The following is a 46,027-nucleotide window of genomic DNA, read 5'->3' on the forward strand; positions in this document are numbered from 1 at the left end:
CTGGCCCAAGGGCCATCCGCAGGCAGGCCAGGTGCTGGTCGCCTCGTTCGAGCTCGACGGCGTGACTTTCCAGGCGCTGAACGGCGGCCCGCAATACAAGTTCACCGAGGCGATCTCGCTGTCGATCGACTGCGAGACGCAGGAAGAGGTCGATCATTTCTGGAGCAGGCTCACCGAAGGCGGCGGTCAGCCCGGGCCGTGCGGCTGGCTGAAGGACAAGTTCGGCGTTTCCTGGCAGGTCGTGCCCGAACAGCTGCCGCGCCTGCTTCAGGACCCCGACCAGGCCAAGGCCAGCCGCGTCATGCAGGCCATGATGCAGATGGGCAAGATCGAGATCGCCAAGATCGAAGCGGCGGCGAAGGGGTGAGCGAAGACGAGGCCCTGTTGTTGAAATAGAGCCGAAGCCGGCGCTGCCCCTCATCCGGCTGCCRCCACCTTCTCCCGTGAAGAACGGGGAGAAGGGACAAGCTCCGGCACTGGCGACCCCTCTCCCCGTTCTTCACGGGTAGAGGGTAAGGGTGAGGGGCAGCGCCAGCGTCAAAAGAAAACGCACCTCACGAGAAAACGCACCTCACGCCGCCTTGTCGCGGACCTGATAGTCCTTGACGGCGGCGAAGCGGATCGCCTTCCAGCGCTCGGCTTCGTAGTTGAGCGAAAAGGCGTGCTGGGCGAGGAACACCGGATCGTTGTCGAGGTCGCGGGCGATGTCGCCGCGATGCGCCTCGATGAAGCGCTGCACGTCCGCCTTGTCGTCGGCCGAGATCCAGCGACAGACGGAAAAGCGCGACATCTCGAAATCCACCGGCAGYGAATATTCGATGTTCAGCCGCTCCTTCAGCACGTCGAGCTGCAGCGCACCGACAACGCCGACGATGGCCGGCGAGCCGTCTTCGGGCGAGAAGAGCTGCACGACGCCTTCCTCGGCCATCTGGTGCAGCGCCTCCTTCAGCTTCTTGGCCTTCATGGCGTCGCCCAGGCGAACGCGGCGCAGGATTTCCGGCGCGAAGTTCGGCACGCCGCGGAACAGGATCTCCTCGCCCTCGGTGAGCGTGTCGCCGATGCGCAGCGTACCGTGATTGGGGATGCCGACGACGTCGCCCGCGAAGGCCTCGTCGGCCGTGACGCGGGTGCGGGCGAAGAAGAACTGCGGCGCCGACAGGCTCATCGGCTTGCCGGTGCGCACGAGCTTGGCCTTCATGCCGCGCTCGAGCTTGCCCGAGCATACGCGGACGAAGGCGATGCGGTCGCGGTGGTTGGGGTCCATGTTGGCCTGGATCTTGAAGACGAAGGAAGTCATCTTCGCCTCGGTCGCCTCCACCGTTCGCTCATCGGCCTCCTGAGCGCGCGGCGGCGGCCCATAGGCGCCGAGCGCCTCGATGAGGTCGCGCACGCCGTAATTGCGCAGCGCCGAGCCGAAATAGACCGGCGTCAGGTGACCCTCTCGGAAGGCGTCGATATCGAGCGGCCGGCAGGCCTCGCGCGCCAGCTCCAGTTCCTCGATGAAGTCGTTGCGCTCGTTTTCCGGCAGCAACCCGGCGACGCGGTTGGAATCCGGGCCGTGGACCGGCGTGCGCTYCTTCTCGTCGTCGCTGCGGCGCACGGCGTTCTGTGCCAGGTGGTAGGTGCCGCAAAACGTCTTGCCGCGGCCGATCGGCCAGGTGACGGGTGCCGTGTCCAGCGCCAGCTTCTGCTCGATCTCGTCGAGGATCTCGAATGGATCGCGGCTCTCGCGGTCCATCTTGTTGACGAAGGTGATGATCGGGATGTCGCGCAGCCGGCAGACCTCGAAAAGCTTCAGCGTGCGCGGCTCGATGCCCTTGGCGGCGTCGATKACCATGACGGCCGAGTCGACCGCCGAGAGCGTGCGGTAGGTATCGTCGGCGAAATCCTCGTGGCCGGGCGTGTCGAGCAGGTTGAAGACGTTGTCGTCATACTCGAAGGTCATCACCGAGGTGACGACCGAGATACCGCGCTCGCGCTCGATTTTCATCCAGTCTGACCGGGTCTGGATGCGGTCCTTCTTGGCCTTGACCTCGCCGGCAAGCTGGATGGCGCCGCCGAACAGAAGCAGCTTTTCGGTGAGCGTGGTCTTGCCGGCGTCGGGGTGGGCGATGATCGCGAATGTGCGGCGGCGCGATACCTCTTCGGGAATGGTCTCGGGCATTTCTTCCAGGCGTTCCGTGTGACAGGCGGCGCTTCTACCAGCGCCGCGGCGGCCTGTCGACATGGATGGGAAATACCTCGGGCCCGCCGCCTCGGCTCAGGCCAGTTCGGCCATGCTTTTCGCTCTCGCGATCTCCGGCAGCCAGCCGGCAAGGGCGCTGCCGATCGCGTCAGCGTGATCTTCCTGCAGACAGTGGGCACCCGGCCCCAGATTGATGAACCGGCAGTTCTTCAGCCCGGCCGCAAATTCCTGTGYCGCCTGCGGCGAGATCAGAGCACCGGGATCGCCCGCGAAAAGCAGTTTCGGATAGGACGAGAGCCGAAGTGCCCGATGATCATACTCGCTGATGGCGGCAACGTCTGCGGGTTGGCCTTCGATCGGCAGTTCTCTCGGCAGGCGCAGCACCGGCTTGCGCGATTGCGGTGTTTGGAAAGGCGCCCGGTAGGCGGCCATCTCCTCGTCGCTCAACGTTCGCAACACTGAGGCTGGCAGCACTTTCTCGATGAAGACATTGTCTTCAAGAACCAGCTTCTCGCCAACGTTCGGCGTGCGCAGCGCCTTGAACAACTCGCGCGCCTGCGGACGCTGGTGAAAATCCGCCCAGCGCTCGAAGGGCCGGATGAATTCCATAAAGGCAAGGCCCAAAACGCGTTGCGGGCGTCGCGCGGCGAGATGGAACGCAAGCGCAGTGCCCCAGTCCTGGGCGACGATCACCAATTCCTTGATATCGAGCGCATCGAGAAAGKCATCGAGGTAGCGGACATGATCGAAGAAGCGATAATCGATGTCGGGCTTGCCCGACTGGCCATAGCCGATGAGGTCCGGCGCAACGCAACGGCCTACCGGCGCGACATGCGGAATGATGTTGCGCCAAATGTAGGAGGAGGTCGGGTTGCCGTGCAGGAACAGCACGGTCGGACCGGACRCACCGGCCTCCAGCCAGGACATGGTGGAATCAAGCACGGCCACTTGTGAGCGCCGCAGTTCGGCGATGCCGGCCTGTTGTCCATCGGTGTTCGAATTCATCGCGCCTCCTCCTTCCCGAATACGGTGCTGAAGATGATTTTCTTGAACCGCTCGAGCGGTTCCGGACTGCGCTCGACCTTCATGCGCAGCATGGCGCCCTGCCAGGACGAGAGCAGGAAATCGGCGAGGTCGTCGGCGTCGAAAGCCCTGGTAATTTCGCCAGCCGCCTGACCTTCGGCGATGCAGGCGGCGAATGGCTGGCGCCAGCGTTCGAAAATGTCGACAAGCCGCAGCCTGAGCGGCTCGCTGTGAACCGCCGTCTCAAGGCTGAGGTTGCCGATCATGCAACCGCGCGCCCAGTCATGCGCCTCAAGCTTCGACGTGATGACATCGAGATAGCGGCGCAGCCTGCCAGCGGCAGGCGTGCCATCGTTTGCCAGCGCATTTTCGACCAGCCCGCTGACATAGGCGAAGTAGCGTTCCAGCACCTCGCCGGCAAACTCCTCCTTGGAGGCAAAGTGGTTGGTGAAGGAGCCCGGGCGGGCTCCGGCCGCAGCGACGATGTCGCGCACGCCGGCTGCGGCATAGCCGGAATTCCAGATGGTCCGGAAACCGGCATCGAGAAGGTTTTCGCGAAGTGATTGTCTAGCCATACGCATATAATACGTACGTACGTATTATTGTCAAGCGCATAAATTTGTGGCGGTATCATCGCCCCAAATTGCCAGGGCGAGGAAACTCCGCCCTCTCATTCACGCACTTCGCTCCCCGCGCCCGCGCCGGGTGATCGAGCGAATTTCGGAGCGCGCGATGCCGATGTCGCGCAGCAAATAGTCAGGCAGTTCGTCCAGCGTGGCGCGGTCCCTGTGGATGCGGACAATGCGCGCGAAGAAACCTGAGCCAGAACGGCAGATTTCGAGGACGGCGACGAAGAAGCGCTGGAATCCCGAGCGGTTTGCTGCGAGTTCCTGTCCAAAGATGGTCATGGCCGTATTTTCCTTCCGATTGAACGATGGGAGGGCCGGCAATCGCCCTCCCAAGGGCGTCGCCGATAAGCGATCAGGTGGCGGCGTATCCGGTCGTCGGATCGAACAGGCGCTTGACTTGCGTGATCTTGGTCGCCGGGAAGCCGCTCATCTTGGCATGGCGCTGGATGATCGCCTCGTCCTTCGCGAGGTAGACGCAGAAGGTCTTGTCGTCCGCCACGAAGGATTCCACCCACTGGATGTCGGGACCGAGCTCGGCCAGGACGGCGTTCGAGGCCTTGGAGGCGTCGCGAAGCTGCTCGCGCTCGAAGGTGCCGACCTTGGGGATCTCCCGTTCGATGATGTATTTCTGYATGTTACAATCTCCTTGATCTGGGGTTCAAATGCCTTCGGGCACCCGACCAGGTCGGTGCCGGTGACATCCCTGGTTCTGCTGAGCTAAATTGCAGCTTGGCTCGCCAGGCAGACGCAGAATTACGGGAGGGGCGGCCGACAGTCCTTACGCCGGCCTTATCTTCTTCTGATCATTCGCCAATTGTCGTTACAGGGATTGCTGCCGATGGGAATTTATTGCTTCGGCGACTTCGAGCTTAACGAGGAATCCCGTGCTCTTCGCCTCGACGGAAACGAGGTCGAGGTGCAGCCCCTGGTCTTCGATTTCCTGGCGACGCTGCTGCGGCATCAGCACCGCGCCCTGAGCAAGGATGAGTTGCTCGAAACGCTGTGGCCCGGCGTGACGGTGACCGAAGCTTCGTTGCAGCGCGTGGCGAGCCTGGCCCGCAGCGTTCTTCGCCAGGGCGGCATGGAGACCACGCTGCGCAACCTGCCTCGCTTCGGCTACCGGATTTGCCTTGATCAGCCGGCCGCTTCGGACGCGAGACCGGCTTCGGGCGGCTCGGGCAGCAAGCCTTCCAGCCCAGATTCACCGATCCTGTCCGCTCGCGCGGCGGCGGCAGCGAGGAAATGGCATCAGGCGGCCGCCTCCTTTGCCGAGGCGGACGCCGCCGGCGAGCTGCTGACAGCCGATCTCGAGGAATGGGCATTGGCGCTGGAATGCATGGGGCGTCCGGCTGAAGCCATTCCGCTCCTGGCGCGTGCGGTGACCGCCAATGGCATGGCCGGCGAGCGCCTGCGCGCGGCTTCACCGGCGATCACCCTTGCCAAGATCCATCTGGAGAGGGGAGATCTTGCTGTCGCCAAGGGCTGGCACAAGCGTGCCGCGCAACTGATCGATACCGCCACCGACAGCAGGGAGCATGGCCTGTGGTGCTGGATGGGGGCGCGCATCATGGGAGCGGAAGCCGAGCCCGAGCAGGCGCTTGCGCTCGCCGAGAAGGCCTTCGAGGTCGGCAAGCATCTCGAAGATCCTGTCGTGGAGTCGCTCGGCCTGATCTATCGCGGCTTCTTCAAACTCTGCCTCGGAGAGACCAAGTCCGGACAGGAAGACCAGGACTTCGCGGCGGCGCTTGGCCTTTCCAGCGACCTGGACCCGATCGTCGGCGGAATTCTCTACTGCAACCTGCTTTGGGCCTGCCGGAATTTTGGCGACTGGTCGAGAGCCAATCAATGGACGCTCGGCTACGAAGACTGGTGCAGGGGACACGGGCTTGAGGATCTTTCGGGCTCGTGCCGGCTGCATCGCGCCGAGGTGCTTGGCGTCCACGGCACGCTGAAGGAGGCCGAGGCGCTGGTGCGCGCCGCGCTCGACCAGCTCGCGCTTGATGCACCCTGGGCGACGGGCGATGCCATGCGCGTTCTGGGCGACATCCATCTCGCSGCCGGCGACTTCGCCGAAGCCGAAACGGCCTATCGCGCTTCCCATGCCGCGGGCTGGGATCCGCAGCCCGGACTTGCATTGCTCCAGATCGAACGGGGAGAGGCGGAGGCTGCCTTCAGCGCGCTCGAGCGTTCCCTGATCGGAAACGGCTGGCCGACCCTGCAGCGACGCGGGCTCGTCCTCGCCACCCTGGCAAAGGCAGCAGCACGGATCGGCCGGCTGGAGCGGGCGAATGAGGTTATCGCCGAGCTGGAAACCCAGCCACAGCGCTGGCCGATGGCATCCATCCGAGCGCTCACCGCTGAGGCCAAGGCTGAACTGTTCACGCAGCAAAACCGCCTGGCCGAAGCTGTGAGAGAGCTGCAGATTGCTTGTTCGCRCTGGAACGAAATCGGCTCGCCGATCAACGTCGCCGATACCAGGCTTTCGCTCGCGGCGCTGCTCATTCAGCTCGGCGATCGTACCGGCGCGGAGCTGGAGCTCGGCACCGCGTTGGCGATCGCAAAGAAAGTCGATTCTTCGCGCCTCATGCGGCGCTGCCAGGGGCTGGAAGGCTTGCTCGGCGGCGCGCAGAAGCTGGTGGTGGGCAGCGCGCAGACTGTTCTCCCTTGAGGTCAAGCCAGCGCGATGGCATGACTGGAGAAAATCCCGCCAAGGCCTGAGGCATGAGCAGCGCAAAACAAGTCATCGTCATCGGTGCCGGCATCATCGGCGCGTCGATCGCCTGGCATCTGACAAAGGCCGGCGCTGGGGTCACGGTCGTGTCCGAGAGCGGCGCCGGCGGTGTCGCAACGCCGAATTCCTTCGCCTGGATCAACGCCAGCTGGGGCAACCCCGAAACTTATTTCCGGCTGCGCATCCGCGCCATGGCGGAGTGGAAAAGACTGGCGCACGACTTGCCCGGCCTGCCGCTCGCCTGGTGCGGCGGCCTGTGCTGGGACCTGCGGGCGGACCGGCTTGAAGCCTATGCGGCCGAACATTCGTCCTGGGGCTATGGTATCGAGCGTGTCGGCCGCGAGCAGTCGGCGAGGATCGAGCCCAATCTTGCAGAGTTGCCCGACTTCGCTCTTTACGTTGCCGAGGAAGGCGTAGCCGAACCGGTTGCCACTGCCAAGGCGCTGCTTGCCGACGCCGAACGGCGCGGCGCGCGGATCGTCGCGGGAACGGTCGATGGCCTGACGCTTTCCGACGGCAAGGTCACAGGCGTCGGCGTTTCCGGCGTAGCCATCGCCGCCGACGAAGTGGTGATCGCCGCCGGTGCCGGCGCCGCGGCAATCGCCTCGACCGCCGGCGTCAAGCTGCCGATCGAGACGCCGCCCGGCCTCATCGTGCATTCGCGGCCCTACAGGAAGCTGCTCAACGGGCTGGTGCTGGCCGAGAAGCTGCATATGCGCCAGACGGCGGAAGGCCGCATCATCGCCGGCTCGGATTTCGGCGGCGGCGATCCGGGCGAGAATCCGGAGGCCACCGCGCGCGAGCTGTTCGCGGCGATGAAGGCGGTGCTGCGCGGCGCCGATGGGCTGGAGTTCGATTTCCACACCGTCGGCTACCGCCCGACGCCGGTCGATGGTTTTCCAATCGTCAGCCGCGCCGACGGCGTTGGCGGCCTCTATCTCGCGGTCACCCATTCCGGCATCACGCTGGCCCCGGCTATCGGCTTGTTTGCCACGCGTGAGATCCTCGACGGCGAGCGCGACGCGCTTTTGGTACCGTACGCGCTGTCGCGCTTCGCTCAGTAGCCGGACGGCCGGCGGAAACCGCCGGTGAGCGCCGCGACCGCCGCCGCGATGCCGAGCAGCCGCGACTCCGACCAGTGCCGGCCGACAAGCTGCAGCCCGATCGGCAAGCCATCGCCGTCCTGTCCGCAAGGTATCGCGACTGCCGGATGGCCGGAATAGTTGAACACCGCGCCGTGAGCAGGCAGCAACCAATAGCTCTCGTCCTTGCCATTGACGCTCAGTGGACTGCCCGGCTCGCAGTGCGGAAAGGCCGTGGTCATCGCAACGGGGCAGAGCAAGGCGTCGCAGCTTTCGAAGAAGCGCTCCCAGGCAAGGATCGACCGGTCGCGGCGGGCGAGCGCCGCGAACCAGCGCGATACCGGCGTCGACTGCTGCGGGGGCTCCGGCTGCGCGGCCTCCAGCATCATGCCGATCAGCCTGCCGCCTTCGGCGAGATCGTCATGCAGATCGAGTTTTGGCAATCTCGCTTCCTCGACACTCGCGCCGGCGGATGCCAGCTGCGCAGCGAGGCCTTCGACGGCGGTGCCGATCTCGGCCGCTACCGGAAAGCCGGGGAAGGCGCTGGCAAAGGCGATGCGCTGCGATTTCAAATCGAGCTTCGGCACTGGCTCGATGGGAACCGGCGCCAGATCGGTGTCCGCTCCGTCCGGCCCGGCAATGATCCGATAGACGAGCGCCAGATCCTCGACATCACGCGCCAGCGGGCCAACGCATGACATCAGGCGCACGCTGCGTGGTGCGCCACCCGGATCGGGGAAAGCGCCGGCCAGCGAGACGCGATGCTCCGTCGGCTTCAGGCCATAGACGCCGCAGAAGGCGGCAGGCAGGCGGATGGAATCCTGCATGTCGGTGCCGACCTCGAACGAAGTCATGCCTGCTGCAACCGCCGCCGCCGCGCCGCCGCTGGAGCCGCCCGCCGTGCGCGACAAATCCCAGGGGTTGCTCGTGCGGCCGAAGAGCGGATTGTCCGACTGCCAGTCGCCCAACATGGTGGCGACATTGGTCTTGCCGACCAGCACGGCGCCGGCTGCCTTCAGCCGAGAGACGACGGCGCTGTCTCTCCTCGGTACATAGTCGGCAAAAGGTGGGAAGCCGACGGTGGTTTTCATGCCAGCCGTCTCGTGCGCGTCCTTCAGGGTGAAGGGCACGCCGTGCAGCGGACCGACCGTGTCGCCGCGGGCCAGCGCCGCGTCGGCTTGTCTGGCGCGCTCGCGCGCGCCCTCCTGGTCGAGSATGACGACGGCGTTCACCGCCTCGTCATGCCGGTCGATCTGCGCCAGATGCGCGTCGAGCGCCTCGACAGCCGAGATCTTTCGCATGGCAATGGCGGCCGCGAGGTCGGCGGTGGACGAGAAGGCGAGGTTCATGACGAGGCTCCGTCTGCTGCGCCGCCATCAACATGGTTGATTTCGATGCGGCTTCAAGCCGAACTCAGCACCCTGCGGACTATGGTGCTTGATCGAAATTGCGCCGACCGATGTTCAGCTTGGCGCGCCGCGGCGGCCCTTTGGTCCTGTCGCTCTTTTTCCAACTACACAGCCAGTGCCAACCGGGCGGCGGCCGGTTCAAACGGACGAATGCCGGTGCCATCCCTGGTCATGGTGACGAAGCTCCCCTGCGGGATCTCGTGCCACGTGCGGCCATCGCGATCGAACGGTTCGGAGACGAGGCAGCGGCCCACACGCTTGGTGAAGGCGGCGGTGTAGAGCGTCGGGGCACAATCGTCGGTAGCGTAGCGCACGGCGTAAAGCGCTCGCCCATCGCTGAAGGCCGCAGTCAGCTTGATCGACGGCTCGATGYCTGCGCGCTGGCACGCTTCGACTACGCGAGCGGTGACGCGCGAAACCGCGCCATACGGATCGCCGGAGAGCCCCTCGCCGATCATCAACCGAAAGAACAGTTCGGAATCTGTTGTGCCTTCGAGTTGATCGAACGACGTATCGGAGAGAGAGTTCTCGAGCGTACGACGGATTTTCTCGAAGCCGCCGATCTGGCCATTGTGCATGAACGACCACCGGCCGGAAACGAAGGGATGGCAGTTCATGCGGCTGGTGGCGCCGCCGATCGCGGCGCGGACGTGCGCGAGAAACAATCCGGATTTGATCTGCCGCCCCAGGCTCTTCAGATTGGGGTCTGACCAGGCCGGCAGGATGTCGCGATAAAGGCCAGGTTCCGGCCGGTCGCCATACCAGGCCACGCCGAAACCGTCGGCATTGGTCGGCGATTTCGCCTCTCGAGCGCGATGGCTCTGAACAATCAGCGAATGGGAGGGTGCGGCGATGACATCCTCCAGGAAAATCGTGTCGCCAAGATAGGCAGCCCACCTGCACATTGTGCCGTCATCCTCTGTCGGGTGCTTCGAACTCGCGAAACAATCCCGTTTCGCCGCTCGTCGGGCGCCACAGATGACAGGGCGACGTGTCGGCGTCCTTACGCCGCGCTTATGTTTCGCTGATCCCTTGCCTGAAGCAGCTTATCGAGTGGCGATCTGGCCGATCCGTCCAGCGCGTGCTGCCCGACCCGTCRGTCATTGACCTTTCGGAAGGTTGAACGTTCAGCCCGCCAACGCCAACCGGGCGGCAGCCGGTTCAAACGGGCGACTGCTGGTGCCGTGCCTGGTCATCGTGACGAAGCTCGACGGTGGGATCGCCTGCCAGTCGCCGCCGTCAYGGTCAAAGGGTTCCGAGACGATGCAGCGGCCGGCGCCCCTGGCGAAGGCGCCGGTATAGAGTGTAGGCGCATGGCCGTCCGTGGCGAAGCGCACGGCGTAGAGCGCCTCGCCGTCGGAAAAGGCCGCTGTCAATTTCAGCGACGGCTCGATGCCGACGCGGCGCGAAGCTTCGATGACGCGGCTGGTGGCGCGGGACACTGCGCCTTGCGGGTCGGCGGACAGGCCTTCGTCGAGCATCAGCAGGAAAAAGAGCTCGGAATCTGTGGTGCCTTCGCGCTGGTCGAAGACCGCGTCAGAGAGCGAGTTTTCCAGCGCTCGGCGGATTTTCTCGAAGCCGCCGATCTGGCCATTGTGCATGAACGACCACCGGCCGGAAACGAAGGGATGGCAGTTCATGCGGCTGGTGGCGCCGCCGGTCGAGGCGCGCACATGGGCAAGGAACAGGCCGGACTTGATCTGCCGGCAGAGGCTTTTCAGATTGGGATCCGACCAAGCCGGCAGGATGTCGCGATAAAGGCCAGGCTCAGGCCGGTCGCCATACCAGGCAAGCCCAAAACCGTCGCCATTGGTCGGCGACTTGGCCTCCTGGGCGCAATGGCTCTGGGCGATCAGCGAATGGCAGGGCGCGGTGATGATGTCTTCGAGGAAGACCGCTTCACCAAAGTAGGCCGCCCACCGGCACATCGCATTCCACCATCTTCAGGCGCGGTCCATGAGAGCCGCCGGCTCTTTCACCGCGTGTGAGCCTCTGTTGTGCGTGCGCTCATAGAGCTCGCGAACGATTCGGCTGGCCGTAGTCTCGAACAGAAACGGCAAGAAAGCGTGAACGAGCGCTGCACCTGCGGCCATCGACAGGCGCGAACAGAACCAGGCGGCAAACGCCATATGGCCGAAATAGGTCTCGCCGACCTTAGCCGGATGAGACGTGAAGAGCGCTGTGAGTCGTGTCGTCATGGTAATCCCTCCTGCCGGGATGAGCCCCGATGTTGAGTATCCTGGCATGTGCCGACGGTTCATCGGTCCCAATTTGTCCTTGTATTAGAGCAAGTTTTGGGACATTCATCCCAATATGGGCTTGCAACTTGATGAAATCGATCGAAGATTGCTGGCGGAGCTGCAGCGCGACGGCACGCTTTCCGTCGACCAGCTGTCGGAGCGSGTAGCGCTTTCGCGCAACGCCTGCTGGCGGCGCGTGAAGCGGCTGGAGGATGACGGCGTCATCACCGGGCGCGTGGCGCTGGTCGATGCCGACAAGCTCGGGCTCGGCCTTTCGGTATTCATCCTGATCCGCACGTCGAACCATGACCCGGACTGGCTGCAGAAATTCCGGGCGGCGGTGACCGGCTTTGCCGAGATCACCGGCGTTTACCGCATGTCCGGCGACCTCGACTATGTGCTGAGGGCCCGCGTCGCCGACGTCAAAGCCTATGATCGGCTCTACCAGCGGCTGATCGCCAAGGTGYCGCTGTCGGACGTCTCGGCCTCCTTCGTGATGGAGGAGATCAAGGAGACGACCGTCGTTCCGGTCGAGCTGCGCTGAGAACCGGCGGAACCTTGCCTCAAAGAAAGCCGTTGATAGGCTCGCCTCGGAGTTGACCGAATCGGCATTAGCGCCGATAGGAATGGGCTCATGCGCATGGCTGTCTCTCCTTCCTCCGTCATCGGTCCGACTGTCGRCTTCGTCAGGTTGCCGCATGGTGAGGGATTGCCGCTGCCGGCCTATGAGAGCGCGGGCGCCTCCGGCATGGATTTGCGGGCCGCGGTACCGGAAGACCGGCCGCTGCTGATCCTGYCGGGAAAACGCGCCCTGGTGCCGACCGGGCTGATCCTGGAAATCCCGGAAGGCATGGAGGGCCAGGTGCGGCCGCGCTCCGGCCTTGCCTTCAAGCATGGCCTCACCGTCCTCAACACGCCTGGCACCATCGACAGTGACTATCGCGGCGAAGTGAAGGTGCTGCTCATCAATCTGGGGGACGAGGATTTCGCGGTGACGCGCGGCATGCGGATTGCGCAGATCGTCTTTGCCGCGGTGACGCAGGTAACGAGCGAGGAGCGCGCGCTCGCCGGCGGCACGATGCGTGGCGCTGGCGGATTCGGGTCGACCGRCACCGCCTGATGCAAATTCCGAAGCTGGTCATTTTCGACTGCGACGGGGTTCTGGTCGATACCGAGAATCTTGCCAACAAACGTCTCGCCGAATGGCTGAGCGCCGCCGGTTTCGCCACCACCTTCGAATATTGCCGCAAGCATTTTTCCGGCCGCAGCATGGTCTCGGTGCAGAAGGAGATCGAAGCGGAGACGGAAGTCAGGCTCGGCGCCGACTTCGTCGAGCGCTGGAATGCCGGGCTGCCCGACCTGTTCGCGCATGGCGTCGAGGCAATCCCTCATGTGCGCGACTTTATCGAGAAGGTTCGCGCCGCCGGTATCGCCTATTGCGTCGCCTCCTCGGCGCGGGTGTCGAAGATGCATATCACGCTCGGCCAGACCGGGCTTTTGCCGCTGTTCGAGCATGCCATGTTTTCCTCCACCATGGTCAGTCGCGGTAAGCCGTTCCCGGACCTCTTCCTTCATGCGGCAAAGACGATGGGCTTCGCGCCGGCCGACTGCATCGTGATCGAAGACAGCGTGGCCGGAACGCAGGCCGGCATTGCCGCCGGCATGCGCGTGTTCTCCTATCACGCCGATCCGTTCTCCGACCGCGACGGCCTGGCGGACGCCGGCGGCATCCTGTTCGACGACATGCGCGAGCTCGCCGGCCTGGTGCCGATACACTGATTTCGTCCCGGCTGCGCGCCGCATCACATGCTCCTCTCGGGATGGCTATGTGAGCACGATGCTCATCCTGGTCCGCGGCGACCGGTCGAGCCGATCGATCAGATCAATCGACGAGAATGTCTGCGCCTTCAGGCGCACGCAGGACCTGTCCTTTCCAGACGCCCGGCGACGAAAAAGCCTATGCAGCGATCAAGGTGACGGTGACCGACGCCACGGCGCCGAGCGGCGAAAGCTGCGGGGAGCCGGCGCCCGAAGCTGTCTCGCACGACATTTCGGTCACCTATCATTGGGACAAGGCCAAGTCGCGTTATGCGAAGGATTCCGACACCTTCGAGAAATTGTCAGCAGAGAACGCCAAACGCTTCTGAGCCAACCGCATTCGTTTGCCCGGTCCGCGCGGCCGCGATAAATTCCCCTCATAATCCCTTTCACAATTGAGGACTCGCCATGGACAAGGGCAAGATTTTTCGCGATCTGCATGCCTCCACCTTCGTCATGCCCAACCCTTGGGATGTCGGCACGACAAAGCTTCTGGCCTCCTTCGGCTTCAAGGCCCTGGCCACGACCAGCGCTGGCTTTGCCTTCTCGCGCGGCCTGCCCGACGGCGCCGTGACGTTCGAGGCGATGATCCACCATTGCCGCGAGGTAACCGCTGCAACCGACCTGCCGGTTTCGGCCGATCTCGAACGCGGCAAGGGCGACAGCGCCGAGCAGGCGGCCGAAACCATCTTCGCGGCCGAAGCCGCCGGCCTTGCCGGCTGCTCGATCGAGGACTACACGGGCGACCCCGACAATCCGATCTATGATTTCTCGCACGCGGTCGACCGCGTCGCCGCGGCCGCGGAGGCGGCGGGGGCGCTCAAGCATGATTTCGTCTTCACCGCGCGCGCCGAGAACTTTCTGCATGGCAGGCCGGACATTGACGACACGATCAAGCGGCTGCAGGCCTTCGAGAAGGCCGGCGCAGACGTGCTCTACGCGCCGGGCCTGAGCGACGTCGACACGGTGCGCACGGTCTGCTCGGCGGTGAGCAAGCCCGTCAACGTCATGGCGCGGCCCGGCTTCACCATCGCCGACCTTGCCATGGCGGGCGTCAAGCGCATCTCGCTCGGGCCGTGGCTGACGAATTTCGCCTATGGCATGCTTGAGGCCGCGGCCCGCGAGATCCAGCAGGACGGCACCTTCGGCTTCGCCCGCACGGCCATGCCGTTCGGCAAGCTGCAGGCGCTGTTCGGCGAGGCCGACGCATGACACTGACCGTCGTCGACATGCATACCGGCGGCGAGCCGGTCAGGATCGTCACCGGCGGTTATCCTGATATCCCGAAGGGGACCATCCTGGAGAAGCGGGCCTATGTGCGCGACAATCTCGATCATCTGCGCAAGCTGCTGATCTTCGAGCCGCGCGGCCATTACGACATGTRTGGCGCGCTGCTGGTCGAGCCGGACCTTCCGGGTGCCGACCTTGCGGTGCTGTTCATGCACAATGAGGGCTATTCGACGATGTGCGGCCACGCCGTCATCGCGCTCGGCCGCTATGCCGTCGACGAGGGGCTGGTCGAGAAACAGGAGCCGGTGACGACGGTGAAGATCGAGGCGCCGTGCGGACTGGTGGTCGCCTCCGTCGAGGTCAAGGGCGGCAAAGCCGGCGCCGTTTCGTTCGAGAGCGTGCCGGCCTTCCTGTTTGCCCGCGACCAGCGGATCGACTTGCATGGTTTTGGCTCGATCGGCTTCGACGTCGCCTATGGCGGCGCATTCTACGCGYTGGCCGATTGCGGACAGTTTGGGCTGGAGTTCGGCCGCAACCGGGTGCGCGATTTCGTCGATGCAGCGACGGCGTTGACCGAGAGGCTGAAGGCCGACTTCCGCCTGACGCACCCCGACCATCCGGACCTCGCCTTTCTCTACGGCACCATCCTGACCGACGGGAAGGATGCCTTCTCTGGCGAGCCGACGAAGAACATCTGCGTGTTCGCGGAGTCCGAGGTCGACCGCTCGCCGACCGGGTCCGGCGTTACCGCGAGGCTGGCGGCCATGCATGCCAAGGGCGAGATCGCCATTGGCCAGACCAGAACCTTCGAAAGCATCGCCGGATCGCGCTTTTCAGGCGCGGTGGCCCGGACGACGCAGGCCGGCCCGCATGAGGCGATCATCGCCCGCGTCGGCGGCCGCGCCTATTACTGCGGGCGCGCCGAATTCATCGTCGAGCCGGACGATGAGTTGGGGCGCGGCTTCCTCCTGCGCTGAGACGATTAGAGCGCCCGTCCAATCTCCCGCAACGAAACCGCCTTGTGCAGATGCACCATCATGGCGGCGGCAAAGAGCGGCGTCAGGAGGTTGAGCAGCGGTATGGCGAGGAAGACGGCGATGACCAGCCCGGCCATGAAAACAGTGCCGGCATGTTTGCGACGCAGCGCCTTGGCTTCGGCCTCAGGGCGAAAACGCATGGCGGCGAATTCGAAGAATTCTCTTCCGAGCAGGTAGCCGTTCACGACGAAAAAGGCGGCGACATTGATGCCCGGCACCAGGAGCAGCAGCAGGGCTGCTATGTTGCCGAGGATGACGACGCCGAAGAATTTGATCGCCAGCACAAGTGAATGCAGCGCCGGSACGGCGCGGCCCGGCGGATCGTTGGGATAGTCGGTGCGCTCGACCACCTCGGCGACGTCGTCGAGGAACAGGCCGGCAACGATCGCCGTCGCGGGCGCGACGAGCAGCGCCATCCCCATCGCCAGGACGATGCCGGCGATGATGCCCCCCAACCATCCCGCCCAGGAGGGCAGCCCGGGAAAAAGCGTGTGCAGCCACGGCCAGGCCAGCCATTCCAGCAGGCTCTCGAGGCCGAACCACAGCGCCACCAAGGCCAGCAGCGTCAAGCCCAGGGTCTTCAGGAAGACAGAGCGGAATTCGGGCGAGAACAGCCGGCTTGCGGCGGCGCGGGCAGCGTCAAGGATCACGGGAATTCCAAGCCCTCATCGAGAAAGACGCTCTCGAGATAGGCGGGCTTAGCGAGCAGTGCAACCAAAGCGCGTCGCATCGGATTCAGGCGACGCGCTTTGAGTCTTTGTCTCGATGCATGTCGTTCTCCCAAAACCGCCTCGCACTTTTGGGCGACATGCTTTTTTGCGATGCATGTCGTTTCCCGCAAAACCGCTGCGCACTTTTGGGCGACATGCATTTTTCCGATGCATGTCGTTCTCCCAAAACCGCCCGCACTTTTGGACGACATGCATTATTGCGCAAGCTTCCTCTGACGAGCCGGAATGGTCATGGCGGCGACGCCGACGACGACAAAGGCCATGCCGAGCCACGCAGTCGGGCCGAGGCTCTCGCCGAGGAAGGCGGCGCCGATGCCGACGCCGATCGGCACGCGCAGATAGGCCTGCGAGGTCGTGCCGACGGAACCCAGTGTGTGGATGAGCCGAAAGAAGATCGAGAAGGCGAGCGCGGTGGAGAAGACCGAAAGCCCGAGGAGCGCCAGCACAGAGGCGGTCGACGGCGTCAACGTCCAGGGCCGGTCGAAGACAAGGCTTAAGGGGATCAGGATCGCGGCGCCGCAGATCATCGAGCCGGCCGCCGGCACCATCGGGTCGAGCCCCCTGAAATTGCGCCCGAAGATAGCCGCGCCTGCATAGCTGACCGTAGYCGCGATGACGGCAAGCTGCGCCCAGAGCTGACGGCCGAGACCGCCGAGCGCCTCGGTGCCGACGATCAGGCAAATGCCGGCGATGCCGGCGCCGACGCCGACCAGCTTGCGTAGCGTCACCGGTTCGTGGCGCGTGATGAGAGCCGTCAGCAGGAAGGTGAAGATCGGCGAGGTCGCGTTGAGGATGGTGGCGAGGCCGGCATCGATCGAGCGCTCGGCCGCGGCGATCAGCGTGAACGGGATGACGCTGTTCAGGCAGGCCTGGAACATGAAACGGCGCCAGTTCACCACGTCCCGGGGCATGGCGAGGCCGCGCCAGCGGATGAGGCCAAGCAGAATGGCGCCGGCAATCAAGGTGCGGCCCGCGATGAAGGTCACCGGCGGGATCGTCTCGACGCCGATCTTGATGAAGGTATAGGAGGCACCCCACAAGACTGCCAGAAGGCCAAGCAGCGCGAGTTCGGTGGTCATCTCGGTCTTTGCGGGCATCGCCTGTCAACGCTTTCCGTTATCGGATCGAAACCGCTTCTAACCCGGGCCGATGTCGAAATGCTTCGATCGCGATCCAACCGTAGCCGCATATCACTGCCGCGCGCATGGTCCAGTTCGATTTGACGGCTAGGCAAAGCGGCCGCAACTGGCTAGACCCGCGCCCGGCCGGCATGCCAGAAAGTCGGCAGTCGTTGGAGAAATACATGCCGGAATATGACGTGCTTTGCATCGGCAATGCCATTGTCGACATCATCGCCCAGTGCGACGAGGCCTTCCTCGAGACCAACGGCATCATCAAGGGAGCGATGAATCTCATCGACACCAAGCGCGCCGAACTGCTCTACAGCCGCATGGGGCCGGCTATCGAAGCTTCGGGCGGCAGTGCCGGCAATACGGCGGCGGGCGTGGCGAGCTTCGGCGGCCGCGCTGCCTTCTTCGGCAAGGTCTCGAACGACGCGCTCGGCGATATCTACGTGCACGATATCCGCGCCCACGGCGTGGCCTTCGACACCAAGCCGCTCAAGGGCGAGCCGCCGACGGCACGCTCGATGATCTTCGTCACGCCGGACGGCGAGCGCTCGATGAACACCTATCTCGGCGCCTGTGTCGAACTCGGCCCGGAAGATGTCGAAGCCGACAAGGCCGCCGGCGCCAAGGTCACCTATTTCGAAGGCTATCTTTGGGATCCGCCGCGCGCCAAGGAGGCTATCCGGCAGACCGCGCGGCTTGCGCATGCCGCCGGCCGCGAAGTGTCGATGACGCTGTCGGATTCTTTCTGCGTCGACCGCTACCGCGACGAGTTCCTCGAGCTGATGCGCTCCGGCACGGTCGATATCGTTTTCGCCAACGGCCACGAGATCAAGTCGCTCTACCAGACCTCCTCGTTCGAGGACGCGCTGGCGGCGATACGCAAGGACTGCAAGATCGCTGCCGTCACCCGCTCGGAGAAGGGCTCGGTGATCGTGCGCGGCGACGAGACCGTCACCATCAACGCGACGGCGATCAAGGAACTGGTCGACACGACCGGTGCCGGCGACCTCTATGCAGCCGGCTTCCTCTACGGCTACACGACAGGGCRCAGCCTCAAGGATTGCGGCGATCTCGGCTCGCTCGCAGCCGGGCTGGTGATCCAGCAGATCGGTCCGCGGCCGAGGCAGAATCTGCGCCATGAGGCCGAGCAAGYCGGGCTTCTGTAACGCCTCTTACCTCYCCCCCTTGGGAGACGTCGGATTGCCCGGAATTGCTCTTCGCAATTCGGCTGGCAATCCGGGTGAGGGGTAAATGGTGCCAAACTGGAACTCCCCTCATCCGTCTCGGCGCTGCGCGCCGACCTACCSCCGGCCGGGTCCCCGCTGCTTCGCAGCGTCCCGGCGTTCGCTGGCCTTTCATCGTGCCAACTGGCACGATGAATTCGCTTCGCGAACTGGCTGCTCACCCCACAAGGGGAGAAGGAATGAACGGCGTTTGTCGCGCGCCTGTCACAGAGCGACCCTACACGCAGTCTGGGCCTTCCCGCGACTGACATTTCGGGATGCCCGTAACAGTTGGGGTGTTAAATGCAAGACAGCAGCCTTTACGGTCGCTGCGTCCGTTGCGATTGCCGCTTTCCGTTGTAGCCGTTCAGAAACCRCTGCGGCTGAGGAGGTGAGCGCGGCGCGCAAGGCAGATGCATGACCAGATTTCAGAACCCGCCTGAAGGAATTTCGCAGGAAGCGCTGGCCGGCCTGGTGGCCGAGGCGGTGCAGCCGGCATTGATGCAGCATGGCGTCCTGCTGGATGCAGAGGCCCTAGTTTCCACCAGCGCGGTGGCCGGCGCTATTGCCGCCGCCCTTCCCTTCCTGCCGCATGCGCAGCGGCTTGCAGTCACCTCCTTCAAAGGCGGCTGGTCCGCGCTCGCGTCCGAGTTCTTCTCCACAATGGCGGAGAAGCTTGCGCGTGCCGACTCAAGGGACACCAAGAGCCCGGACGAAAGCCCAGCAATCGGGGCCGCTAGGCCCGTTTCCCGGCCTATCGCCGAGCAGGCTTCCGAGCTGCAGTCGATGCTTATCGAAGACTGGGCCGGCGAGGTCGCCGGGTCGACCTATCTGGAAGAGAAATTCCGCATCCCACGCTCGACGCTGCATCGCTGGCAAAGGCGGGGCGAGGTCGTCGCGCTGCGCAAGGGCGGCCGCAAGCATGTCTTCCCGCTTGCACAGTTCGTCGACGGCAGGCCGGCAACAGGCATGAGCGAAGTGCTGGCGGCGATTCCCAATGCGAGGCTGGCCTGGTTCTGGCTGACCCGCCCCTCCGCCGAGTTGGACGGTCGCATTCCCCTCGACATGCTGCGCCACGACATGATCGAGGACGTGGTTCGCGTGGCGCGCACCCTGTCCTGATCCCTGATTTCCAACGCAGCTTCGTGCTTTTTAGACGCGCCGCTACCGAAATATTACTCAGTTATATTTCTGTCATAAAACGGTAATAAATGGCACATTCGGTACATTTTATAACCCTATTTTCGTTCATAACGTATACGTTGTGCAAAATGTGCCATTCTTACAAATATATGACGTGATATTTGCGCAACAAGACTTTTCTAAGAGGTCAAAAAGCCGCTTTCCCGCCATAATCTCTGTTGTGCRCTGCCATCGATTAGGTCATGTCGAGGGCGAAGAAGCGGCGCCGGTGCGCGGCTTTTTCAACGATGGGGACGGGGGTGGCAAAGCCGGGTGGCATGTCAGGCCTGTCTTGAACCTTTGACTGGAGATTCAAGAAAATGAACATCAAGAGCCTTCTTCTCGGCTCCGCTGCGGCCCTGGTCGCAGTTTCCGGTGCTCGCGCGGCCGACGCGGTCACCGTCGCCGAGCCGGAACCGGCCGAATACGTCAAGATCTGCGACGTCTACGGGGCCGGCTACTTCTACATCCCCGGCACCGAAACCTGCCTGCGCATCGGCGGCTATGTCCGTTACGACATCGGCCTCGGCGATGTCGGCTCGTTTGATGGCGCGAAGTCCTTCGACCACCGCGACGGTGACCAGCAGGGCACCTGGAAGAAGAACGCCCGCTTCACCTTCAAGACCTGGACCGGCCAGGAAACCGAGCTCGGCACGTTGAAGACCTACACCGAAATGCGCTTCAACTTCGGCAACAGCAACGGCTATGGTAGCCTCCTTGCCGGCAATCCCGCTGTCGACAAGGGCGTCTCTGTGAAGTTCGCCTGGATCCAGCTCGGCGGCCTTCGCGTCGGTAAGGACGAATCGGCCTTCGACACCTTCGTCGGCTATGCCGGCAACGTCATCCAGGACACGATCGTTCCCTACGGCAACTTCGACACCAATGTCGTCCAGTACTATTTCGACGCCGGCAACGGTCTCTCGGCCGTGGTCTCGCTCGAAGAAGGCTCGGGCGTTGTCGGCACGATCGACAGCTACGTCCCGCATGTTGTCGGCGGCGTGAAGTACAAGCAGGATTGGGGTGCGATCACGGGCGTGGCCGCCTACGACAGCAACTATGACGAGTTCGCCGGCAAGGTCCGCGTCGACTTCAACGTCACCAAGGAGCTGTCGCTGTTCGGCATGTTCGGCTACGGCACCGACAAGCACCTCGTGGACGACGCGGGGAACRTCATCGACGCCCATGGCCGCGGCTTCTACAAGCAGTGGGCTGGCAAGTGGGCATTCTGGGCCGGCGGCACCTACAAGTTCAACGAGAAGACCGCTTTCAACCTTCAGGTGTCGGGCGACCAGCAGAAGAACTACGGCGTCGCGGCTAACRTCGCCTATACCATGGTTCCCGGCTTCACCGTCACGGCTGAAGTTGACTACGACCACTATGGTGAGTTCGACAACCCCAGCATCTTCGGCGACTTCACCAACGCCAGGAAGAAGAACAGCGTCGGCGGCATCCTCCGCTTCCAGCGCTCGTTCTGATCGATCCCTGCGATCTCACAAAGAAAAAGGGCCCGCGGCGTCGCCGCGGGCCTTTTTTGTTTGATCCCAAGCTGTGCCGTTGACGTGCCGGCAGCCCGTCAATTCCCCGCCGAATAGGCCGCGATCGCCGCCATGTTGACGATGTCGGAGTCCTTGGCGTTGAGCGAGACGATCTGGACCGGCTTGTTCAAACCGACAAGCAGCGGGCCGATGACAGTCGAGCCGCCGAGCTCCTGCAGCATCTTGGTCGAGATCGAGGCCGAGTGGAACGCCGGCATGACCAGCACATTGGCCGGGCCGGTCAGCCGGATGAACGGATATTGCGCCATGGCGCGGGGATTCAGCGCCACGTCGGCCGCCATTTCGYCGTCATATTCGAAATCGACGCGGCGCTTGTCGAGGATGCGCACGGCCTCCTGCACACGTTCGGAGCGCTCGCCCTGCGGATGGCCAAAGGTCGAGTAGGCCAACATCGCAATCCTCGGCTCGTAGCCCATTCGGCGGGCAAAACCAGCCRCCTCCTCGGCGATGTCAGCGATCTGCTCGGCATTCGGCATGTCGTGCACGGCCGTGTCTGCGACAAGGACCGTCCTGCCGCGCGCAAGCRCGATCGAGACGCCGATGACGCGGTGRCCAGGCTTGGCGTCGATGACGCGGCGCACATCGTCGAGCGCGGTGGAATAGTTGCGGGTCACGCCGGTGACGATGCCGTCGGCGTCGCCCAGCGCCACCATGCAGGCGGCGAAATGGTTGCGGTCGTTGTTGATCAGGCGCTGGCAGTCGCGGAACAGGTAGCCCTTCCGCTGCATGCGCTCGTAGAGATAGTCGGTGTAGATGCCGTTGCGGCGCGACAGCCTGGCATTGATGATCTCGAGCCCCTGCTTGTTGAGGTCGACGCCGGCGTTGCGGGCATTCTCCTTGATGACGTCGTCGCGGCCGAGCAGAATCGCGGTGCCGAGCTTCTGGTTCACATAGGAGACGGCGGCGCGCATCACCTGCTCTTCCTCGCCCTCGGCGAAGACGATGCGCTTGGGCTGGCGACGGACGCGGTCGTAGATGCGCTGCAAGGTCGAGGCGATCGGGTCGCGGCGGGCGGAGAGTTCCTGCRCATAGCGGTCGAGATCGAGGATCGGCTTGCGGGCGACGCCTGAGTCCATCGCGGCCTTTGCCACCGCGAGCGGGATCGCCGAGATCAGGCGCGGGTCGAACGGTACGGGAATGATGTAGTTGGGGCCGAATTTCGGCCGGTTGCCCTGATAGGYCGCCGCGACGTCGTCCGGCACATCCTGACGGGCCAGCTCGGCCAGCGCACGGGCCGCGGCGATCTTCATCTCGTCATTGATGGTGGTGGCCCGGACATCCAGCGCGCCGCGGAAGATGTAAGGGAAGCCGAGCACATTGTTGACCTGGTTCGGATAGTCGGAGCGCCCCGTAGCCATGATGGCATCGGTGCGGATCTCGCCAACTTCCTCCGGCGTGATCTCAGGATCGGGATTGGCCATGGCGAAGATGATCGGGTTCTTCGCCATCGACTGCACCATGGCGGGGGTCAGCATGCCCTTGGCGGAGAGGCCGAGGAAGACGTCGGCGCCGTCCAGCGCCTCGGCAAGGCTGCGCAACTCGGTCTTGACCGCATGCGCCGACTTCCACTGGTTCATGCCTTCGGTGCGACCCTGGAAGACCACGCCCTTGGTGTCGCACAGAATGATGTTTTCCGGCGGGAAGCCCATCGCCTTCATCAGCTCGATGCAGGCGATGCCGGYGGCGCCCGCGCCGTTGCAGACCATCCTGGTGGTCTTCATGTCGCGGCCGGTGATCTCCAGCGCGTTGATCAGCCCGGCGGCCGAGATGATGGCGGTGCCGTGCTGGTCGTCGTGGAAGACAGGGATGTCCATCAGCTCGCGCAGGCGCTGCTCGATGATGAAGCATTCCGGCGCCTTGATGTCCTCGAGATTGATGCCGCCGAAGGAAGGTCCGAGGAAGCGCACGCAGTTGATGAACTCGTCGGCATCCTCGGTCGCCACTTCGAGATCGATGGAATCGACATCGGCGAAGCGCTTGAACAGCACCGACTTGCCTTCCATGACCGGCTTCGAGGCAAGCGCGCCGAGATTGCCGAGCCCGAGAATGGCGGTGCCGTTGGAGATGACGGCGACCATGTTGCCGCGCGTCGTGTAGTCGAAAGCACGGCTTGGATCCTCCGCAATGGCGCGCAYGGGCACGGCGACGCCCGGCGAATAGGCGAGGCTGAGATCACGCTGGGTGGCCATCGGCTTGGTGGCGACGATCTCCAGCTTGCCCGGCCGCCCCATGGCGTGGAATTCCAGCGCCTCCTGCGCGCTGACGGAGGGCCCGCTGCTTTCGGTTTTCCTGGCCATGATGCTTTTGATTTCCTCGCCCATAGCGCGCCCTTGAGGCGGACGCATTCTTTTAACCTATCGGCTTAAGGCCACGCGCCGCCGCTGTAAACCGCCAAGGCGGGCAAAGCTGCTCCAACCGGAAGGCGACGGCTGAGTTGGCGCATGGCTCGCGGTTTCCCCTGCTTTTCGAGCGGCCGGCATTAAACCGCACTGCCACTTCTGCTAGCGTCGCGGCATGAATATGCACATGCCGACCGATACCGACGCCCAGGAAACGACGACACCGGCGCCCGCCACCGGCGGCGTCACGCCGATGATGGAGCAGTATATCGAGATCAAGGCGGCGAACCCGGATTCGCTGCTTTTCTATCGCATGGGCGATTTCTACGAGCTGTTCTTCGACGACGCCGAAAAGGCGAGCCAGGCGCTCGGCATCGTGCTCACCCGGCGCGGCAAGCACCAGGGGCATGACATTCCAATGTGCGGCGTGCCGGTGCACGCGGCGGACGACTATCTGCAGAAGCTGATCGCGCAAGGCTTTCGCGTCGCCGTCTGCGAACAGACCGAGGACCCCGCGGAAGCCAAGAAGCGCGGCTCGAAATCGGTGGTGCGCCGCGACGTGGTGCGCCTGGTCACGCCCGGCACCATCACCGAGGACAAGCTGCTCGCGCCTTCGGAGTCGAGCTTCCTGATGGCGCTGGGGCGGGTGAAGGGCAACGGTGCCGCGGGCAATCCGGGCAGCTTCGCGCTGGCCTGGATCGATATCTCGACCGGGGCATTCCGCGTCGCCGAGACCACTGCCGAGCGGCTGCTTGCCGACATCTTCCGYGTCGACCCGCGGGAGCTGATCGTTGCCGAGCCGGTGTTCCACGACCCGGAATTGCGGCCGGTGTTCGACGTGCTTGGCCGCGTCGCCAACCCGCAGCCGCCGTCGCTGTTCGATTCGGCCTCGGCCACGGGCCGCATAGCCCGCTTCTTCGAGGTGGCGACACCCGACAGTTTCGGCACGTTCTCGCGCGCCGAATTGTCGGCGATCTCGGGCGCCATCGCCTATGTCGAGAAGACGCAGAAGGCAGAGCGCCCGCCGCTGTCGCGCCCGGAGCGCGAGGAGAGCGGCTCGACGCTGTTCATCGACCCGGCGACGCGCGCCAATCTGGAGCTCTTGCGCACGCTTTCCGGCAGCCGTGAGGGCTCGCTGTTCAAGGCGGTCGACCGCACCGTCACCGGCGGCGGCGCCAGATTGCTTGCCGACCGGCTGATGGCGCCGCTAACCGATCCGGCGGCGATCGCGGCAAGGCTGGATTCGGTGTCTTTCTTCCGCGCCGAGGCGCGACTCTGCCAGGGGCTGCGCACAAGCCTCAAAAGCGTTGCAGACATGCCAAGGGCGCTGTCCCGGCTGGCCCTCAACCGCGGCGGCCCGCGCGACCTCGGCGCGCTGCGAGCCGGCTTCGAGGCGGCAGGCGCGATCGCCGAGCTATTCGGGACGACCGCCCTGCCTGCGGAGCTTGCCGCAGCGCTCGCGGCAATCAAGGCCTTGCCCGAGGCCTTGGCCCGCCACCTCAGCGAGGCGCTCGACGACGAGTTGCCGCTCATCAAGCGCGACGGCGGCTTCGTGCGGTCTGGCTACAATGCCGAACTCGACGAGATGCGGGCGCTGCGCGACGAATCGCGCAAGGTGATCGCCGGGCTGGAGCGCTCGCTGATCGAGGAGACCGGCATCCGCTCGCTGAAGATCCGGCACAACAATGTGCTCGGCTACTATATCGAGGTCACCGCCAACCATCATGGCGTGATGACCGGCAGCGATGCCGCCAAGGCGCGCTTCATCCATCGCCAGACCATGGCCAACGCCATGCGCTTCACGACGACGGAACTGGCGGAGCTGGAATCGAAGATCGCCAACGCCGCCGACAGGGCGCTCAGCATCGAGCTCACCGCCTTCGACAGGCTGACGGCGGAGGTGGTCGGCGAGGCCGACAGCATCCGCGCCGGGGCCGAGGCGCTCGCCGTGCTCGACGTGTCGTCGGCGCTGGCGCTGCTTTCCGAGAGCGAGGGCTGGTGCCGGCCGACGGTGGACTCCAGCCTCGCCTTCGAGATTGCCGGCGGACGGCATCCGGTCGTCGAACAGGCGCTCAGGCGTTCCGGCGAGGGACCGTTCGTCGCCAACGATTGCAATCTCTCGCCGGACGGCGGCGCCAGGGCCGGCGCCATCTGGCTGCTCACCGGTCCGAACATGGGCGGCAAGTCGACGTTCCTGCGGCAGAACGCGCTGATCGCGATTCTCGCGCAGACCGGGTCCTTCGTGCCGGCGCAAAGCGCCCATATCGGCATCGTCGACCGGCTGTTCTCGCGCGTCGGCGCTTCGGATGATCTCGCGCGCGGCCGTTCGACCTTCATGGTCGAGATGGTCGAGACGGCGGCGATCCTCAACCAGGCCGGCGAGCGGGCGCTGGTCATCCTCGACGAGATCGGCCGCGGCACCGCGACCTTCGACGGCCTCTCGATCGCCTGGGCGGCGGTCGAATATCTGCATGAGAAGAACCGCTGCCGGGCGATCTTCGCAACCCATTTCCACGAGATGACGGCGCTGGCCGGCAAATTGCCCCGGCTTCACAACGTCACCATGCGGGTCAAGGAATGGGAAGGCGACGTCGTCTTCCTGCATGAGGTCGGCAAAGGTGCGGCTGACCGCTCCTACGGCGTGCAGGTGGCGCGGCTCGCAGGCCTGCCGGAAGCGGTGGTTGCCCGCGCTAGGCAAGTGCTGCATCAGCTCGAAGAAGGCGAGGTTTCGGGCAAGGCCAACCGGCTGGTCGATGACCTGCCGCTGTTTTCAGTGGCTGTGAAGCGCGAGGCGCCGAAGCCGGCCAAAAACGACGCGCTCAACGAAGCGCTCGGCGCCATCAATCCCGACGAGATGACGCCGCGCGAGGCGCTGGAGGCGCTGTATAGGCTGAAGGGTCTAGCGACGAAACAATAGTGCCCTTTATTGACTCATTGTACCGATTGGTACAATTCTCTGTCTTCGTCAATCGAAACGAGGACAGGAGGTCCAAATGAGCCGTCCGCCATTGCCGCCTTTCACGGCGGAAACAGCAGCGCAGAAGGCACGGCTCGCGGAAGATGCCTGGAACAGCCGGGACCCGGAGCGGGTCTCGCTCGCCTACACAGAGGATAGCGTCTGGCGAAATCGGGCTGAATTCATTTCGGGTCGCGCCGAGATCGTGGCCTTCCTCAGGCGTAAATGGGCGCGCGAGCTCGACTATCGCCTCATCAAGGAGGTCTGGACCTGGAATGACAATCGCATCGCGGTGCGCTTCGCCTACGAATGGCACGACGACAGCGGTCACTGGTTCCGCTCCTATGGCAACGAGAACTGGGAATTCGACGCCGCTGGACTGATGCGCCGCCGCGTTGCGAGCATCAACGACCTGCCGATCGCCGAAAGCGAACGAAAGTACCATTGGCCGCWCGGGCGCCGACCGGACGACCATCCCGGCCTTTCGGAACTCGGACTGTAGAGCATGATCCCGAAAAGTGTGCAGCGGTTTTCGGAGAAGATCATGCTCAAACAAGAAGATTAAGCCGGCATGCGGCGCATCGCACCCGACCGCGCCCAACTGCTCGGGATTGTGGCCGAGGTTTTTCGCGAGCATGGTTATGAAGGTGCCAGCCTTTCGTTCATCGGTGAGGCTACGGGGCTGGGCAAGGGAAGCCTCTATCACTTCTTTCCCGGCGGGAAGGAAGAGATGGCGAGAGCCGTCATCGACAACATCGATGGCTGGTTCGAGGAAAACGTCTTTACGCCCTTGCGCGACAGCTCCGATCCAAGGGCAGGTATCGAGCAGATGCTCGAGGCAACCGACAGCTACTTCCGCTCGGGCCGGCGGATTTGCCTCATCGGCGCCTTCGCGCTGGATGAATCCCGCGATCTCTTTGCCGGCCAGATCGGCGATTATTTCAGCCGGTGGGTCACGCTGCTTTCCGACGCGCTGACGCGAACTGGCCACGAACGAGCGGAGGCAACCGAGCTTGCCGAAGAAACCGTCGCCGCCATCCAGGGCGCACTCACGCTTGCCCGCGCGTCCGATGACGCCAATGTGTTCTCCCGCGCGCTGCGGAGGGCTCGCAGGCGGCTGGGGATCCCAGCGAGCGGTTAGATCATCTCCAACCCGCGCTTGCGGGTCGGCGGCGGGAAGGCGCGGTCGAGCTCGGCAAAGTCTTCCGCCGTCAGCTTGATGTCGAGCGCGGCGGCATTCTGGCGGACATGCTCCTGCCGGCCGGCCTTCGGGATGGCGATGACGCCTTCTCGACCCATCACCCAGGCGAGGGCGATCTGCGCGGCTGTGGCGTTGTGGCGGGCGGCCACGGCGTCGAGCCTGGCGTTGCGCGCCAGCGCGCCCTGCTCCACCGGYGAATAGGCCATCAGCGGGATGCCGCGCTTCAGGCTCCAGGGCGCGAGGTCGAATTCGGGGCCGCGCCGCGAGAGATTGTAGAGGATCTGATTGGTCTGGACGTTGCCGCCGGAGGGCAGGCCGACCAGTTCCTCCATTTCGTCGGTGTCGAAATTGCTGACGCCCCAGTGGCGGATCTTGCCGGCCGCCTTCAGGGCCTCGAAGGCCATGACGGTTTCGGCCAAAGGCACGGTGCCCGGCCAATGCAGCAGATAGAGATCGATGCGGTCGGTGGACAGCCGCCTCAAACTGTTCTCGCAGGCGCGCATCACACCTGCATGCGAGGCATTGGTCGGYAGCACCTTGGACACCAGAAAGGTCTCGTCGCGACGCCCGGCGATGGCTTCCGCCACCAGCTCCTCGGCGACRCCGCCGGCATACATTTCCGCCGTGTCGATCAGCGTGATGCCGAGGTCCAGGCCAAGCTTCAATGCCGCGACCTCATCGGCGCGGCGCCGGCGATCCTCGCCCATCTTCCAGGTGCCTTGTCCCAGCACCGGAACGRCTTCGCCGGACGGCAGAGTGGTGGTTCTGATTTTGGAAGACATGGCCTGCTCCGCGTGATGCCGGATCGCAGCACAGTCGCGGCCGGAAATCCAGACTGACGTCTGAACTTCCGGCCGCGGAGCTTACTGTGCCGGATGGGCGGCGAGCCAATCCTGCATTTCTTTGATCTCGGCTTCCTGCGCCTTGACGACGCCTTCGGCGAGCTTGCGGATTTCCGGATCCTTGCCGTTGGYGATCACCACCTTGGCCATGTCGATCGCACCCTGGTGATGCGGGATCATGCCGCGGACGAAATCGACATCGGCGTTGCCGGTGTACTCGATCATCATGTCGGCGTGCATCTTGTCCATCGCCGCCTTGTAGCCGTCGGTCGACGGGCTTGCGGCGCCCATCGCCATCCCGGACATGTCGTGCTTCATCTCCTCCGTCTGCGCCGGAACGCTTTCGAGGAACACCGCGAGCAGCATTCCGGCCGCCATCAACAGCAGCACGATCTTCTTGGCCAGGTCATACAGGGTCTCCTTTTTGGTTGGATTTCGTATCTGGAGGTTTGGCTCAAAGTTTCAACGTTCTCAGCCGCAGCGCATTGCTGATGACTGAAACCGAGGACAGGCTCATCGCCGCCGCAGCAATCATCGGCGACAAAAGGGTGCCGGTGAGCGGATAGAGCACGCCGGCTGCGACCGGCACGCCGAGCACGTTGTAAAGGAAGGCGAAGAACAGGTTCTGGCGGATGTTGCGGATCGTCGCCTGCGCCAGCGTGCGGGCCCTGACAATGCCATTGAGATCGCCCTTGACCAGCGTGATGCCGGCGCTTTCGACCGCGACATCGGCGCCGGTGCCCATGGCGATGCCGACATCGGCGCCGGCTAGCGCCGGCGCATCGTTGACGCCGTCGCCGGCCATCRCAACGCCCCCACCCCTGGCGCGCAGTTCCTCGACCAGCGCGCCCTTCTCGTCCGGCAGCAGGCCGGCGCGCACCTCGTCGATGCCGAGCCTGCCGGCAATCGCCTTTGCCGTGCGCTCGTTGTCGCCGGTCGCCATGATGATCCTCAGGCCCTTATCGTGCAGCGCCTTGATCGCTTCGGCCGTGGTTGCCTTGACCGGATCGGCGACGGCGACGATGCCGGCAAACTTGCCGTCGGCGGCAACGAACATCGCCGTCTTGCCCTCGGCCTGCAACGCCTCCGCCTGGGCGGAAACAGGCGCGGTGTCGATGCCAAGATCTGCCATCATCGCCGCATTGCCGAGCGCCACCTTTCTGCCGGAGACAGTTCCGGCAACGCCCTTGCCGGTGGCTGCCTCGAAGTCTTCGGCATCGGCAAGCTTAACGCCACGTTCGGCGGCACCCTCGACGATCGCTTCGGCGAGCGGGTGTTCCGAACCTTTTTCAAGGGCAGCGGCGAGCGCAAGAAGGTCATTCCCATCGATGCCCTCGGCAGCAACGACGTCGGTCAGCCGCGGCTTGCCTTCGGTCAGCGTACCGGTCTTGTCGACGATCAGCGTATCGACGGAGGCGAAGCGCTCGAGCGCTTCCGCATCCTTGATCAGCACGCCGGCATGCGCGCCACGGCCGGTCGCCGTCATGATCGACATCGGCGTGGCCAAGCCCAGCGCGCATGGGCAGGCGATGATCAGCACCGACACGGCCGATACGATGGCGAAGATCAGGCTGGGCTCGGGTCCGAAGAACGACCAAGCAATGAAGGCAATGACAGCAACCAGCACGACGGCAGGGACGAAATAGAAGGACACGCGGTCGGCCAGCCCCTGGATCGGAGCGCGCGAACGCTGCGCCTTCGCGACCATTTCGACGATGCGCGAGAGCGTGGTTTCGGTGCCGACCTTTTCGGCGCGCATGATCAGTGAGCCGTTCTTGTTCAGCGTGCCGCCGGTAAGGGGCTCGCCTTCCGTCTTCTCGACCGGCAGGGGCTCGCCGGTGATCATCGATTCGTCGATTGACGAGCGACCTTCCAGCACGATGCCATCGACCGGGACGGCGTCGCCCGGCCGGATGCGCAACCGGTCTCCGGTCTTGACGCTGTCCAGCGGCACATCCTTCTCGGAACCRTCGGCGCCGATCAGGCGCGCCGTCTTCGGCGCAAGGTCGAGCAGGGCGCGGATGRCCGAGCCTGTGCGTTCGCGGGCGCGCAATTCCAGCACTTGGCCAAGGAACACCAGCGCGACGATGACCGCGGCCGCCTCGAAATAGACCGGCACGGTGCCGTCATGGCCACGGAACTGATGCGGGAAGACATTCGGGAACAGTGCCGCTACAAGGCTGAAGAGATAGGCGGCGCCGACGCCGAGCGAGATCAGCGTCCACATATTCGGACTGCGGTTCAGGATCGATTCCCAGCCGCGATGGAAGAAGGGAAAGGCGGCCCACAACACCACCGGGCTTGCCAGCGCCAGTTCCACCCATGTCTTCGTCCGGCCGTCGATGAAACTCTCGAAGCTCAGGCCCAGCATCGGCGCCATGGCAATGACGAGCAGCGGCAGCGAGAGCACCGCGCTCACCCAGAACCGGCGCGTGAAATCGACGAGCTCCGGGTTCGGGCCTTCGTCGCCGGAAGGTACGCCCATCGGTTCCAGCGCCATGCCGCAGATCGGRCAGGACCCGGGCTTGTCGCGGATGATTTCGGGATGCATCGGGCAGGTGTATTGCGTGCCCTTCGGCATCGGCTGCGGCTCAGGCCGGCCAGCCGGGTATTTTGCCGGCTCCGCCTCGAACTTGCCCTTGCAGCCGCCAGAGCAGAAATAGAAGCCCTGCCCCTCATGGCGGACGAAATGCTTCGCGCTCGCACGGTCGACCTTCATGCCGCAGACGGGGTCCGTCGCCGTCAGATATGTTTCCGGCTCGGTCAGGAATTTCGTGCGGCAGCGTTCGCTGCAGAAATGAAATGTCCGGCCATCATGCTCGGCCGTCGGCTTTCCGGCGGCCGGATCGACCGTCATGCCGCAGACCGGATCGCGAATCACGGCTTGCCCGGAAGGCGCGGCATCCATTGCGGAGCAGCAGGATGCGCCATGCCGGTGGTGGTGATGGTGGTCGGCCATGATTCAATGCCTCTCAGAGTTCGAATGTGAGGCGGAGGTAGTCCTTCCAGTAACTGGAAGGTCAAGGGCCAGTTCCGATTTTTGGAGATTTTGGTCGCCCCTCCTTGCGTTGCATCAATCGCACGCCATTGGAGACGCGTTCGCCGCCCCATACACAGCGCCGCGAAAACACGCTATAGACGCCGCCGAATGGCCAAGATCTCCCTGAAACTCGACGAAATCATCGATGGCGACGCTTTGCGCCGGGACCTGACGGCGCTGACGGCGGAGAACGCCGGCGACGGCTCCGGCAAGACAACGCRCACAGCCGTTCTCCACCTGCTCAAGGGCAGGCTCGCGGAAGGGCGAAAGATCGCCGAGACCATGCTGAAGGAGGATGGCGGCGGCAATGCCTGCGCCGTGCGGCTTTCGCATCTGATGGATGAACTGATCCGGGCGCTTTACGATTTCGCGGCCACCCATGTCTACCGGGTCAAGAACCGCTCGGCCGCCGAACGCAYGGCGGTCGTGGCGGTTGGYGGCTACGGGCGCGGCACGCTGGCGCCGGGCTCCGACATCGACCTGTTGTTCCTGCTGCCCTACAAGCAGACGCCGTGGGGCGAGCAGATCGTCGAATATATGCTCTACATGCTGTGGGACATGGGGCTGAAAGTCGGCCACGCCACCCGCAACATCGAGGAATGCGTGAGGCTGTCGCGCACCGACATCACCATCCGCACCTCGATYCTGGAGGCGCGCTTCCTGTGGGGCGAGCGCAAGCTCTATGACGAACTGCTCACCCGCTTCGACCACGAGGTGGTGCGCACGACGGGGCCGGAATATGTGCAGGCCAAGCTCGCCGAGCGCGACGAGCGCCACGCCAAGGCGGGCGAAAGCCGCTATCTGGTCGAGCCCAACGTCAAGGACGGCAAGGGCGGCTTGCGCGACCTGCAGACGCTGTTCTGGATCGGCAAATATTTTTATCGCGTGCGCACCGGCGAGGAACTTGTCGAGAAGGGCGTCTTCACCGAGGCCGAGTATCGCGAATTCCAGAAGGCCGAGGATTTCCTGTGGGCGGTGYGCTGCCACATGCACTTCCTGACCGGCAAGGCGGAGGAGCGGCTGCATTTCGACATCCAGCGCGAGATCGCCGAGCGGCTGGGCTACACCACGCATCCCGGCCTGTCGGCGGTCGAGCGGTTCATGAAGCACTACTTCCTCGTCGCCAAGGATGTCGGCGACCTCACCCGCATCTTCTGYGCCGCTCTGGAGGAAGAGCAGGCCAAGCACGTACCCGGCTTCAACCGCATCTTCCTCACCTTCTCGCGGCGCAAGCGCAAGCTTGCCGGCACGTCCGACTTCATCGTCGACAACCACCGCATCAACATCGCCGACGACATGGTGTTCGAGCGCGATCCGGTCAATCTGCTGAGACTGTTCTGGTTCGCCGACAAGCATGGGCTGGAGTTCCATCCCGATGCGCTGARGCTGCTCACCCGCTCGCTCGGCCTAGTCAACAAGTCGCTGAGGCGCGACGAGGAAGCCAACCGGCTGTTCCTCGACATCCTGACCTCGGACCGCAATGCCGAGCTCAATCTCAGGCGCATGAACGAGGCGGGGCTGCTCAGCAAGCTGATCCCCGACTTCGGCAAGATCGTCGCCATGATGCAGTTCTCGATGTACCACCACTATACGGTCGACGAGCACCTGATTCGCTGCATCGGCGTGCTGGCCGAGATCGAGCGCGGCGACGGCGCGAAAGTGCATCCGCTGTCACACTCGCTGATGCCGGGATTGAAGAAGAGCCGCGAGGCGCTCTACGTCGCGGTGCTGCTGCACGACATCGCCAAGGGCCGGCCGGAGGACCATTCGGAAGCCGGCGCCAGGATAGCGCGGCGAATTTGCCCGCATATGGGGCTGTCGGCCGCCGACACCGAGACCGTCGCCTGGCTGGTCGAGAACCACCTCGTCATGTCGATGACAGCGCAGACGCGCGATCTCAACGACCGTAAGACGATCGAGGATTTTGCTTCCATCGTGCAGTCGGTGGAGCGGCTGAAGCTGCTTCTGATCCTCACCGTCTGCGACATCAGGGGCGTCGGGCCGGGCGTGTGGAACGGCTGGAAGGGACAGCTGCTGCGCACGCTCTACTTCGAGACCGAGCTGCTGCTCACCGGCGGCTTCTCCGAAGTCTCGCGCGCCGAGCGCACGGCTGCAGCACGCGAGCAACTGGCCGAGGCGCTGGCCGCCTGGCCGGCGAAGGAGCGCAAGCGCTATGTCGCCCAGCATTACGAAAACTATCTGCTGACCGTCGACCTGCCTGACCAGTTGCGCCATGCCGAATTCATCCGCGAGGCGGATGCCGCCGGCAAGAAGCTCGCGACGATCGTGAAGACGCACGAATTCGAGGCGGTGACAGAGATCACCGTGCTCGCGCAGGACCATCCGCGCCTACTGTCGGTGATTGCCGGCGCGTGCGCTGCGGCCGGCGGCAACATCGTCGACGCGCAGATCTTCACCACTTCAGACGGGCGCGCGCTGGACACGATCCTGATCTCCAGGGAGTTCGACCGCGACGAGGACGAGCGCCGCCGCGCCGAGCGCGTCGGCAAGCTGATCGAGGACGTGCTGTCCGGCAAGAGCTGGCTGCCCGAGATGATCGAGAAGCGCGCCAAGCCGAAGCGCGGCGCCAAGGCCTTCCGCATCCCGCCGCGCGCCGAGATCCGCAACACGCTGTCGAACCGTTTCTCGGTGATCGAGATCGAAGGGCTGGATCGTCCGGGCCTGCTTTCCGAGATCACCGGCGCGCTGTCGAACCTGTCGCTCGATATCGCATCGGCGCATATCACGACCTTCGGCGAAAAGGTGATAGATACCTTCTACGTGACGGACCTCACAGGCCAGAAGATCGATAGCCCGACGCGCATCGCCACCATCCACAGGCGGCTGATCGACACGCTGGAAGGCAACGAGCCCCAACGCAACGGCAAGGCCAAGGAGGCGGCCGAGTGACATCCATTTGACGTAATTGCGCAGGCAGTCATTCCAAGCATGAGCCTTGTCAAGAAATTCRCCACCGTCGCTTCCGGCACGCTGATGAGCCGCGCGCTGGGTTTCGGCCGCGAGATGCTGATGGCGGCGGCCCTCGGCACAGGGCCCGTCGCCGACGCCTTCAACGCCGCCTTCCAGTTTCCCAACACCTTCCGCCGCCTTTTCGCCGAGGGCGCCTTCAACGCCGCGTTCGTGCCGCTCTTCGCCAAGGAGATCGAGACGCACGGCACCGATGGCGCCAAGCGCTTCTCGGAGGAAGTGTTCGGCGTGCTGTTCTCGGCGCTCCTGGCGCTCACCATCGCCATGGAACTGGCGATGCCGCTGATCGTCCGCTACTTGGTGGCGCCGGGCTTTGCCGACATCCCGRGCAAGTTCGAGACGACCGTCACGCTTGCGACGATCATGTTCCCCTATCTGATCTGCATGTCGCTCGGCGCCATGATGGCGGGCATGCTGAACTCGCTGCGCCGCTATTTCGCGGCGGCGATCGCGCCCGCCTTCCTCAACATCATCCTGATCAGCGTGCTCGCCTATGCGTGGTACCATGGTCTGGATGCGCATGATGTCGGCTTCGGGCTTTCCTGGGGCGTGCTGGCGGCGGGCATCGTGCAGCTCGCCATCGTCTGGGTGGCGGTGCGCCATGCCGGCATCTCGATCGGCTTCCGTCGGCCGAAGATGACGCCGAACGTGAAGCGGCTCCTGATCCTGGCGCTGCCGGCGGCGATCACCGGCGGCATCACCCAGATCAACCAGTTGATCGGCACGGCGATCGCCTCGGGGCAGAACAGCGCCGTGTCGTCGCTGGCCTATKCCGACCGCATCTACCAGCTGCCGCTTGGTGTCGTCGGCGTGGCGGTAGCGATCGTGCTGTTGCCGGAACTGTCGCGGGCGCTGAAATCGGGCAATCTGATCGAGGCCGCCAATCTGCAGAACCGCTCCGTCGAGTTCACGCTGTTCATGACCTTGCCGGCGGCGGCCGCGCTCTGGGTGATGTCGGAACCGATCGTGCGACTGGTCTACGAGCGCGGCGCCTTCGCGGCCAACCACTCGACGCCGGTCGTCGCCTCGATCCTGGCCATCTTCGGCCTTGGCCTGCCGGCCTTCGTGCTGATCAAGGCCTTCACGCCCGGCTATTTCGCGCGCGAGGACACACGCACGCCGATGGGTTTCGCCGCCATCTCGGTCGGCGTGAACGTCGCCACCGCGCTGACGCTTTTTCCCTCGATGGGCGCGCCGGGCATCGCGGTCGCCTCGGCCGTCGCCGGCTGGGTGAACGCTGCGATGCTGCTCGGCATGCTGATCCGGCGCGGCCACTGGGGCCGCGACATACCGCTGTTGAGGCGCATTCCCCGGCTGGTGCTGTCGGCTGTGGTGATGGCTGTCGCGCTTTACTTCGCCGAGCACTATTTCGCCACGAAGCTAGGACCCGGCTCGCCGCTGGTGGTGAAGGCGACGACGCTGTTCGCGCTCGTCGGCGGCGGCGCTGCGCTCTACTTCGTCACTGCCTTTGGCACCGGCGGCGCCGATTTCGGCATGATCCGGCGCAATGTCAGGCGCAGCCCGGCAAAGGCAGCGCCGCCGTCGGAATGACAGCCGGCAAACTGCGGCCCCGCCCTCACCCGCGCTCCAGGGCCAGCCTTGCGCCGAACAGGATGAGCAGGCCGCCGGCTATGCGGTCGATGGTGCGGCGCAGCCGGCGATAGCCGTTCGAGACCGCTTCGGCGGCGAACAGCCAGACCACGCAGGCATACCRGCCGACCGAGATCGCCACCATAAGCGCGACCGATGCGGCRCCCAGGCTGAGCGACGGCTGCGCCGGCAGGGCAACGGCAAAAATACTGGGCACGGAGAGTGCCGAGCGCGGATTGGYAAGGCTGGTGACAAGGCCGATCCAGAAGGCACGCCTGGCCGAAAACCCCTTCACATCGGCAGCCAATGCTGTATCCGCTGCGCTGCGCTTTTCGGCAAGGACGATCAGCCTGATGCCCGAATAGATGAGATAGCCGRCACCGGCCAGCTTCATCAGGGCATAGGCCCAAGGTGCGGCGAGGAAAAGCGCCYTGATGCCGGCAAGCCCGCAGACACCCCAGATGGCGGTAGCGATGCCAATGCCGCAGACGGCGGCCAGGCCGGCTCCGCGCGAGCGCGCCACCGCGATGCGCGCGGTCATCAGGAAATTCGGCCCTGGTGAAACCGCGGCGACCACCCAGACGGAAGCCACGGCAAGCAAATGCGAGAGCATGATGAGGACCCCAAACGAGCCAGGCATGCTAGGCCAGAGCGATCCGGGCTGGCCAGGCGAATATCACACTTCTCGACGCCGGCGCCGCCCCTCATTGCCCTGCCGGGCATTTCTCCCCGTAAAMCGGGGAGAAAGTAGCTGGCCGCAACGCCAGCACTCTTTTCTGCAACGCCGGAAATTAGCGAAACCGCGTGTGACGGCGTCTTTCTCCCCGTCTCTATGCGGGGAGAAATGTCCGGCAGGACAATGAGGGGCAGCGCCGACCTTTGCAGGCTAAAACGCGCTGCCCAAACAGCATCGGGCCGCACCTGAAGCAAGCGCTCTTTTTCGATTGCAACCGCCTCTTGATCCCGCATTCGCCTTCGTCCATAAGCGCGCCGTCGCAAGACTTTCGCCGCGCGCGGTTTCCAGCCGCATGATTGGCTCCAAAAAGTCTGCAACTTTTTGGAATCATGCTTATACGGCCCTCCACAAGCCCTGGGGAAATCATGTCCGCCTTCAAGCCACTCGTCTTTTCGGGCGTCCAGCCGACCGGCAACCTGCATCTCGGCAACTATCTCGGCGCCATCAAGAAATTCGTCGCCCTCCAGGAACAGTCCGACTGCATCTATTGCGTCGTCGACCTGCATTCGCTGACGGCGCAGCTCGTGCATCAGGATCTGGGCGACCAGACCCGCTCGATCACCGCAGCGTTCCTCGCCTCCGGCATCGATCCGAAGAAACACATCGTCTTCAACCAGTCGCGGGTCATCCAGCACGCCGAGCTTGCCTGGATCTTCAATTGCGTGGCGCGCATCGGCTGGATGTTCCGCATGACGCAGTTCAAGGACAAGGCCGGCAAGGACCGCGAGAACGCTTCGCTGGGCCTGCTTGCCTATCCCAGCCTGATGGCCGCCGACATCCTGCTTTACCGCGCCACCCATGTGCCGGTGGGCGAGGACCAGAAACAGCATCTGGAGCTTACCCRCGACATCGCGCAGAAATTCAACAACGACTTCTCCGAGCGCATCGCCGCTCTCGGCGTCGGCGTCGAGATGCAGGTCGGCGAGGAGATGGTGAACGGCTATTTCCCGATCACCGAACCGGTGATCGGCGGTCCGGCGGCGCGCATCATGAGCCTGCGCGACGGCTCGAAGAAGATGTCGAAGTCCGATCCGTCGGACCTGTCACGCATCAACCTGACCGACGACGCCGACGCCATCTCGAAGAAGATCCGCAAGGCCAAGACCGATCCGGAGCCGTTGCCGGCCGAATTGGACGGGCTGGAAAGCCGGCCGGAAGCGGATAACCTGGTCGGCATCTATGCCGGGCTTGCCGAAATCTCCAAGGCCGACGTGCTCAAGGAATTCGGCGGCCAGCAGTTTTCGGTGTTCAAGCCGGCGCTTGCCGACCTTGCGGTGGAGAAGCTCGCACCGATCGCCTCGGAGATGCGCCGCATCGAAGGCGACCGCGCCTATGTCGATGCCGTGCTGAAGGACGGCGGTGAGCGCGCCCGCGCGATCGCCGAGACGACGATGAAGACGGTGCGCGACATCATCGGCCTGCTGCAGGACTGATCGATCCAACCTCGCTGGCTTTCAGCGCCATGCCGGCCGGCGGCTTGCCGTTGGTTCGTGGCAGTGGCAGATTGCGGCCGAATTGATACCGAGCAGATAGACATGGTCTCGAAACGCCTCAGCCGGGAAGCCGGCCATCGCCGCAAGTTCCTGGSGATCATCGACGACACGCCGGAATGCGAGCGCGCCGTCGCCTATGCTTCGACGCGCGCGCACCGCACCAACGGCGTGCTGGTGCTGCTCTTTGTCATTGAACCGGACGATTTCCAGCACTGGCTGGGGGTCGAGAAGATCATGCGAGAGGAAGCGAAYACCACCGCGCGCGCGGCGCTCGACACCTACGCCAACAAGGTGCRCCAGAAGGTCGGCATCGAGCCCGAGCTGGTGGTGCGCGAGGGCAAGCCGACCGAAGAGATCCACAAGCTGATCGAGGAAGACCAGGACATTGCCATCCTGGTGCTGGCGGCCRGCGCGGGCAAGGAAGGTCCGGGCCCTCTGGTGAGCGCGGTGGCCGGCCGAGGCGCCGCCTTCCCCATTCCGGTCACGGTGGTGCCGCAGAACCTCTCCGACGAGGAAATCGAAAGCCTGGCCTGACTGGCAGAGCTTCTCCGCGATCTGACGGAGGCCTCACGCCGAGCGACCTCTTTGGGATCATATAGGTGTGATCGCTCAACCATAGACTGCGACATGGCCCTTGGCCTGCGCTTGCGGTGCGCCATTTGGGATGGTCACTGAACCGACAATCCCAAACGGAGTGCTGATGGACGAATCAAACCGGAAAACGGGCCGGAGCGGTACGTCGAAGCCGCAAGACAAGGCCGCCCAATCCGCGGCGCGGCCGCATTCGCATTCCGCACGAGCCAAGCAAGAGGCGCGACAGCCCCCTCATGCTCAGCATGCACGCAGGCATCGTTTGCTCGCCAAACGCCATCCGGCCATGGTCGACAGCATCGCCGGGGCGATAACCGTCAAGAATTTCGACCTCTACTACGTCGTCGCTTCCGACGCGCAGATCCCCTTGAAGGGCGAGCACGGCTTCGGACTTTATTTTCACGACTGCCGCTTCCTTGGCGGCTATCGAATGGCGCTGGCCGGTCTGGCGCCGATCGTGCTGGCCTCGTCCGCGCAAAAGGGCTACGCGGCGGTTTTTGAACTGACCAACCCCGACCTGCATTTCGAACGGGGACAAATGATCCCCAAGGACGAGCTCGGCATCCGCTGGGAGCGCATCCTCGATGCAGGGCAAACATGCGTGCGGGAGGTCATGACCATCCAGAATTTCGGAAATGAGGCGCATAGCCTTCCGATGACCTTGCATTTCCACGCCGGTTTCGAGGACATCTTCAACGTGCGCGGACTGGTGCAGGGTCAGGAGCTCGGCCGAGCCCAGCGGGCCGCCTGGCGGGAGGGCAGGCTGCATTTCGTCTATCACGGCGCCGACCGGCTCCGCAGGACGGCGACGATCGCCTTCTCGCCTCCGCCCGATTCCACGCACGACACCATCGCCGAGTTCCGGATCCGCGTGCCCCCAGGCGATACGCGCACCATCGCGATCACCATAGAGCTGAACGAATATTCCGAAGATRCCGAGCCAAATCAGCTGAACCAGCGGCCGACGGTCGCGCTCGACGGYCTGGCTGGAAACATTCAGGCGAGCTCCGAGGAATGGCTGGACCGGCATACGAAGCTCGTAAGCGACAACCTGCTGCTCAACGACATCATGGAGCGCTCGCTGCGCGACCTGGCCATGCTCAGATCGGATCTGGGCAACAGGGAGTATTTCGCCGCCGGCGTTCCATGGTTCGTCGCCCTTTTCGGGCGCGACAGCCTGATCGTCGCGCTCGAAATGCTCGCCTTCCTGCCGGAGATCGCCGCGCAGACGCTGCGCCTTCTCGCCGGCTATCAGGGGCGCAGGGCGGACCGATGGCGGGAGGAACAGCCCGGCAAGATCCTGCATGAGCTGCGCGTCGGCGAACTGGCCGGGGCGGGCAATGTCCCGCATGCCAGGTTCTACGGCACGGTGGACGCGACGCCGCTCTTCCTGATGCTTCTTGCCCGCCATGCGGCGTGGACGGGCGACCTCGGGCTCTTTCGCGAACTGCAGGAGCCGGTGGAAAGAGCGTTGAACTGGATCGCCAAGGCCGGAGACGACCATGGCGAAGGCTATCTCAAATATCGGAGCCCGTGGGAGAAGGGTCTCGTCAATCAGGGATGGAAGGATYCGGCCGATGCAATCGTGAGGGCCGACGGCAGCATCGCGAGGCCGCCGATCGCGCTTGTCGAGGCGCAAGGCTATGTCTTTGCCGCCAAACATGCCGTCGCCGACCTTTACGAACGCATTGGCGAGCGCAAGCGCGCCAAGCAGCTTCGCGGCGAGGCCGAACGGCTTCGGACACGGTTCAACCACGACTTCTGGTGCGAGGAGCTGGACACCTTCGCGCTGGCGCTCGAAGCGCGAGGCCGTAAGGTCGCGGTCGTTTCCTCGAATCCGGGGCATGCGTTGTGGACCGGCATCGCGGACCAGGGCAAGGCCCGCCGAACCGTGCGTCGGCTGATGCAAGACGACATGTTCAACGGCTGGGGCGTGCGCACGCTGTCTACCGCGGAGCGCCGCTACAACCCCGTCGGCTACCATCTCGGAACCGTCTGGCCGCACGACAATGCGTTGCTGGCGGCCGGCTGCCGCCGATATGGCGAGGACGACGCTGCGCTCAGGATCTTCACGGCAATARCCGAGGCGGCGATGCACTTCCGCCACCACCGGCTRYCCRAGGCGATGGCGGGTTTTCCGCGCAGGGACTTTCAGGTGCCGGTGCACTATCCCGTGGCGTGCCACCCGCAGGMATGGGCGGCGGGCGCGGTGCCCTTCCTGGTCACCACCTGCCTCGGCCTGGAACCCGACGCCTTCGCAGGCAAGCTGCGCATCGTGCGGCCGCGACTGCCCAGCTTCGTCAACCGCATCGAGCTTCGCGGGCTGCGCGTCGGCGAAGAAAGCGCCGACCTGGAGTTCCGGCRCACAGCCGATGGAGCCGAGGTGGACATCCTGAAGACAAGTGGACAACTTACCGTGGAAGTCGGAGGATAGGCGGGCCATGTTCGAGCCATCTCGCCATGGCGAAAACATTCCGCCAGCCAGAAGTTCGGGCGACGTGTTTCGCTTGAATGTCCAGCCGATAGAGCCTATTTAGAATTATTCCAAACTATCGGCCCGAGAAGGGCCTGGAGATACCCCATGTTCATCCAGACCGAATCGACGCCGAACCCGGCGACGCTGAAGTTCCTGCCCGGCAAGGAAGTGCTGCGCGAAGGCACCGCCGATTTCCGCGACGCCGAAACGGCAGCCCAAGCCTCGCCGCTGGCCGGCCGGCTGTTCGAGATTCCCGGCGTTACCGGCGTCTTCTTCGGCTACGACTTCGTCACCGTCACCAAGGACGGCCCCGACTGGCAGCATCTGAAGCCGGCGATCCTCGGCGCCATCATGGAGCACTTCATGTCGGGCGCGCCGGTCATGGCTTCGGTCGCTCCCGCCAACGACGCCGGCCACGCCGGCGAGTTCTACGACAAGGCCGACGAGGAGCTGGTGCTGACCATCAAGGAGCTGCTCGACACCAGGGTGCGTCCGGCGGTCGCCCAGGACGGCGGCGACATCACCTTCCGCGGCTTCGAGAACGGCACCGTGTTCCTGCACATGAAGGGCGCCTGCGCCGGCTGCCCGTCGTCGACGGCGACGCTGAARCACGGCATCCAGAACCTTTTGAGGCACTTCGTGCCGGAAGTGCAGCAGGTCGAGCAGGTCGCCTGATTATTTTTCGCGGCATCTACTGAATAATCGCAAAAACAAAAAACCGGGCCCCAACAGCCCGGTTTTCTGTTCTTGGACGTCTTGTTGTTGCCTAGACGGTCCGCTTGCGAAAGGTTTTGCCCCAGGCTTTCGTGATCATATCACGATGACCTTGGCGCCGACCGAGGTGCGGTCGTAGAGATCGATAATGTCCTGGTTCATCAGCCGGATGCAGCCCGACGACATCGCCTTGCCGATCGAGAACCATTCCGGGCTGCCATGCAGGCGGTAGCCCATGTCGCCGCCCTTGTTGAACAGATACATGGCGCGCGCGCCGAGCGGGTTCTTCAGGCCGGGGTCCATGCCGCCGGCGAATTTGGCGAGCTCGGGCTGGCGCTTGATCATCGGCGCCGGGGGCGTCCAGGTCGGCCATTCGCGCTTCAGCGCGATATGGGCGGTGCCGTGCCACTCAAAACCCTCGCGGCCGACGCCGATGCCGTAGCGCATCGCCCGGCCGTCGCCCTCGACGAAGTAGAGGAACTTGTTCTGGGTGTCGACGATGATGGTGCCGGGCTTTTCCTTGGTGTCGTAATTCACTTCCTGGCGGTGGAACCGCGCCGGAACCTTCTCGATCGGGACGCGCGGCAGCTCGTAGCCGGCATCGGTCATCGCGCCATAGTTGTTGGTGAAGAGTTGCGAGCCGATCGTGCTGCAGCCACTGATCGCGGTCGAGAGCGCAAGGGCGGCGACGATTGCAATTGACTTCAAGCGCATGAAAAGGTCCGACGCCCCGCCTCGTATCAGCGGCACGAGTCGGCCGCCTTGTCGCCATCATTCATGCTGGCATTTCTTTTGCTTGCCAAGCGCGCACTGCCTATATGCAAGGGCTTGCGTGCCGGTAAGTGCCGAACTGCGGCATTTCGGCAACAGCCTTCACAGGATTGTGAAGCAAAATCAATGAGGCGGCTGGAATGGCCGCCGGAGACCAAGGAGTGCGCCATGAATGTCGGGGATGCCGCCGAGCGTTCCGGCCTGCCGGCCAAGACTATCCGCTACTATGAGGAGATCGGCCTGATCCGGCCGGCGCGGGCCGAAAACGGCTACCGCGACTACTCCCGTGACGACGTCCACCGGCTGGTCTTCCTGCGCCGAGCGCGCAATCTCGGCTTTTCAATCGACGATTGCAGGCAGCTCATGGCGCTCTATCAGGACCGCGACCGCGCCAGCCACGRCGTGCGCGAGATCGCCACCGCCCATGTCAGGGCGATCGAGGAAAAGGTGCGCGAATTGCAGTCGATGCGCGCGACCCTGCAGAAGCTGATCCACGCCTGCCACGGCGACGACAGGCCGGAGTGTCCGATCCTGGATGACATGGCGGGGGTGGTGGAGGACGAGAGGGCGGTGCACGCGTAGACCAGCGACAAGGGCCTCAAGCAAACTGGCGCCAGAGCGGGAAGGCGGAGAGTGGCGCTGTTCGCCTGCTACATGTTTGGGTTATGGATGATTTCCCACAGATGTCCGTCCGGGTCACGAAAGTAACCCGAGTAGATGCCCCAAGGTCTGTCGTGCACTTCAGTGACGAGTGCTCCAGCCGCCTCGGCTTTGGTCAGTAGCTCGTCCACTTCCTGCCGGGTCTCAACGATATGGCCGAGACTGAACTCCCCGCTACGCGCTGGCCCGACTTCGATGCCAGCGTCTTTGGCGAGTTCACTACGCGGGTAAAGGGCTAGGATCTGACCGCCGTCAAGATGGAACATGACGATTGCGCCTGCGGGACGTGTATCGTCGCCGGCGAACTCAGTTGCGGTCACGCCGGCAGACTGGAGCCCGAGTGCCCGGTAGAAGGCGAGTGCCCGCTCGAAGTTGGCTACTGCCAAGGTGATCACATCGATGCGCGCTTTCATCAAGCGTTCCTCGAACCGCTCCAGCGCAGCATGGGTGCGACAGCGGATGGCTCCCGATGGAAAAGCGGAACGGCCCTAGTGGTTCCCGTCAGCGGCTTGGTTTGTCAAATACACAATCGCCGTCGCTAGGGCGATTATATATTTGACAAACCTGGCTTCCATTAGAGGTCTCCCGATGCTACCACTTCGCAAGTGGAAACTAGGGGGTGCCAAATGCCATACCGCTACATACCTATTGTACGAACTAAAGCCGGAGAAGCCGACGCGCTTGGGAACTTGGACGCTGTAACAAGGGCTCGCGTCTTTCCGMTGGTGAGACTTACCGGGACGATCCCCACGACATTCCTACCAAAGATGGTTGCCAATGCGGCTGGTTTTCCTATCGCGTTGGACGGTATCTATAACTTCGAGGTTACCGGTAGCACCGTTGCTTATACGGCCCTTTTCAATGGGCTTGGTCAAGGCGGGGTGYCGGTTATTCCGACTTTGTCGATTAGGGCTCAGCCGGCCTACAACAACGCCGCCGCTGCATTGATAGGAGCATTTGGCGCGGGTTTTGTATTGCACGTTCCGTTGGCCGATTTGCCCCACCTTGCRCCATGGGTAGCCGGCGTTGCAGCATGGAATCCTGGTCAGATTGATGTCTTGATCGACGTTGGGGGAGTGGCAGAGCACGCCCCGGCTCCATATGCCAACTACGTTGCGCACACGATCAATGCTTCGCTGGCGGCAAATCATCCTTGGAGGTCGGTAACCCTCCACGGTTGGAGTGCTCCAAAGGATTACGGTCCTTTGAACCCCGGCCGCAATGACATTGCCCGGCGCGACTGGCAGATTTGGCAGTTGGTCAGGGCCTTGGTTCCCTTCCAACTCGACTATTCTGATTCAGGACACGTGCATCCATCGCTTGATGAAGTGCCGGGGTATGYAATGGCGAACGCGACGGTGAGTGTCCGATATGCAATCGATGATCAATGGATCATCCATAAAGGCGTCAAGACCAGCGGCGCAAACGGCATCGCGATGGGGACACAGTACAGAGGCCATGCGCAGACCTTGCTGGCGGACCCCGATTTTGGAGGCCTAGCGATACCAAGTTGGGGCGATGGGCGTATCCAACATTACGCCACCACCCACGGCGGCGCTGGGGGGCGGGGACAATGGGCCGCTGTGCTGCTTAACAGGCATGTCGCGCATGTCGCGGACAGGTTGCCTTAGCCGCGCGATCCTCGATTTGAGGGCTCGCCGCACCTCATCGCTCAAATCTGAAAATGAWAGCTCGGAAGCCAGCCGTTCGTGGACCATTTTGGCTGGCTTCCCTCGCCATCCTYGGGCGAGACCGCGAGCGTCAAGAATGGCAAGGGCTTCGTCCTTCCATAGAAGATCGGCAATCAGATACGGGTCTGGGTTTGGATTGYGCGTACCGCATTTGACATTGGTGAGGGCAACGCCTTCCGGCGTTTCCCGCGCCGACATGATGCCCCACCAGTTTGGGATTACGTCGAGAGCCTTTTCCGCGTGGCGCTCGCCAACGACCAACGTGACATGATCGAAAACGCGGCTGTAAACTTCGGCCTGCGCCGGAAGGCGTTGAAGGGTGTCGCGGTCGGACTTCAATTCGAAGCCGGTCAACTCGCCGTTTATGACAGCAATATCAATTCTGACAGACCCGGACCAAACGCCCATCTCTTCAACGATGCAAGTGTCCGCATCGCCGTCATGGAGTTTGCTAAGGTGAGCCTTTACGGCGGCCCGGACGTCGCTGTCACGCATTTCCTATCCAACCGCWGCTTCGTTTCGGCAGCGTAATGGCGAAGAAGTTAACGAATTTTACCATGTGGTCAAGAATCGCTTTGCTTCTTCCTGTCTTTATCCTCAGGCTTGGTCTTGGCTATCTTTTTGACTATCTGGTCAAACTTTTCTTCGGATTCGTCCGTTTCAAGTTGGCGAGCGGCCTCTTTGAATTTCTCTATCTGCTTGTTAGGTTTGTCAGGCATTTCAATCACCTAGG

At 63.9% G+C, this 46,027-nt stretch carries 42 protein-coding genes and 1 pseudogene (1 of these 43 running past the window's edge); 23 read left to right on the top strand and 20 right to left on the bottom strand.

Annotated features, from left to right (window positions below; genetic code table 11):
* Positions 1-367, top strand: partial view of a VOC family protein gene (locus ORS3428_RS16505; protein WP_071099354.1) — the 3' portion only. The gene continues 104 nt to the left of window position 1, outside the view; 367 of the gene's 471 nt are visible here — the last part of the coding sequence; the start codon falls outside the window, past its left edge; the stop codon is at positions 365-367.
* Between the two features lie 204 nt (positions 368-571).
* On the opposite strand, the gene ORS3428_RS16510 is transcribed toward ORS3428_RS16505, so the two are convergent.
* The 5 genes from ORS3428_RS16510 to ORS3428_RS16530 all read right to left on the bottom strand — a co-directional run bounded on the left by ORS3428_RS16510 (position 572) and on the right by ORS3428_RS16530 (position 4,471).
* Positions 572-2,164: a peptide chain release factor 3 gene (locus tag ORS3428_RS16510; RefSeq protein WP_071099400.1), complete on the bottom strand. Its 1,593-nt coding sequence runs from the start codon at positions 2,162-2,164 to the stop codon at positions 572-574.
* A gap of 96 nt (positions 2,165-2,260) precedes the next feature.
* Positions 2,261-3,190 (bottom strand): haloalkane dehalogenase, encoded by a 930-nt coding sequence (locus ORS3428_RS16515; protein ID WP_071099355.1) that lies wholly within the window; start codon positions 3,188-3,190, stop codon positions 2,261-2,263.
* Positions 3,187-3,783, bottom strand: coding sequence for a TetR/AcrR family transcriptional regulator (locus ORS3428_RS16520; RefSeq protein ID WP_071099401.1), 597 nt, complete (start codon positions 3,781-3,783; stop codon positions 3,187-3,189). Before ORS3428_RS16520 ends, ORS3428_RS16515 begins: the two co-directional genes overlap by 4 nt.
* Positions 3,784-3,882: 99 nt before the next feature.
* On the bottom strand, positions 3,883-4,158 hold the full coding sequence (locus ORS3428_RS16525) for a DUF1127 domain-containing protein (RefSeq protein WP_131802906.1): 276 nt from the start codon (positions 4,156-4,158) through the stop codon (positions 3,883-3,885).
* Between the two features lie 31 nt (positions 4,159-4,189).
* Complete coding sequence (locus ORS3428_RS16530) at positions 4,190-4,471, bottom strand: DUF4242 domain-containing protein (protein ID WP_071099357.1); 282 nt, start codon at positions 4,469-4,471, stop codon at positions 4,190-4,192.
* A 204-nt stretch (positions 4,472-4,675) separates the two neighbouring features.
* Here ORS3428_RS16530 and ORS3428_RS16535 point away from each other — a divergent pair, with 204 nt between their 5' ends.
* Positions 4,676-6,505: a winged helix-turn-helix domain-containing protein gene (locus ORS3428_RS16535; protein WP_071099358.1), complete on the top strand. Its 1,830-nt coding sequence runs from the start codon at positions 4,676-4,678 to the stop codon at positions 6,503-6,505.
* 53 nt (positions 6,506-6,558) lie between these two features.
* Entirely contained in the window at positions 6,559-7,632 is a 1,074-nt protein-coding gene (locus ORS3428_RS16540; protein ID WP_071099359.1) for an NAD(P)/FAD-dependent oxidoreductase, read from the top strand.
* On the opposite strand, the gene ORS3428_RS16545 is transcribed toward ORS3428_RS16540, so the two are convergent.
* The 4 genes from ORS3428_RS16545 to ORS3428_RS16560 all read right to left on the bottom strand — a co-directional run bounded on the left by ORS3428_RS16545 (position 7,626) and on the right by ORS3428_RS16560 (position 11,257).
* Complete coding sequence (locus ORS3428_RS16545; RefSeq protein ID WP_071099360.1) at positions 7,626-8,999, bottom strand: amidase; 1,374 nt, start codon at positions 8,997-8,999, stop codon at positions 7,626-7,628. The two genes, ORS3428_RS16540 and ORS3428_RS16545, sit on opposite strands and share 7 nt — an antisense overlap.
* A gap of 164 nt (positions 9,000-9,163) precedes the next feature.
* Positions 9,164-9,964 carry a class II glutamine amidotransferase gene (locus ORS3428_RS16550; RefSeq protein WP_071099361.1) on the bottom strand — a complete coding sequence of 267 codons (801 nt, stop codon included), beginning with the start codon at positions 9,962-9,964 and terminating at the stop codon, positions 9,164-9,166.
* Positions 9,965-10,186: 222 nt separating this feature from the next.
* Positions 10,187-10,987, bottom strand: coding sequence for a class II glutamine amidotransferase (locus ORS3428_RS16555; protein ID WP_071099362.1), 801 nt, complete (start codon positions 10,985-10,987; stop codon positions 10,187-10,189).
* A 15-nt stretch (positions 10,988-11,002) separates the two neighbouring features.
* Positions 11,003-11,257, bottom strand: a complete 255-nt coding sequence (locus ORS3428_RS16560; RefSeq protein WP_071099402.1) for a DUF6356 family protein — start codon at positions 11,255-11,257, stop codon at positions 11,003-11,005.
* A gap of 115 nt (positions 11,258-11,372) precedes the next feature.
* Here ORS3428_RS16560 and ORS3428_RS16565 point away from each other — a divergent pair, with 115 nt between their 5' ends.
* From ORS3428_RS16565 to ORS3428_RS16590, 6 genes are all read left to right on the top strand, one after another.
* Positions 11,373-11,843, top strand: a complete 471-nt coding sequence (locus ORS3428_RS16565) for an Lrp/AsnC family transcriptional regulator (RefSeq protein ID WP_071099363.1) — start codon at positions 11,373-11,375, stop codon at positions 11,841-11,843.
* A gap of 90 nt (positions 11,844-11,933) precedes the next feature.
* The gene (gene dut, locus ORS3428_RS16570) at positions 11,934-12,419 is read left to right on the top strand and encodes a dUTP diphosphatase (RefSeq protein ID WP_071099364.1); all 486 of its coding nucleotides are present in this window, start codon (positions 11,934-11,936) and stop codon (positions 12,417-12,419) included.
* Entirely contained in the window at positions 12,419-13,078 is a 660-nt protein-coding gene (locus tag ORS3428_RS16575; RefSeq protein ID WP_071099365.1) for an HAD family hydrolase, read from the top strand. The genes dut and ORS3428_RS16575 overlap by 1 nt, the downstream gene beginning before the upstream one ends.
* A 116-nt stretch (positions 13,079-13,194) precedes the next feature.
* Complete coding sequence (locus tag ORS3428_RS16580) at positions 13,195-13,446, top strand: hypothetical protein (protein ID WP_071099366.1); 252 nt, start codon at positions 13,195-13,197, stop codon at positions 13,444-13,446.
* A gap of 79 nt (positions 13,447-13,525) precedes the next feature.
* Positions 13,526-14,329 (top strand): isocitrate lyase/PEP mutase family protein, encoded by an 804-nt coding sequence (locus ORS3428_RS16585; RefSeq protein WP_071099367.1) that lies wholly within the window; start codon positions 13,526-13,528, stop codon positions 14,327-14,329.
* Positions 14,326-15,324, top strand: coding sequence for a proline racemase family protein (locus ORS3428_RS16590; RefSeq protein WP_071099368.1), 999 nt, complete (start codon positions 14,326-14,328; stop codon positions 15,322-15,324). Before ORS3428_RS16585 ends, ORS3428_RS16590 begins: the two co-directional genes overlap by 4 nt.
* A gap of 5 nt (positions 15,325-15,329) precedes the next feature.
* Here ORS3428_RS16590 and ORS3428_RS16595 read toward each other — a convergent pair whose 3' ends face one another.
* Both ORS3428_RS16595 and ORS3428_RS16600 read right to left on the bottom strand, forming a co-directional pair.
* Positions 15,330-16,034, bottom strand: coding sequence for a sulfate transporter family protein (locus tag ORS3428_RS16595; RefSeq protein WP_071099369.1), 705 nt, complete (start codon positions 16,032-16,034; stop codon positions 15,330-15,332).
* Between the two features lie 275 nt (positions 16,035-16,309).
* Complete coding sequence (locus tag ORS3428_RS16600) at positions 16,310-17,212, bottom strand: DMT family transporter (protein ID WP_071099370.1); 903 nt, start codon at positions 17,210-17,212, stop codon at positions 16,310-16,312.
* Positions 17,213-17,418: 206 nt separating this feature from the next.
* On the opposite strand from ORS3428_RS16600, the gene ORS3428_RS16605 reads away from it, so the two are divergent.
* From ORS3428_RS16605 to ORS3428_RS16615, 3 genes are all read left to right on the top strand, one after another.
* Positions 17,419-18,411, top strand: a complete 993-nt coding sequence (locus ORS3428_RS16605; RefSeq protein ID WP_071099403.1) for an adenosine kinase — start codon at positions 17,419-17,421, stop codon at positions 18,409-18,411.
* A gap of 474 nt (positions 18,412-18,885) precedes the next feature.
* Complete coding sequence (locus ORS3428_RS16610) at positions 18,886-19,590, top strand: antitoxin Xre/MbcA/ParS-like domain-containing protein (protein ID WP_071099371.1); 705 nt, start codon at positions 18,886-18,888, stop codon at positions 19,588-19,590.
* Between the two features lie 380 nt (positions 19,591-19,970).
* A complete protein-coding gene (locus ORS3428_RS16615) occupies positions 19,971-21,125 on the top strand; it encodes a porin (protein ID WP_071099372.1) in 1,155 nt (384 codons plus the stop codon).
* 98 nt (positions 21,126-21,223) lie between these two features.
* On the opposite strand, the gene ORS3428_RS16620 is transcribed toward ORS3428_RS16615, so the two are convergent.
* Positions 21,224-23,503, bottom strand: a complete 2,280-nt coding sequence (locus tag ORS3428_RS16620; protein ID WP_071099404.1) for an NADP-dependent malic enzyme — start codon at positions 23,501-23,503, stop codon at positions 21,224-21,226.
* 229 nt (positions 23,504-23,732) lie between these two features.
* Here ORS3428_RS16620 and mutS point away from each other — a divergent pair, with 229 nt between their 5' ends.
* From mutS to ORS3428_RS16635, 3 genes are all read left to right on the top strand, one after another.
* Complete coding sequence (mutS, locus tag ORS3428_RS16625) at positions 23,733-26,462, top strand: DNA mismatch repair protein MutS (protein ID WP_083355159.1); 2,730 nt, start codon at positions 23,733-23,735, stop codon at positions 26,460-26,462.
* 76 nt (positions 26,463-26,538) lie between these two features.
* Positions 26,539-27,003: a nuclear transport factor 2 family protein gene (locus tag ORS3428_RS16630; protein WP_071099374.1), complete on the top strand. Its 465-nt coding sequence runs from the start codon at positions 26,539-26,541 to the stop codon at positions 27,001-27,003.
* Between the two features lie 69 nt (positions 27,004-27,072).
* Complete coding sequence (locus tag ORS3428_RS16635) at positions 27,073-27,642, top strand: TetR/AcrR family transcriptional regulator (RefSeq protein WP_071099375.1); 570 nt, start codon at positions 27,073-27,075, stop codon at positions 27,640-27,642.
* On the opposite strand, the gene ORS3428_RS16640 is transcribed toward ORS3428_RS16635, so the two are convergent.
* The 3 genes from ORS3428_RS16640 to ORS3428_RS16650 form a co-directional block, all read right to left on the bottom strand.
* Complete coding sequence (locus tag ORS3428_RS16640) at positions 27,639-28,484, bottom strand: aldo/keto reductase (RefSeq protein WP_071099376.1); 846 nt, start codon at positions 28,482-28,484, stop codon at positions 27,639-27,641. The genes ORS3428_RS16635 and ORS3428_RS16640 overlap by 4 nt on opposite strands.
* Positions 28,485-28,565: 81 nt before the next feature.
* Positions 28,566-28,922, bottom strand: a complete 357-nt coding sequence (gene copM / locus ORS3428_RS16645) for a CopM family metallochaperone (protein ID WP_071099377.1) — start codon at positions 28,920-28,922, stop codon at positions 28,566-28,568.
* Positions 28,923-28,998: 76 nt separating this feature from the next.
* Positions 28,999-31,503, bottom strand: coding sequence for a heavy metal translocating P-type ATPase (locus ORS3428_RS16650; RefSeq protein ID WP_071099378.1), 2,505 nt, complete (start codon positions 31,501-31,503; stop codon positions 28,999-29,001).
* Between the two features lie 189 nt (positions 31,504-31,692).
* Here ORS3428_RS16650 and ORS3428_RS16655 point away from each other — a divergent pair, with 189 nt between their 5' ends.
* Both ORS3428_RS16655 and murJ read left to right on the top strand, forming a co-directional pair.
* Positions 31,693-34,494, top strand: a complete 2,802-nt coding sequence (locus ORS3428_RS16655) for a [protein-PII] uridylyltransferase (protein ID WP_071099379.1) — start codon at positions 31,693-31,695, stop codon at positions 34,492-34,494.
* A 39-nt stretch (positions 34,495-34,533) separates the two neighbouring features.
* Complete coding sequence (gene murJ / locus ORS3428_RS16660) at positions 34,534-36,123, top strand: murein biosynthesis integral membrane protein MurJ (RefSeq protein ID WP_071099380.1); 1,590 nt, start codon at positions 34,534-34,536, stop codon at positions 36,121-36,123.
* A 25-nt stretch (positions 36,124-36,148) separates the two neighbouring features.
* Here the strand turns inward: murJ and ORS3428_RS16665 are convergent, their stop codons facing one another.
* Positions 36,149-36,775, bottom strand: a complete 627-nt coding sequence (locus ORS3428_RS16665; RefSeq protein WP_157895966.1) for a LysE family translocator — start codon at positions 36,773-36,775, stop codon at positions 36,149-36,151.
* Positions 36,776-37,263: 488 nt separating this feature from the next.
* Between ORS3428_RS16665 and trpS the strand changes: the two genes are divergently transcribed.
* The 4 genes from trpS (at position 37,264) to ORS3428_RS16685 (ending at position 42,133) form a co-directional block, all read left to right on the top strand.
* Positions 37,264-38,331 (top strand): tryptophan--tRNA ligase, encoded by a 1,068-nt coding sequence (gene trpS / locus ORS3428_RS16670; protein ID WP_071099382.1) that lies wholly within the window; start codon positions 37,264-37,266, stop codon positions 38,329-38,331.
* Between the two features lie 102 nt (positions 38,332-38,433).
* Positions 38,434-38,925: a universal stress protein gene (locus ORS3428_RS16675; protein WP_071099383.1), complete on the top strand. Its 492-nt coding sequence runs from the start codon at positions 38,434-38,436 to the stop codon at positions 38,923-38,925.
* Between the two features lie 319 nt (positions 38,926-39,244).
* Positions 39,245-41,416, top strand: coding sequence for an amylo-alpha-1,6-glucosidase (locus tag ORS3428_RS16680; RefSeq protein WP_172833696.1), 2,172 nt, complete (start codon positions 39,245-39,247; stop codon positions 41,414-41,416).
* A gap of 147 nt (positions 41,417-41,563) precedes the next feature.
* On the top strand, positions 41,564-42,133 hold the full coding sequence (locus ORS3428_RS16685) for a NifU family protein (RefSeq protein ID WP_071099384.1): 570 nt from the start codon (positions 41,564-41,566) through the stop codon (positions 42,131-42,133).
* Positions 42,134-42,268: 135 nt separating this feature from the next.
* On the opposite strand, the gene ORS3428_RS16690 is transcribed toward ORS3428_RS16685, so the two are convergent.
* Positions 42,269-42,886, bottom strand: a complete 618-nt coding sequence (locus tag ORS3428_RS16690) for a L,D-transpeptidase (protein WP_071099385.1) — start codon at positions 42,884-42,886, stop codon at positions 42,269-42,271.
* Positions 42,887-43,111: 225 nt separating this feature from the next.
* Between ORS3428_RS16690 and cueR the strand changes: the two genes are divergently transcribed.
* Positions 43,112-43,525 (top strand): Cu(I)-responsive transcriptional regulator, encoded by a 414-nt coding sequence (cueR, locus tag ORS3428_RS16695; protein WP_071099406.1) that lies wholly within the window; start codon positions 43,112-43,114, stop codon positions 43,523-43,525.
* 68 nt (positions 43,526-43,593) lie between these two features.
* Here the strand turns inward: cueR and ORS3428_RS16700 are convergent, their stop codons facing one another.
* On the bottom strand, positions 43,594-44,016 hold the full coding sequence (locus tag ORS3428_RS16700) for a VOC family protein (RefSeq protein WP_071099386.1): 423 nt from the start codon (positions 44,014-44,016) through the stop codon (positions 43,594-43,596).
* Between the two features lie 213 nt (positions 44,017-44,229).
* Here ORS3428_RS16700 and ORS3428_RS16705 point away from each other — a divergent pair, with 213 nt between their 5' ends.
* Positions 44,230-45,234 (top strand): beta family protein, encoded by a 1,005-nt coding sequence (locus ORS3428_RS16705; protein WP_083355158.1) that lies wholly within the window; start codon positions 44,230-44,232, stop codon positions 45,232-45,234.
* Positions 45,235-45,303: 69 nt separating this feature from the next.
* On the opposite strand, the pseudogene ORS3428_RS34420 reads toward ORS3428_RS16705, so the two are convergent.
* A pseudogene (locus ORS3428_RS34420) lies at positions 45,304-45,789 on the bottom strand (sce7726 family protein); the annotation flags it as partial.
* A gap of 68 nt (positions 45,790-45,857) precedes the next feature.
* Positions 45,858-46,013 (bottom strand): hypothetical protein, encoded by a 156-nt coding sequence (locus tag ORS3428_RS33535; RefSeq protein ID WP_172833697.1) that lies wholly within the window; start codon positions 46,011-46,013, stop codon positions 45,858-45,860.
* Positions 46,014-46,027 lie beyond the last annotated feature (14 nt).

Source organism: Mesorhizobium sp. ORS 3428 (assembly GCF_001854785.1).
GTDB lineage: Bacteria > Pseudomonadota > Alphaproteobacteria > Rhizobiales > Rhizobiaceae > Mesorhizobium.

Coding starts and splice junctions, on each gene's coding strand:
- ORS3428_RS16520 (WP_071099401.1), bottom strand. CDS start 3,783: ATGGCTAGACAATCACTTCGCGAAAACCTTCTCGATGCCGGTTTCCGG.
- ORS3428_RS16540 (WP_071099359.1), top strand. CDS start 6,559: ATGAGCAGCGCAAAACAAGTCATCGTCATCGGTGCCGGCATCATCGGC.
- ORS3428_RS16560 (WP_071099402.1), bottom strand. CDS start 11,257: ATGACGACACGACTCACAGCGCTCTTCACGTCTCATCCGGCTAAGGTC.
- ORS3428_RS16575 (WP_071099365.1), top strand. CDS start 12,419: ATGCAAATTCCGAAGCTGGTCATTTTCGACTGCGACGGGGTTCTGGTC.
- ORS3428_RS16580 (WP_071099366.1), top strand. CDS start 13,195: ATGTCTGCGCCTTCAGGCGCACGCAGGACCTGTCCTTTCCAGACGCCC.
- ORS3428_RS16585 (WP_071099367.1), top strand. CDS start 13,526: ATGGACAAGGGCAAGATTTTTCGCGATCTGCATGCCTCCACCTTCGTC.
- ORS3428_RS16610 (WP_071099371.1), top strand. CDS start 18,886: ATGACCAGATTTCAGAACCCGCCTGAAGGAATTTCGCAGGAAGCGCTG.
- ORS3428_RS16635 (WP_071099375.1), top strand. CDS start 27,073: ATGCGGCGCATCGCACCCGACCGCGCCCAACTGCTCGGGATTGTGGCC.
- ORS3428_RS16690 (WP_071099385.1), bottom strand. CDS start 42,886: ATGCGCTTGAAGTCAATTGCAATCGTCGCCGCCCTTGCGCTCTCGACC.
- ORS3428_RS16700 (WP_071099386.1), bottom strand. CDS start 44,016: ATGAAAGCGCGCATCGATGTGATCACCTTGGCAGTAGCCAACTTCGAG.
- ORS3428_RS33535 (WP_172833697.1), bottom strand. CDS start 46,013: ATGCCTGACAAACCTAACAAGCAGATAGAGAAATTCAAAGAGGCCGCT.